Annotated in this window: 51 protein-coding genes (1 of these 51 cut by a window edge); 24 read left to right on the top strand and 27 right to left on the bottom strand. The window is 63.4% G+C overall.

Annotation, left to right across the window (positions count from 1 at the left end; genetic code table 11):
• The 3 genes from JQ624_RS11455 to JQ624_RS11465 all read right to left on the bottom strand — a co-directional run.
• A protein-coding gene (locus tag JQ624_RS11455; protein ID WP_249129709.1) for a hydantoinase/oxoprolinase family protein crosses the window boundary here: on the bottom strand, nt 1-1,957 show its 5' portion. Its footprint begins 89 nt before the window's first position; 1,957 of the gene's 2,046 nt are visible here — the first part of the coding sequence; it begins with the start codon at nt 1,955-1,957; its stop codon lies beyond the left edge, outside the window.
• A complete protein-coding gene (locus JQ624_RS11460; RefSeq protein WP_212418981.1) occupies nt 1,954-3,621 on the bottom strand; it encodes a hydantoinase B/oxoprolinase family protein in 1,668 nt (555 codons plus the stop codon). The genes JQ624_RS11455 and JQ624_RS11460 overlap by 4 nt, the downstream gene beginning before the upstream one ends.
• Before the next feature lie 126 nt (nt 3,622-3,747).
• Nucleotides 3,748-5,064 (bottom strand): aspartate aminotransferase family protein, encoded by a 1,317-nt coding sequence (locus JQ624_RS11465; protein ID WP_212418982.1) that lies wholly within the window; start codon nt 5,062-5,064, stop codon nt 3,748-3,750.
• 130 nt (nt 5,065-5,194) lie between these two features.
• On the opposite strand from JQ624_RS11465, the gene JQ624_RS11470 reads away from it, so the two are divergent.
• Nucleotides 5,195-5,974, top strand: coding sequence for an SDR family oxidoreductase (locus tag JQ624_RS11470; RefSeq protein WP_212418983.1), 780 nt, complete (start codon nt 5,195-5,197; stop codon nt 5,972-5,974).
• A 182-nt stretch (nt 5,975-6,156) separates the two neighbouring features.
• Here the strand turns inward: JQ624_RS11470 and JQ624_RS11475 are convergent, their stop codons facing one another.
• Entirely contained in the window at nt 6,157-6,456 is a 300-nt protein-coding gene (locus tag JQ624_RS11475; RefSeq protein ID WP_057851696.1) for an HU family DNA-binding protein, read from the bottom strand.
• 426 nt (nt 6,457-6,882) lie between these two features.
• On the opposite strand from JQ624_RS11475, the gene JQ624_RS11480 reads away from it, so the two are divergent.
• From JQ624_RS11480 to JQ624_RS11495, 4 genes are read left to right on the top strand one after another with little or no spacing between them, the layout of a single operon-like run.
• Entirely contained in the window at nt 6,883-8,499 is a 1,617-nt protein-coding gene (locus JQ624_RS11480; protein ID WP_212418984.1) for an ABC transporter substrate-binding protein, read from the top strand.
• Between the two features lie 24 nt (nt 8,500-8,523).
• On the top strand, nt 8,524-9,498 hold the full coding sequence (locus tag JQ624_RS11485; RefSeq protein ID WP_212418985.1) for an ABC transporter permease: 975 nt from the start codon (nt 8,524-8,526) through the stop codon (nt 9,496-9,498).
• A 4-nt stretch (nt 9,499-9,502) separates the two neighbouring features.
• Complete coding sequence (locus JQ624_RS11490) at nt 9,503-10,333, top strand: ABC transporter permease (protein WP_212418986.1); 831 nt, start codon at nt 9,503-9,505, stop codon at nt 10,331-10,333.
• A complete protein-coding gene (locus JQ624_RS11495; protein WP_212418987.1) occupies nt 10,330-11,961 on the top strand; it encodes an ABC transporter ATP-binding protein in 1,632 nt (543 codons plus the stop codon). Before JQ624_RS11490 ends, JQ624_RS11495 begins: the two co-directional genes overlap by 4 nt.
• Nucleotides 11,962-12,026: 65 nt before the next feature.
• Here JQ624_RS11495 and JQ624_RS11500 read toward each other — a convergent pair whose 3' ends face one another.
• Nucleotides 12,027-13,331, bottom strand: coding sequence for an FAD-binding oxidoreductase (locus JQ624_RS11500; RefSeq protein WP_212418988.1), 1,305 nt, complete (start codon nt 13,329-13,331; stop codon nt 12,027-12,029).
• Between the two features lie 74 nt (nt 13,332-13,405).
• Between JQ624_RS11500 and JQ624_RS11505 the strand changes: the two genes are divergently transcribed.
• Entirely contained in the window at nt 13,406-14,260 is an 855-nt protein-coding gene (locus tag JQ624_RS11505; RefSeq protein WP_212418989.1) for a VOC family protein, read from the top strand.
• Nucleotides 14,261-14,298: 38 nt separating this feature from the next.
• Nucleotides 14,299-14,910 (top strand): TetR/AcrR family transcriptional regulator, encoded by a 612-nt coding sequence (locus JQ624_RS11510; RefSeq protein WP_212418990.1) that lies wholly within the window; start codon nt 14,299-14,301, stop codon nt 14,908-14,910.
• On the opposite strand, the gene JQ624_RS11515 is transcribed toward JQ624_RS11510, so the two are convergent.
• The 5 genes from JQ624_RS11515 to JQ624_RS11535 all read right to left on the bottom strand — a co-directional run bounded on the left by JQ624_RS11515 (nt 14,897) and on the right by JQ624_RS11535 (nt 20,620).
• Entirely contained in the window at nt 14,897-15,856 is a 960-nt protein-coding gene (locus tag JQ624_RS11515) for a fatty acid desaturase (protein WP_212418991.1), read from the bottom strand. The genes JQ624_RS11510 and JQ624_RS11515 overlap by 14 nt on opposite strands.
• 25 nt (nt 15,857-15,881) lie before the next feature.
• The gene (locus tag JQ624_RS11520) at nt 15,882-16,901 is read right to left on the bottom strand and encodes an alpha/beta fold hydrolase (RefSeq protein ID WP_212418992.1); all 1,020 of its coding nucleotides are present in this window, start codon (nt 16,899-16,901) and stop codon (nt 15,882-15,884) included.
• Between the two features lie 181 nt (nt 16,902-17,082).
• Nucleotides 17,083-18,735, bottom strand: coding sequence for a regulator (locus tag JQ624_RS11525; protein ID WP_212418993.1), 1,653 nt, complete (start codon nt 18,733-18,735; stop codon nt 17,083-17,085).
• Nucleotides 18,732-19,442 carry a cysteine hydrolase family protein gene (locus tag JQ624_RS11530; RefSeq protein WP_212418994.1) on the bottom strand — a complete coding sequence of 237 codons (711 nt, stop codon included), beginning with the start codon at nt 19,440-19,442 and terminating at the stop codon, nt 18,732-18,734. The genes JQ624_RS11525 and JQ624_RS11530 overlap by 4 nt, the downstream gene beginning before the upstream one ends.
• A 179-nt stretch (nt 19,443-19,621) precedes the next feature.
• Nucleotides 19,622-20,620: a LysR family transcriptional regulator gene (locus JQ624_RS11535; protein WP_212418995.1), complete on the bottom strand. Its 999-nt coding sequence runs from the start codon at nt 20,618-20,620 to the stop codon at nt 19,622-19,624.
• A 183-nt stretch (nt 20,621-20,803) separates the two neighbouring features.
• Between JQ624_RS11535 and JQ624_RS11540 the strand changes: the two genes are divergently transcribed.
• Nucleotides 20,804-21,271, top strand: coding sequence for a DUF4440 domain-containing protein (locus JQ624_RS11540; RefSeq protein ID WP_249129735.1), 468 nt, complete (start codon nt 20,804-20,806; stop codon nt 21,269-21,271).
• Here JQ624_RS11540 and JQ624_RS11545 read toward each other — a convergent pair whose 3' ends face one another.
• Nucleotides 21,272-22,549: an allantoate amidohydrolase gene (locus JQ624_RS11545; RefSeq protein WP_212418996.1), complete on the bottom strand. Its 1,278-nt coding sequence runs from the start codon at nt 22,547-22,549 to the stop codon at nt 21,272-21,274. It abuts the gene before it with no gap.
• 54 nt (nt 22,550-22,603) lie between these two features.
• Nucleotides 22,604-23,446 carry a factor-independent urate hydroxylase gene (gene pucL, locus JQ624_RS11550; RefSeq protein WP_212418997.1) on the bottom strand — a complete coding sequence of 281 codons (843 nt, stop codon included), beginning with the start codon at nt 23,444-23,446 and terminating at the stop codon, nt 22,604-22,606.
• Between the two features lie 184 nt (nt 23,447-23,630).
• Here pucL and JQ624_RS11555 point away from each other — a divergent pair, with 184 nt between their 5' ends.
• Nucleotides 23,631-25,028, top strand: a complete 1,398-nt coding sequence (locus tag JQ624_RS11555; RefSeq protein ID WP_212418998.1) for a nucleobase:cation symporter-2 family protein — start codon at nt 23,631-23,633, stop codon at nt 25,026-25,028.
• Nucleotides 25,029-25,147: 119 nt separating this feature from the next.
• Here JQ624_RS11555 and uraD read toward each other — a convergent pair whose 3' ends face one another.
• From uraD to JQ624_RS11570, 3 genes are read right to left on the bottom strand one after another with little or no spacing between them, the layout of a single operon-like run.
• On the bottom strand, nt 25,148-26,029 hold the full coding sequence (gene uraD, locus JQ624_RS11560) for a 2-oxo-4-hydroxy-4-carboxy-5-ureidoimidazoline decarboxylase (RefSeq protein WP_212418999.1): 882 nt from the start codon (nt 26,027-26,029) through the stop codon (nt 25,148-25,150).
• 11 nt (nt 26,030-26,040) lie between these two features.
• Nucleotides 26,041-26,979: an allantoinase PuuE gene (puuE, locus tag JQ624_RS11565; RefSeq protein ID WP_212419000.1), complete on the bottom strand. Its 939-nt coding sequence runs from the start codon at nt 26,977-26,979 to the stop codon at nt 26,041-26,043.
• A gap of 3 nt (nt 26,980-26,982) precedes the next feature.
• Nucleotides 26,983-27,396 (bottom strand): DUF3830 family protein, encoded by a 414-nt coding sequence (locus tag JQ624_RS11570; protein ID WP_212419001.1) that lies wholly within the window; start codon nt 27,394-27,396, stop codon nt 26,983-26,985.
• Between the two features lie 226 nt (nt 27,397-27,622).
• Between JQ624_RS11570 and JQ624_RS11575 the strand changes: the two genes are divergently transcribed.
• From JQ624_RS11575 to JQ624_RS11625, 11 genes are all read left to right on the top strand, one after another.
• Nucleotides 27,623-28,696, top strand: a complete 1,074-nt coding sequence (locus tag JQ624_RS11575) for an LLM class flavin-dependent oxidoreductase (protein WP_212419002.1) — start codon at nt 27,623-27,625, stop codon at nt 28,694-28,696.
• An 84-nt stretch (nt 28,697-28,780) separates the two neighbouring features.
• The gene (locus JQ624_RS11580) at nt 28,781-29,758 is read left to right on the top strand and encodes an NADPH:quinone oxidoreductase family protein (protein WP_212419003.1); all 978 of its coding nucleotides are present in this window, start codon (nt 28,781-28,783) and stop codon (nt 29,756-29,758) included.
• A 29-nt stretch (nt 29,759-29,787) separates the two neighbouring features.
• On the top strand, nt 29,788-30,369 hold the full coding sequence (locus JQ624_RS11585; protein ID WP_212419004.1) for a DUF2889 domain-containing protein: 582 nt from the start codon (nt 29,788-29,790) through the stop codon (nt 30,367-30,369).
• A gap of 227 nt (nt 30,370-30,596) precedes the next feature.
• Entirely contained in the window at nt 30,597-32,849 is a 2,253-nt protein-coding gene (locus JQ624_RS11590; protein WP_212419005.1) for a hypothetical protein, read from the top strand.
• A 272-nt stretch (nt 32,850-33,121) separates the two neighbouring features.
• Nucleotides 33,122-33,436, top strand: a complete 315-nt coding sequence (locus JQ624_RS11595; RefSeq protein WP_212419006.1) for a helix-turn-helix domain-containing protein — start codon at nt 33,122-33,124, stop codon at nt 33,434-33,436.
• Complete coding sequence (hyfB, locus tag JQ624_RS11600; RefSeq protein ID WP_212419007.1) at nt 33,436-35,451, top strand: hydrogenase 4 subunit B; 2,016 nt, start codon at nt 33,436-33,438, stop codon at nt 35,449-35,451. Before JQ624_RS11595 ends, hyfB begins: the two co-directional genes overlap by 1 nt.
• Nucleotides 35,442-36,398: a respiratory chain complex I subunit 1 family protein gene (locus tag JQ624_RS11605; protein WP_212419008.1), complete on the top strand. Its 957-nt coding sequence runs from the start codon at nt 35,442-35,444 to the stop codon at nt 36,396-36,398. Before hyfB ends, JQ624_RS11605 begins: the two co-directional genes overlap by 10 nt.
• Before the next feature lie 5 nt (nt 36,399-36,403).
• Nucleotides 36,404-37,066: a hydrogenase-4 component E gene (locus JQ624_RS11610; protein WP_212419042.1), complete on the top strand. Its 663-nt coding sequence runs from the start codon at nt 36,404-36,406 to the stop codon at nt 37,064-37,066.
• Entirely contained in the window at nt 37,063-38,514 is a 1,452-nt protein-coding gene (locus JQ624_RS11615) for a hydrogenase 4 subunit F (protein WP_212419009.1), read from the top strand. Before JQ624_RS11610 ends, JQ624_RS11615 begins: the two co-directional genes overlap by 4 nt.
• 12 nt (nt 38,515-38,526) lie before the next feature.
• Nucleotides 38,527-40,038 (top strand): NADH-quinone oxidoreductase subunit C, encoded by a 1,512-nt coding sequence (locus JQ624_RS11620; RefSeq protein WP_212419010.1) that lies wholly within the window; start codon nt 38,527-38,529, stop codon nt 40,036-40,038.
• Nucleotides 40,039-40,109: 71 nt separating this feature from the next.
• Nucleotides 40,110-40,643, top strand: a complete 534-nt coding sequence (locus JQ624_RS11625) for an NADH-quinone oxidoreductase subunit B family protein (protein WP_212419011.1) — start codon at nt 40,110-40,112, stop codon at nt 40,641-40,643.
• A gap of 6 nt (nt 40,644-40,649) precedes the next feature.
• On the opposite strand, the gene JQ624_RS11630 is transcribed toward JQ624_RS11625, so the two are convergent.
• Nucleotides 40,650-41,000 (bottom strand): helix-turn-helix transcriptional regulator, encoded by a 351-nt coding sequence (locus tag JQ624_RS11630; protein WP_212419012.1) that lies wholly within the window; start codon nt 40,998-41,000, stop codon nt 40,650-40,652.
• 183 nt (nt 41,001-41,183) lie between these two features.
• Between JQ624_RS11630 and JQ624_RS11635 the strand changes: the two genes are divergently transcribed.
• Nucleotides 41,184-41,930, top strand: coding sequence for a class I SAM-dependent methyltransferase (locus JQ624_RS11635; protein ID WP_212419013.1), 747 nt, complete (start codon nt 41,184-41,186; stop codon nt 41,928-41,930).
• 45 nt (nt 41,931-41,975) lie between these two features.
• Here the strand turns inward: JQ624_RS11635 and uxuA are convergent, their stop codons facing one another.
• From uxuA to JQ624_RS11665, 6 genes are all read right to left on the bottom strand, one after another.
• On the bottom strand, nt 41,976-43,166 hold the full coding sequence (gene uxuA / locus JQ624_RS11640; RefSeq protein ID WP_212419043.1) for a mannonate dehydratase: 1,191 nt from the start codon (nt 43,164-43,166) through the stop codon (nt 41,976-41,978).
• Between the two features lie 31 nt (nt 43,167-43,197).
• Entirely contained in the window at nt 43,198-44,244 is a 1,047-nt protein-coding gene (locus JQ624_RS11645) for an L-idonate 5-dehydrogenase (protein WP_212419014.1), read from the bottom strand.
• The gene (locus JQ624_RS11650; protein WP_212419015.1) at nt 44,241-45,647 is read right to left on the bottom strand and encodes a TRAP transporter large permease; all 1,407 of its coding nucleotides are present in this window, start codon (nt 45,645-45,647) and stop codon (nt 44,241-44,243) included. Before JQ624_RS11650 ends, JQ624_RS11645 begins: the two co-directional genes overlap by 4 nt.
• A gap of 4 nt (nt 45,648-45,651) precedes the next feature.
• Nucleotides 45,652-46,230 carry a TRAP transporter small permease gene (locus JQ624_RS11655; protein WP_212419016.1) on the bottom strand — a complete coding sequence of 193 codons (579 nt, stop codon included), beginning with the start codon at nt 46,228-46,230 and terminating at the stop codon, nt 45,652-45,654.
• A gap of 82 nt (nt 46,231-46,312) precedes the next feature.
• Nucleotides 46,313-47,290 carry a sialic acid TRAP transporter substrate-binding protein SiaP gene (locus tag JQ624_RS11660; protein WP_312014413.1) on the bottom strand — a complete coding sequence of 326 codons (978 nt, stop codon included), beginning with the start codon at nt 47,288-47,290 and terminating at the stop codon, nt 46,313-46,315.
• Between the two features lie 81 nt (nt 47,291-47,371).
• Entirely contained in the window at nt 47,372-48,109 is a 738-nt protein-coding gene (locus JQ624_RS11665) for a FadR/GntR family transcriptional regulator (RefSeq protein ID WP_212419017.1), read from the bottom strand.
• 121 nt (nt 48,110-48,230) lie between these two features.
• Between JQ624_RS11665 and JQ624_RS11670 the strand changes: the two genes are divergently transcribed.
• Nucleotides 48,231-49,751: a mannitol dehydrogenase family protein gene (locus tag JQ624_RS11670; RefSeq protein ID WP_212419018.1), complete on the top strand. Its 1,521-nt coding sequence runs from the start codon at nt 48,231-48,233 to the stop codon at nt 49,749-49,751.
• A gap of 60 nt (nt 49,752-49,811) precedes the next feature.
• Here the strand turns inward: JQ624_RS11670 and JQ624_RS11675 are convergent, their stop codons facing one another.
• Nucleotides 49,812-50,642 carry an alpha/beta hydrolase gene (locus JQ624_RS11675; RefSeq protein ID WP_212419019.1) on the bottom strand — a complete coding sequence of 277 codons (831 nt, stop codon included), beginning with the start codon at nt 50,640-50,642 and terminating at the stop codon, nt 49,812-49,814.
• A 164-nt stretch (nt 50,643-50,806) separates the two neighbouring features.
• Between JQ624_RS11675 and kynU the strand changes: the two genes are divergently transcribed.
• Entirely contained in the window at nt 50,807-52,000 is a 1,194-nt protein-coding gene (gene kynU, locus JQ624_RS11680; RefSeq protein WP_212419020.1) for a kynureninase, read from the top strand.
• A complete protein-coding gene (gene kynA, locus JQ624_RS11685) occupies nt 51,997-52,836 on the top strand; it encodes a tryptophan 2,3-dioxygenase (RefSeq protein ID WP_212419021.1) in 840 nt (279 codons plus the stop codon). Before kynU ends, kynA begins: the two co-directional genes overlap by 4 nt.
• 22 nt (nt 52,837-52,858) lie before the next feature.
• Here kynA and JQ624_RS11690 read toward each other — a convergent pair whose 3' ends face one another.
• From JQ624_RS11690 to JQ624_RS11705, 4 genes are all read right to left on the bottom strand, one after another.
• Complete coding sequence (locus tag JQ624_RS11690) at nt 52,859-53,323, bottom strand: RidA family protein (protein ID WP_212419022.1); 465 nt, start codon at nt 53,321-53,323, stop codon at nt 52,859-52,861.
• A 19-nt stretch (nt 53,324-53,342) separates the two neighbouring features.
• Nucleotides 53,343-55,040, bottom strand: coding sequence for a benzoate-CoA ligase family protein (locus JQ624_RS11695; RefSeq protein ID WP_212419023.1), 1,698 nt, complete (start codon nt 55,038-55,040; stop codon nt 53,343-53,345).
• Between the two features lie 186 nt (nt 55,041-55,226).
• Complete coding sequence (locus JQ624_RS11700; RefSeq protein WP_409334315.1) at nt 55,227-56,747, bottom strand: flavin-containing monooxygenase; 1,521 nt, start codon at nt 56,745-56,747, stop codon at nt 55,227-55,229.
• Between the two features lie 4 nt (nt 56,748-56,751).
• Nucleotides 56,752-57,201: a cupin domain-containing protein gene (locus tag JQ624_RS11705; protein ID WP_212419025.1), complete on the bottom strand. Its 450-nt coding sequence runs from the start codon at nt 57,199-57,201 to the stop codon at nt 56,752-56,754.
• Nucleotides 57,202-57,374 lie beyond the last annotated feature (173 nt).

Below are 57,374 nucleotides of genomic sequence, written 5' to 3' on the forward strand. Positions count from 1 at the left end.
TGATGGCGGGACCGGCCAGGGTGTGGCCCGGCTGCAGCGCATCGAGCGCATAGACCGGGACTTCGCGCCAACCGTCGAAGAAGGCCTGCCGCTTACCGCGTGGCGAACAGGCGCTGGATGCCGCGGCCTCTCGCGCGCCCTCATCCAGCCGCGCCACTTCGCCGACGGCGGCGACGCGGGCGTTGACGAACACGACCTCCTGGCCGCGCGAGGCGTAGGTGTACAATTCCTCGTGCCTGACGTGAAAGCGATCCTCGATGCGGTCGACGAGATCGGCGGCGTTCCAGTCGAGGCCATCAAGCGAGACGTCGATCTCAAAGATCTGCTCGCCGTAGCGCATCTCCGCGGAACGCTCGATTGAAATCTTTCCGTTGAACCACGAACGAAGCCGGCCGGCGGCCTGCTGTTCCAGCCCGGCAAAGAGTTCGCGCACTTCATCGGCGGTGATGCGCAGGGCTGCGCCATAATGCGTGCGGCTGACTTCGTAGCGGAGGTCGCTGGTCAGCATGCCCCAGGCCGACAGTACGGAGGCCACCGTCGGCACGATGATGCGCTTGATTTCGAGTTCGCGCGCGACTTCCGCCGCATGCAAGCCCGCCGCGCCACCGAAACTCAAGAGCGCAAATTTCCGGGGATCGACGCCGCGGCGCAGCGTCATCAAGCGGATGCCGTCGGCCATGTTCAGATTGATCATGCGGTAGATGCCGGCGGCGGCCTCCACGTGCGACAGATCCATCGACTTGGCGATGCGGTCGACGGCGGCCTCCGAGGCAGCACGATCGAGCGGACGCTTTCCGCCCATGAAGGCGGCAGCGTCGAGATAACCGAGCACGACATTGGCGTCGGTGACGGTCGCAGCCAAGCCGCCATTGCCGTAGCAGGCCGGGCCCGGCACCGAGCCCGCGCTTTCCGGCCCGACCCGCAGCGTGCGGCTGGCATCGACGCTCGCGATCGAGCCGCCGCCGGCCGCAATGCTCGCGATATCGAGGCTGCGCAGCGCGATGCGCTGGCCGGCCAGCATGCCGTCGGCGGATAGCGAGGCCTGCCCGCCTGAGATCAGCGAGATGTCGGTAGAGGTGCCGCCCATGTCGAACGGCACGAGGTCGGGAATGCCGACCAGATCGGCACAGCGCCGGCCGCCAGACATGCCGCCCGCGGGCCCCGACAGCACCGTGCCTGCGGCCAGCCGCGAGGCCTCCTCGACAGGAGCCATGCCGCCATGCGACAGCACGACAAAGAGGCTGCCCTTGAAGCCGGCCTCGCCAAGCCGCGCCTCGAGGCTGGTGAGGTAGCGCCGCACGATCGGTTCGACATAGGCGTTTACGATCGTGGTGGAGACGCGCTCATATTCCTTGATCTGCGGCAGCACGTCGCTGGAGCGCGAGACGCTGATGCCGGGCAGTTCGCGCCGCAGCCGCTCGACGGCGGCGAGTTCATGCACGGGATTGAGATAGGAATGCAGAAAACACACGGCGACCGACGTCGCGCCTGATTGTTTGATGGCGGCAATCGCATCGTCGAGTGAGGCCGCATCCAGCGGAATCAAAACCTCGCCATTGGCCTTCAGCCGCTCTCTGACGCCGAAGCGCCGTTCGCGCGGCACCAGCGGCTCCGGCGGCGGCGAGCGCAGGTCGTAGCGATCAGGCTTCAGTCCCTCGCGCATTTCGATGACGTCGCGATGGCCTTCGGTGGTGAGCAGCGCGACTTTTGCGCCCTTGCGCTCCAGCAGCGCATTGGTGGCGACGGTGGTGCCGTGAACCAGCCGGTCGGTCGCGGCGAGCATCTCCGCGCGCGTCACGTTCAGCCGCCGCGCCAGTTCTTCCAGACCCGCCATCACGCCGAGCGATTGATCCGCCGGCGTCGATGGCGATTTTGCAAATACCGTCCGCCCGCTCTCGTCTGTGGCGACGAGATCGGTGTAGGTCCCGCCGACGTCAACGCCTATCCTGAACATCATGAGGACGCCTGCTCGGCTGCGACGTCCGTCAGGCCCTGCTCGCGGTCGCGTCGGCGGGCTTCTTCCGTTCGCTTCGCAGGCGGCCCCCAACCACCGCCGCCCGAGGAACGTATCTCGAGGCAGTCGCCGGGGCGCAATTCGATGCCGACTTCCTTGGTGCGCAGCACGCGCGGCGCGCGGCCCTCGGACAGCAGGCGATAGTGATGCGGCTTGCCGTCCTCGCCGCCGAGCATGCCGCAGGGACCGTGGCGCGCGCCGTCGCCCGCGGTGTTGCCTTTTGCGATCTTCTCGGTCTCCAGCACCAGATCGAGGGACACGCCGAGGCCGCCGCGAAACTGGCCGTCGCCGCCGGAGCCGGGGCGGAATTCATGCATCCGGAAATGCAGGGGAAAGCGCACTTCGGCCACTTCGAGACTGCCGAACTTCAGCCCGCCGACGGAGTGCCATTCGCCGATCGACGACCAGCCGTCGCCACCCGACGACGCGCCACCGCCGGGCCGCGCCTGGAACAGGTGCCAGATGAAATTCCTGCCGGTGCGCGGGTCTTCGCCCTGGATCGCGATCCGGAATCTGCGGCTCCAGCCGGCCATCGCGCGCTGTGGACACGACGCCGACAACGCCTTCACGATCGCTTCGACGATTTCATTCGAGGGATGGCTGGTGCACAGCGTCACCGGCCGGCCTGGGTCGGCCCACACCACCGTGCCCTGTTTGGCGACCACCTTCAGCGGCCGCAGCGCGCCGGTGTTTTTTGGGATTTCGGCGTCGATCAGATAGGCAAAGGCCATCGCGACCGCCGCCTGCATGTTGGCATGCGAGGAATTTACAAAGCTGGTGGATTGCGGATCGGAGTCGGAGAGATCGACCTCGACGTCGCTGCCCTTCTTGGTTACCTTCGCGGCAATGCGGATGTCGGTGCGGCCGTGGCCGTCATCGTCGAGGAACGCCTCGCCGTGGAACACGCCGTCCTTCCAGGTCGAGACCACGGCTCTCGTCTGCTGCTCCGTTGCGTCGAGGATCGCCTCGACCGCGGCTTCGACCACCGGCGCACCGAATTCGGCAAACAGCCGCGACAGCCGCCGCTCGCCGAGATGCGCCGCGCCGAGCATCGCAGCAAGGTCGCCGCGGAATTCGCGGGGGTTGCGGATGTTCAGCGCCAAGAGATCGAGCAGATCGTCGCGCAGCTTGCCGGCCTCATAGAGTTTGATCGGCGGAACGCGCAGGCCTTCCTGATAGATCTCGGTGGCGGCGGGGTTATAGGCGCCATGGGTGGCGCCGCCGATGTCGCTCTGATGCGCGCGCACGATGGTCCAGAGCAGACGCTTGTCACCGGCGAAGACCGGCACGAAGGCGGTCAGATCGGGCAGATGGCTGCCGCCGTGATAGGGATCGTTGAGCAGGATGACGTCGCCCCGCTGCACGTCCTTGAACCGCTCCTCGACCGCGAGCGTCGCCCAGGGCAGCGCGCCGACGTGAACCGGCAGATGATCTGCCTGCGCGATCAGCCTTGCGCCGGTGTCGCAGATCGCCAGCGAAAAATCGCGGCTGGAATTGAGGATCTGTGAATAAGAGGTGCGAAGCATGGCCTCGCCCATCTCCTTCACGATCGAACTGAGTCGGTGCTGGACGACGGACCGCGTGATGGGATCGATCTTGGCGGACATTCTTCTGTTCTTGCTTACCCGTTCTTGTGCAGTTCGTAGGATGGGTTGAGCTCTTGCGAAACCCTTCACTATCACGCGTCGCAGCTGATGGGTATCGCTTGCGCTCCACCTATCCTGCGAGGCCAATCAGAGCGTGCCTGCGACTTCCTCGAGCGCGCCCGACGCCGCATCGATGATCGCATGTATATCAGCATCCGTCATCGGGGTCGACAATGCCATCAATCCGTAGCCTGCGGCCAGCACGCCGCGATTGAGCAGCGCGCGCGAGAACACCGACTGACGCCGCGCTTCCTCTTCGGTCAGATAGGCCGAGCGATAGTCGCGGATCGGGCGATCGGCGAAGTGAATCTTCAAGAGCGAACCAAGGCCGACGGTACCGCCGGGCACGCCGTGGCGCTTGAACGCGTCGTCGATGCCGTCGCGAACCGCCTCGCCCATCGCATCGAGACGCGCAAAGGCCGCGTCGTCGAGCAGCTCCATCGCAGCGATCCCTGCGCGCATCGTCACGGGATTGGCGGAGAACGTGCCGCCATGCGGCAGCGCCGGCTTGCCCGGGCGCGGATCGAACACCGCCATGACTTCCCTGCGGCCGCCGATCGCGCCGACCGGAAAACCGCCGCCGATGATCTTGCCGAGCGTGGTCAGATCAGGGTCGATATTCCAGATGCCCTGCGCGCCGCGATAGCCGAGGCGGAACGTGATGACCTCGTCGAAGATGAGCAGCGCACCGACCTCGCGGGTGACCTTTCGCAGCGCCTCCAGATAGGCCCGGTCCGCCGGCGCGAGACCGGCACGGTTGGGCATGGGATCGACCAGCACGCAGGCGAGCTCTGGCCCGTGCTCGCGGATCAGGCTGACGGCGGCTTCCGCGTCGTTGAAGGGAATAGTGACGACGTCGGCCAGCACATTGTCAGGCGTGCCCCTGGCATAGGCCACCGAGACCGGCGCGTTGCGGCCCCAGGTTTCCGGTGCCGGATCGAGGCTCACTTCGGCATAGTCATAGGAGCCGTGATAGGCGCCCTCGCATTTGGCGATCTTGGGGCGGCCGGTATGCGCCCGCGCCGCCTTCAGCGCCATCATCACAGCCTCGGTGCCGGAATTGGCGAACCTCACTTGCTCGACCGACGGCAGGCGCGAGACCAGCAATTCGGCGAGATCGACCTCGGAGGCGGTCGGCAGGCCGAACGCTGATCCCAGCGCCAGTTGCGCGGTCGCCGCTTTGATCAGGGCGGGATGGGCGTGGCCGTGAATCTGCGACGTGAAATTGTTGATGCAGTCGATGTAGACGTTGCCGTCGATATCCCAGACCCGGCAGCCCTCGCCGCGTGCGGCGTAAATCGGATAGGGCTTCATGAACACGGTGGTGCGGGTGTTGCCGCCGGGCAGGCTCGCCAGCGCGCGGTCGTACATTTTTTGCGATGACGAATTCGGGTCCGGGTACATGCGGGCTTCCAGGAAAGATGGAATTCGGTCCCGATCGTAGGATAGGTTGAGCCCTTGTGAAACCCATCGCCCCGGGAACGGGCATCGATGGGTATCAAGCGGCGCTGAAGACCGCGACAGGGAGAACGACATGAACGTCACGATGAAGGATCGCGTCGCCGCCGTCACCGGCGGCAGCAAGGGCATTGGGCTCGCCGTCGCGCGGCGATTTGCAGCCTCCGGCGCCAGGGTGGCGATCCTGGCGCGGGGCGCGCAGGACCTGAAGGCGGCGCGGGAACTGCTCGCCAGGGACGGCCTCGAGGTCCGCGACTACGTCTGCGACGTCTCGAAGGCATCGGACATTGCGAAGGCGCATGAGAAGATCACGGCCGATCTCGGTGGCATCGACATCCTCGTCAACAACGCCGGCACGGCGCGGACGATGGCGTTCGAGAACATCTCCGACGAGGCCTGGCAGGAAGACCTCGACCTCAAACTGTTTGCCGCGATCCGCTTCTCCAGGCTGGTCTGGCCGGGCATGAAGGCGCGCAAATGGGGCCGCATCATCAACGTGCTCAATACCTACGCCAAGGCGCCGGCCGCATCCTCGGCGCCCACCTCGGTGTCGCGGGCGGCCGGGATGGCGCTGACCAAGGTGATGGCGAACGAAGGCGGCGAGCACAACATTCTGGTCAATGCCATGCTGGTCGGCCTGATCATGAGCGATCAATGGGTGAAGCGGCACGCGGCGCAGGCGCCGGACATGGATTTCGAGGTGTTTGCGAAAAACCTCGCCAAGGGCACCCCGCTGGGGCGCATCGGCACGGCGGAGGAATTCGCCAACATGGCGTGTTTCCTCGCCTCCGAGCAGGGATCGTTCATCACCGGCACCGCCATCAATGTCGATGGCGGCCGTTCGCCGGTGGTGTAGTGGCCTTGCAGCACCGTGGCTTCATCCTTCGAGACGCCGCTGTGAGGCTCCTCAGGATGAGGTCTAGCTAAGGGGTCTCATGGTGAGGAGCGCGGCAAAGCCGCGCGTCTCGAACCATGAGCGGGCACGGTGCCCCCCGCGAGACAAAAAGGCCCCCGTTGCCGAAGGCCTTTTCGCTTTTCTTAAACCGCGTCCTTGGCGGCCTTGACCGGGCGGGCCCGGACGATCTTGCGGGCCGGCTTGGCCTTGAACATCATTTCTTCGCCCGTGAAGGGGTTGGTGCCCTTCCGAGCCTTGGTCGCGGGCTTCTTGACCACGACGAACTTCGCGAAGCCGGGGACGAGGAACACCCCGTTCTTCTTGAGCTCCTTGTGGCCAACGTCAACGAGCGTGTCCATCACGTTCTTGACTTCCTTCTTCGAAACTTCGGTGGTGGTCGCGATCTTTTCGATCAGCTGCGACTTAGACATTTGGGTAGCCATGGTTGCTCCATTGATTCTGGCACAGGCGACGATATGGCGGAAACCGCCTAAAAAACAGGGTTTCCGACATTCTGCACAGCTATCTCGCTAGTCGAGTTGAACTGATTCGTCCAATTTTGGCTGGTTTTTAGGCCTCCGAAGCTGTGCGGAGCCTATTTTTAGGGGGAATCCGCCGCTCCAGCGGGCCTCTTTCCGGACAATCTCAGACTGCCACCCGGCCCGTGCCTCTATTCAGACGGGCCTTGAGTTCGCCCGCCAGCGAAAAAACGGGCAGGCCGATTACGCGCTGAGCACGTTGTTTTCAGAAAGGATTTTCCGCCTCACCTCGCGATTAGAAAATGACTCGCGTTCCCGTTCCAGCGTAACATCGCTCGCAAGGCGGACGTCTGAATGGTCCGCCATCAATATTGTGTCCGGAGACTTCGCATGGATTTGACGCGCCTTGAGATCAATCGCCGCACCGCGCTGCTGACGTCGGCGGCCATCGCGGCCAACGTGATCAATCCAATGCGGGCCTTTGCGCAGGAAACGCCGCGCAAGGGCGGCGTGTTCAACGTCCATTACGCCGCCGAGCAGCGCCAGCTCAATCCGAGCATTCAGGCTTCCACCGGCGTCTACATCATCGGCGGCAAGATCCAGGAAAACCTCGTCGATCTCGACGCCAACGGCCAGCCGGTCGGCGTGCTCGCCGAAAGCTGGGAGGCCTCGCCCGACGGCAAGACCGTGACCTTCAAGCTACGCAAGGGCATCACCTGGCACGACGGCAAGCCGTTCACCTCGGCCGACGTCGAATTCACTGCCATGAACATGTGGAAGAAGATCCTCAACTATGGCTCGACGCTGCAGCTGTTTCTGACCGCGGTCGAAACGCCCGACGCAGAGACCGCGATCTTCAAATACGAGCGGCCGATGCCGCTCAATCTCTTGCTGCGCGCCCTGCCCGACCTCGGCTACATCTCGGCCAAGCACCTCTATGAGAACGGCGACATCCGCCAGAACCCGACCAATTTATCGCCGGTCGGCACCGGCCCGTTCAAGTTCGTCAAGTATGAGCGGGGGCAGTACATCATCGCCGACCGCAACGAAAACTACTGGCGCCCCAACGCGCCCTATCTCGATCGCATCGTCTGGCGCGTGATCACCGATCGCTCGGCCGCCGCGGCGCAGATGGAAGCCGGCGAGCTGCACTACGCGCCGTTCTCCAGCCTGACGATCTCGGATCTGGCGCGGCTTTCCAAGGACAAGCGCTTCATCGTCTCCACCAAGGGCAATGAAGGCAACGCGCGGACCAACACGCTGGAGTTCAACTTCCGCCGCAAGGAGTTGTCCGACATCAAGGTTCGCCGCGCGATCGCGCATGCGATCAACGTGCCGTTCTTCATCGACAATTTTCTCGGAGATTTCGCCAAGCTCGGCACCGGGCCGATCCCCTCGACCTCGACCGATTTCTATCCGGGTCCGAACACGCCGCAATATCCCTACGACAAGGCCAAGGCAGCCGCGCTGCTTGACGAAGCCGGCTTCAAGCCGGGCCGCGGCGGCACGCGCTTCTCGCTCAAACTGTTGCCCGCGCCATGGGGCGAGGACATCTCGCTGTGGTCGACCTTCATCCAGCAGTCACTGGGTGAGATCGGCATTCCCGTCGACATCGTGCGCAACGACGGCGGCGGCTTCCTCAAGCAGGTCTATGACGAGCACGCCTTCGACCTCGCCACCGGCTGGCATCAGTACCGCAACGATCCCGCCGTCTCGACCACGGTCTGGTATCGCTCGGGCCAGCCCAAGGGCGCGCCCTGGACCAACCAGTGGGGCTGGGAGGACAAGAATGTCGACAAGACCATCGATGACGCCGCGACCGAAGTCGACCCCGTGAAGCGCAAGGCGCTGTATGCCCAGTTCGTCAAGGAAGTAAACACGGAGCTGCCGGTCTGGATGCCGATCGAGCAGATCTTCGTCACCACGATCACGGCGAAGGCACGCAATCACTCCAACACCCCGCGCTGGGGCTCGACGAGCTGGCACGATCTTTGGCTTTCGACTTAAACCGATATCCGCCAAGATAGGTTCATGCGCATCCTTGGCCTTGCGGGGCGGCGGCTCGCTGCCTCGATCCCGACCCTTATCCTGATCCTGATCGGCGTGTTCCTGCTGCTGCAGTTCGCGCCGGGCGACACCGTCGACGCGATGATGGCGCAGATGGGTGGCGGCGATGCCGCGACCGCCAGGGAGCTGCGCAAATTCTACGGGCTCGACCTCTCGATCCCGACGCAGCTCGGCAATTATCTCTGGCGGCTGGTGCGGCTCGATCTCGGCTTCTCCTCGATCTACGGCAAGCCGGTGGCGTCGGTCATTCTGGAGCGGCTGCCGCCGACGATCCTTTTGATGACCGCATCGCTGTCCTTTGCATTCTTCTTCGGCCTCGTGTTCGGCGTGATTGCCGCCCGCGGCGTCAACCGCTGGCCGGACACGCTGATCTCCACCCTTGGCCTGATCTTTTATGCGACGCCGTCGTTCTGGTTCGGACTGATGGCGATCGTGGTGTTCTCGGTATACCTGCAATGGCTGCCGCCCGGCGGCTTCGAGGACATCGGCACGGTGCGAACCGGCATCTGGCGCGTGTTCGATATCGCAAGCCATCTGGTGCTGCCGACGCTGACGCTCGGGCTGATCTTCCTCGCGATTTACCTGCGCATCATGCGCGCCTCGATGCTGGAGGTGCTCAACCTCGATTATGTCCGCACCGCGCGCGCCAAAGGCCTCGACGAGACCCGCGTGGTGACGCGGCATGTGCTGCGCAATGCGCTGCTGCCGATGGTGACGCTGATCGGGCTGCAGGCCGGCACCATGCTCGGTGGATCGGTGGTGGTCGAAAGCGTGTTCTCGCTGCCGGGGCTCGGACGGCTTGCGTATGAATCGGTGGTGCAGCGCGACCTCAATACACTGCTCGGCATCGTGTTCGTCTCGGCGCTGCTGGTGATATCAGTCAACTTCGTGGTCGACCTGATCTATGCGCGGCTCGATCCGCGCATCACGGCGGGTTGACGCGATGGATGCGGTCAAGCGCTATTTCAGAAGTCCCGCCGCCGTCGCCGGCCTGATCCTGCTCGTGATCGTGATCGCGATGGCGATCTCGGCCGGCTTTCTCTATCCGCGCGATCCGCTGGCGCTGGCGGGGCGTCCCCTGATCTGGCCGTTCTCCAATCCGCGCTTCCTGCTCGGCACCGACAATTCCGGCCGCGACATCGCCGCCCAGATTTTCTACGGCGCACGCATTTCGCTTCTGATCGGCGGCGTCGCCACCGCCATTGCGATCCTGATCGGCATCCTCGTCGGCGCCTTCGCCGGCTATTATGGCGGCTGGGTCGACAATGTCTTGATGCGGATCACCGAGGCGTTCCAGACCTTGCCGAACTTCGTGCTGCTGCTGGTGCTGGTTGCGGTGTTTGGTTCGACCTTGACCACCGTCACCATCGCGGTCGGCGTGGTGTCATGGCCGGCGCCGGCGCGGCTGACCCGCGCCGAGTTCCTGTCGCTGCGCAACCGCGAGTTCGTCCAGGCCGGACGGACGCTCGGCATGAAAAACATCCAGCTCATCTTTGGCGAGATCCTGCCCAATGCGCTGCCGCCGGTGATCGTCTATGCCAGCGTGGTGATGGCCGTCGCAATCCTGCTGGAAAGCGCGCTCGCCTTCCTGCGGCTGTCGGACCCTAATGTGGCGTCGTGGGGCAACCTGATCGGCCTCGGCCGCGACGTGCTGCGGGTGCAGTGGTACGTCTCGGCGATTCCCGGGATTGCTATCCTCGTCACTGTGCTGGCGGTATCGCTGGTCGGCCAGGGCCTCAACGACGCGCTCAATCCGAGGCTGAAGGGCCGATGAGCGAGACCGAAGCCATCCTCTCGCTCGATCGCCTGAGCGTCCGCCTGCCTCGCGGCGCAGACCGGACGCATGCGCTGTCGGACGTGTCACTGGAAATCGCTTCCAACGAGATCCTCTGCGTGGTCGGCGAATCTGGCTCCGGCAAGTCGATGATGGCCAATGCCGTCATGCGGCTCTTGCCCAACGAGGTGAAGATCGACGGCGGGCGGGTGATGTTCGAGGGCCGCGATCTCTGCGCGGCCACGCTCGCCGAAATGCGCGAGGTGCGCGGTGCCGGCATTGCGATGATTTTTCAGGAGCCGATGACGGCGCTCAATCCGCTCCGCACCATCGGCGACCAGATCGCCGAGATGTTTTCGATCCATACTGACTTGTCGAAAGCCGAGATCGGCGACAAGGTGCTCGCTCTGCTCGCGGACGTCCGCATTCCCGATCCCAAGGTGGCGGCAAGGGCCTATCCGCACGAACTGTCGGGCGGCCAGCGCCAGCGCGCCATGATCGCGATGGCGCTGGCGCTCGATCCGAAACTGCTGATCGCCGACGAGCCAACCACCGCGCTCGACGTCACCACGCAGGCGCAGATCCTCAAGTTGATCCGCGACCTGCAGCAGCGCCGCAAGACCGCCGTCATGTTCATCACCCATGATTTCGGGGTGGTGGCCGAGATCGCCGACCGTGTCGTGGTGATGCAGCACGGCGTCATCGTCGAACAGGGCACAGCCCGCGCCGTCCTGCACCACCCGCAGCACGCCTACACAAAGCAGCTCATCGCCGCCGTGCCGCCGCTGAAAGCGCCGCCGCCGCGCGCGCTTGCAAGCGACAACATCCTGACGATCACGGACGTCTCGAAGACCTATCGCACCGGCGGCTTTCTCGGGCGCGGCGCCCGTGTCACGCCGGCCGTTCGGAACGTGTCGTTCAACCTGCCGCGCGGCGCCACGCTCGGCATCGTCGGCGAGTCCGGCTCGGGCAAATCCACACTGGCGCGCTGCATCGTGCGGCTGATCGATCCGGACCGCGGGTCCATCGTGCTCGATGGCAACGACTGGGCGAAGATGACGCGCGAAAAAGTGCGCCGCGAGACGCGCCATATCCAGATGGTGTTTCAGGACCCGTTCGGCTCCCTCAACCCGCGCCGCAAGGCGGCCGAACTGGTGGCGCAGGGCCCGATCGTGCACGGCACGCCGCGGCCGCAGGCGATCGCGGACGCGAAGGAACTGTTTTCGCTGGTCGGGCTCGATCCTTCCTCCGCCGACCGCTATCCGCACGAATTCTCCGGCGGCCAAAGGCAGCGCATCGGCCTCGCCCGCGCACTGGCGCTTAAGCCGGATGTGCTGGTGGCGGACGAGCCGGTGTCGGCGCTCGACGTCTCGGTGCAGGCGCAGGTGCTGAAGCTGCTTGCGGAATTGCGCGCGAGGCTGGGCCTATCCATTGTGTTCATCACGCATGATCTGCGCGTTGCGGCGCAAATCTGCGACCTCGTCGCCGTGATGAAGGACGGTGAAGTGGTGGAGTACGGTCTCGCGGGCGAGGTGTTCGGTAATCCGCAGCATCCGTATACGCGCGCGCTGCTCGACTCGATCCCCGGCGGGGAGTTTGCCAGGGAGCATGCGACGGAAGCGGTGTAGCTGCACTCGCTCTCCTCGACCCCGTAAGAGCGGGGCGAGGGAGAAGAGGGTCTCGCCCGCTCGCATCACGCCATCTCCCTCGCATCTCGGCGGCGGTAGACCAGCAGCATCAGCGGGGCCAGCTTGCGCAGGACGCCGTGAGCGACAATCGGTACCGGCTCGGTCAACGGCAGCGCCAGCTCGTTTTCCGGCACGCCGCGAACGGCTTTCGCGAGTTCATTGCCGAGCGGGATCGCTAGCGCCACGGCGCGGCCGTTGCAGCCGGTCCAGCCATAGGCGTTGGGACCGAGCTTATGGATGCGCGGCAGGAAATCCGTGGTCATGCCGACATAGCCGTTCCAGACGTAGTCGAAGGAGATCTCGCCGATCTGCGGCCACAGCCGCTGCAGCCGCTCGGTGACGCGCGCCTTGATCCGATCGACCTTGTTGCCGGGGCCGATCACCGCGCCGCCGGTGACGAGACGATTTCGTGCGTCATAGCGCGCGAAATAAAGTTCGCCATGGGTGTCCGACATTGCCTGCCGGCCGGGGATGATGGTCTTGCGGACATTATCCGACAGCGGCTGCGTCGCCATCTGCCAGGACAGCACCGGCATCACCTCGCGCGCGATGTCAGGCACCAGCGATTTGGAAAATTCGCCGCTATAGGCGTTGGTCGCCACCACCAGCGCACGGCCGGAGATTTCGCCCTTGGCCGTCTTCACCACCCAGCGATCGTTGCGGCGCTCGAAACTTTCGGCCGGCGAGCGCGCATAGATGCGCGCGCCGAGACCGAGCACGGTGCGCGCGAGACCACGGGCCAGCGCCAGCGGGTTGATGTGGCCGCCGGTCCTGTTCCAGAAGCCGCCGAACCATGCATCGGAGCCGAGCATGTCCCGCGTCTGCTCGCGCGAAAGCAGCTCAACGGGCGCACCGAACTTCGACCATTGCCGCACGCGACGTTCGGCGATCTTGATGCGGCCCGGTGAATGCACGGGTTGAACCCATCCGGCCTGTTCCCCCTCGGCATCGATGCCGTAGCGCCTCGTCACGTCGAAGAGATAAGAAGCGCTGTCGCGCAGCATGCCGACAAAACGTTCTCCGGCCTCGCCGTGCTTCGCAACAATGTCCTCCGGATCGGGCCGCGACAGTGTCGGGATCACCTGGCCGTTGTTGCGCCCGGAAGCGCCCCACCCCGGCTCCGCGGCCTCGACGATCGCGACATCGACACCGGCCTCGCGCAGATGCAGCGCGGTGGAAAGGCCGGTGAAGCCTCCACCGATCACGATCACGTCCGCCTGCTGCGTGCCGGTCAGTTCGGCCAATTCAGGCCCCGATGGCGTCATCGCGGCCCATAGGGACTCGGGCCAGCGGATGTTACTCATATTCATCGGTATCCTTTCTTGCAGGCGCCTGATCGTTCTGCTTAGTTTAGCCCCCTAACAAGCCCTGAGGAAATAACAGAGTGGCACTCAAAAACGTCATCGGGATCGATCACGCCGTGGTCATGGTGAAGGATCTCGACAAGGCCGCCGAGAACTACAAGCGGCTCGGCTTCACCGTATCGCCGCGCGGCACCCATAGCGCGCATATGGGATCGGGCAACTACACCATCATGTTCGATCCCGACTATATGGAATTGCTCGGCGTGCTCAGGCCGACGGAACATAACGAGCCGGCGCGGGCGTTTCTCGAAAAGAACGGTGAAGGCATCGAGCGTATCGCTTTCACCGCGGTGGATTCGGCGCGGGGCGCGGAAGAAATTCTCGCGCGCGGTTATATCCCTGTTGGCCCCACCGATTTCGAGCGGCCGGTGATGATGCCTGACGGGACCGAATCCGAAGCCAGGTTCCGGACCTTTCAATGGCCGACGGTGGAAGCGCCGGGCGGCGTGCGCATCTTTGCCTGCCAGCACAAAACGCGCGAGACGGTCTGGATTCCCGAACTGATGAAGCATGCCAACGGTGCGAAGCGCCTGAAGCAGGTGCTGATCGTCGCGCCGGAGCCGGCCAAGGAGGCCGCGCATATGTCCAAGCTGATCGATCGTGACGTTCGCAACGAGTCCGATGGCGCGATCGCGGTGCCCTCAGGTGGAGACCGCGCTGATTTCGTGTTCCTGACCAAGGATCAGCTCGGCAAGCGCTATCCCGGCGTATCGCTGGCGGGCCTGCCCGAGCGCGGCGGCGCGGGGCTCGTGATCGTGGCCGATATCGCGGCGGCAGAGAAGGCGCTGAGCTCCACCGGCGTCCGCAGCGCAAGCGGCGTGGTCGTGCCGCCCGCCGCCGGCAACGGCACCCTGCTCGCCTTCGTCAAGGCGTAGCCGGCAGCGCCAGCCGCGCTGATCGGGGAAGCCGGAACATGGCGAAGGGCAGAAGCGAAGCGGACAGCGATACGGCGGCAACCCGCCGTGGTCGCCCCCGTTCTGCTGAGACCACCAACGCCATTCTGCAAAGCGCCTACACGCTGATGGCGACGACGGGTCTCGCCGCCACCAGTATCGATGCGGTTGCGCGGCACTCCAACGTCTCGAAGATGACCATCTACAAATGGTGGCCGTCGCGCGAGGCGCTGCTGATCGACGCGTTCCTGAACCACGCCTCGCTGATGCTGCCGCTGCCGACCATCGGCGCGCCGGGGGAACGCCTGAGAAGCCACGCCGCGGCTTATGCGAAGGCGCTGCTGGGCGAGTTCGGCAGGGTACAGCTCGCGGTGATCTCCGAATGCATCTCGAACACGGGGTCTGCGGAGATTTTCTACGAGCGCTATCTCAGGTATCGACGAACCGCCCTGGTCGAACTGATCGCCGCCGGCCAGCAGGACGGAAGCATTGGCGCCGCCGGAACGCCGGAGGACCTGTACGACGCGATCTATGGCAGCCTGTTCTACCGCTACATCTTCGGAATCAAGCCGATCTCGCCGGCGCAGGCCCGCAATCTCGTCGACACCCTGCTGATGATCAAGAGCCGCTGACGCCGCCGGCCGCGTCAGTTCGCGCGCGGCGGAACCACGCCCACGTCTCCCGCGTCACGGCCCGATAGCCCTGCCCCCGGAACACGATCTGATCATCGACGATCCGGTTCAGCTTCGGCAGCGCATGAAACGGGATCGAAGGATAAGCGTGGTGCTCGACGTGATAGGGCATGTTCCACGCAAACCATCTCATGAGCATGCCGGTGTAAGTGGTGCGGGTGTTCTGAAAGGCGCTTCGCGTCCGTTCACAGCCGGTGTGTTCGGCGTAGAGATAGGGTCGCAGGAATAGCTGGCCCACAATGAGAGGAAGGATCCAGACCCAGAGCAGAAGCGTCGACTGAAGCGCAAGCGAGGCCAGCAACAGCGCGATATAGAAAGCGATATAAAGGCGTGCCTCCTTCACGACAATGTGGCGCTTGCCTGCCGGGATCCAGGGTGCGGAAGCGTCGCCGGTAAAGGCATGGCGAAGCATCAGTCTTACCCGGAAGCCGACCTGCCGAAGACCGGTATAGGCGATTGCGAGTTGCGTATCCGAGGCGGGGATCGGGCCAACCAGCAGTTCTGGATCCCGGTCCGGATCCTGCGTGTAGCGATGGTGGTCCCAGTGGAACAGGCAATAATATTCGTAAGGCAGTCCGATCGCGAATGAAGACAGATGGCCGAGTGCAAGATTGAGCGCTCGGCTCCGAAACGCGGTCTTGTGGGCGGTCTCGTGTACCACCATGAACAGGAAGGCTACGAAGTAACCCTGCACGGCGATCAGCGGCAGCGCCCAGGCCATGCCGTAGGTCGAGGACACCAGCCAGATCAGCGTACCGAAAACGCCGATTGCGCCGTAGTGGCTGACCGCGCGAACGATGCCGGGAAAGTTCGATCGCGCCGATAGCTCGCGGAGCGCGGCCGACGTCAGTGGCTTGTCTCCCGTTGCGGTAACTGCAGTGCTCATGGTCGCAATCGCCTCCAGGATGATTTCAACGCTGCAGCAGCGCCGAGATCTCGGCGTTGATGAAGGCGCGGTCTGCAGGATTGTTGATGGGATTTCCGGCACGGTGTCCGTGGACCGAGGGAATCGGATGGAGCTCGGCCGACTTTGCGTTGACGAGGCGGCCGATCTCCGCCTCATTGTCGCGCATGTCGAAGTAACGATCGGTCTGCCCCGGCATCAGCAGCACCCGCGCCTTGATCGCGGCGAGCGCACGGCCGACGTCGCCGCCGAATTCGGGACATTGGCTGATATCGCCGCGCTGCCAGATCCCGATCTGCGCCAGCAGATTGTTGGCGTCACGCCGCGAGAAGGCTTCGTCCCAGGCGCGTGCGAGGTAATCTTCCAGCGAATGGAAGCCGGCCTCGCGCCACACCTCATCCCGATAGAAGGCGTGCGACATCGCCCATCCGGCATAGACGCGCCCCATGGCGCGCAGGCCGGCGGAAGGTTTGCCGACGAAACGGCCATCCCTGAACATCGGGTCCGCGGTCAGGGCGGCCTTCACGCCCTCGAGGAACACGTGATTGTAGGGAGAGCATCGGGCACTGCCGCAGACGATGGCGGCGCGTTCCACCATGTCGGAATGGCAAGCCGCCCAGTGATAGGCTTGCATGCCGCCCATCGACCAGCCGTAGACGAGTGCGATGCTCGAAATTCCGAACTGCTCCAGCAGAAGGCGGCGCTGGACCGCGACCGCATCGTGATAGCTGATATCAGGAAATGGCGTCACGGCCGAATTGGACGGTGAAGAGGACAGGCCGTTGCCGAACAGATTCGGAATGACGATGAAATAGCGATCGGGATCCAGCCCGCCGCCACGTTGGATCAGCCATTCGGTGTCGTGGTGTTGCGCGCCAAAGGACGTCGGGTAGACAATCACGTTGTCCTTCCGCGCGTTCAGCGTGCCGTAGGTCTTGTAGGCGAGATGCATGGAAGGGAAGACGACACCTGACTGCAGAGGGACGTCTCCCGCGTCGAAGACCTGATAGTCGCCCTGGGTCGTCATGGAGCCATTCCGTAATTATTGTACCAATTGTACATTATTTAGATTGGATTGCAACGGATTTCACTACAGCGCAACGGCACCCTGCCCGCGCTCGTGAAGCCGTAAATGCAAATTGCGCCGCAGTTGCTTCTGCGGCGCAATTTCAAACGAAGTCAGGCGTTCGCGGGCTTGCCGCCAGCGATCATTCCGCCGGTGCTGCCGCCGGCACTTGCGCGCTGTAGTCCACGGCCGGACTGGCCTTCGTCAGCGCGAACAGCCCGGCCGCCATCACCGCATAAGCCAGCGCCACACCCGGCGTGACGCCGAGGCCGCCGCCGATGCCGACGGCTTCGCCGTGCATGAAGCCGAAATAGGTCAGGACGGCGCCGGCCAGCGCAAAGGCCGAGGCTTTAAGAAAATCGCGCTCGATCACGAACACACCGATCGCGCCGAGCACGAGGCCGGCGAGGATCGACCCGCCGCCCATCACTTCGAGCCCGTGATAGAGCACGCCCTGCTGCGGCAGCGCTGATATGGCGGCGGTCTTCACCGCATCGACCTTGTCGGCGGCGAGACCGCCGACCGCCTGAGCCGCCGTGATCGTCGAGCCGAGCATGGTGTCGATCTGCAGTTTAGCCCATGCGGCGAGATGCGGCGTCAGCGCCAGCACGATCGCCGGCGCATGCTTGACCGGCGTGGTCTGGAACGCCTGCGCGCCGATCAGCATGCCGATATAGAGCAGGATCGGCGAGATCGCGACCACAGGCACCAGCGCCAGCAAGACCGAGATGATGCCGAACCACGACAACAGCACCACCATCAGGCCGGTCGCCGCCGAATAGCCAATCCGGCCGCCCATCGCCTTCCAGCCGGGATGGCCGATATAGACGGCGTTGATGAAGGGATTGCCCATCAGGCAGCCGATCAGGCTGACGACGCCGTCGGCGGTTAGCACCCGCGTGGTCGGATATTCGTCGCCGGCGGCTTCCGCGCTCTCGACATTGTCCATGGCCTCGACGAGATCGTAGATGCCGAACGGGATTGCCGTAACGAGAATGATGCCGAGGAATTCGAAGCCGGAGAACACATGGCCGACGGCCGGCAACGGCACCGAAAAGCCGAAATTCGCAAAGGCATCGCCGACGCCCTTCAGGCTCAACCCGCCGAGCCCGAGACCGAACAGGTTCGAACCCCAGGCGATGATCATGCCGACGGCGATGGCGACGAGTCCTGCCGGCATGCCCCTCCAATATTTCACGCCGCCGAACCAGCTCACCAGGATGATGGCAAAGCAGACGAGGCCGATCTGCGGCGTCATATACATTTCGAGCGCCGGGCGCATCGAGATGAAGGTGACGGAGACGCCGGCCAGCGTGCCAAGCAGTGCCGCGCGCGGCGTGATCTTACGAATATACGGCGCGATGAAGCCACCGATCATCAGGATAAAACTCTGGAAGAACACCCAGACCAGACCGGCCGACCAGCCCTTGATCGGATCGCCGGTCTTGAGCGTGATCGGCAGCATGATCACGAAGGTGACGATGAACATGTGCGGCACGCTGACGCCCGAGGGCAGCGCGCAGACGTCGCTGCGGCCGGTCTTCTGCGCGAGCTTGTACGCAAGATACGCGTAATAGAAGGTGGACAGGCACATCATCAGGCCGAGCGCCGGCAGGATGCGGCCGAACACCAGTGAATCAGGCATCTTCAGCACGAAGCGCAACAGCCCGGTCAGCACCAGCATGTTGACGAGGATGTTGGTGCCGAAACCGAAAAAGGCGTTCCAGTCGCCCGGCGTCCACAAAACCGGCTTGAAACCTGATGTGGCTGATGTCCCCGTCATGCTCGTGCTCATCGTGATGTCCCCACTACTGCCGTTTTTGGAATCTCCGGTGAAAGTGCCTCCAGCACCGCGGCCGAGTCCGAGACCCAACCGAAGATGCCGCCCTGGGCCTTGATCATCTTAAGGCCCATCTCGTGAAACTCGGGAAAATAGGACGCGCAGCCATCGGCCAGCACCACGCAGCGATAGCCGCGGTCGTTGGCTTCGCGCACGGTGGTGTTGACGCAGACCTCGGTGGTGACGCCGCAGACCAGCAAGTTCTCGATGCCGTAGCGCTGCAACACGTCGCCGAGCTCGGTGGCGTAGAACGCGCCCTTGCCCGGCTTGTCGATCACGATCTCGCTGTCGAGCGGATACAATTCGGGAATGATGTCGTGGCCGGCCTCGCCGCGAATGAGAATGCGTCCCATCGGGCCGGGATCGCCGATGCGCAAGGACGGCGCGCCGCGCTCGACCTTGGCCGGCGGCGCGTCCGACAGATCGGGCAGATGACCCTCCCGGGTGTGAACGACCAGCATGCCGATCTCACGCGCCGCATCCAGCACCGCCGCAATCGGCTTCACCGCGCGCGCGAGCTGGCTGACATCATTGCCGAGCGTCTCGCCGAAGCCGCCCGGCTCCATGAAATCGCGCTGCATGTCGATGATGAGAAGCGCGGTCGCCGCCCAGTCGAGCTCGATCGGCTCCGGCTCCGCTCTGAGCTTTGCTGAGTTCGCCATGACGTACGCGCCCCGAACGAGAGAACTCTTCGGGAGAAGTCAAGCAAGGCGCGTGCCATTGTGTACAATGGCGGCAGGTGATCGGTCTGGAGAAAATCAATCGTATTGTCAGTCCGTTACTCGCGGATACTGATCCCGGCCCGCCTTCATCGAACGCATCGCGAGCGAGCAGTTGCCCATTAGCTGTGCATGCTGCGATTGCGCTTACCCGATCGAAAAACAGACGATCCGTCATTTCCTGTTCGTAGCTGTCCCAGCAACTGGACCAGCCAGGCAAGGCCGGCATCCATCATCGCCACCTTCGGAAGGACGACATTGATCGAGAAGCGTGGCAGTGGCAGCGGTGCCTTGACGGCGACGACATTGAATCGGGCGCCATGGATCTCCACGAACCGTTTTGGCAGCGCGGAGACCATTTCGGTTTCGGCCAGCACCGAGAGCGCAAAAATGAAATTGGGCGCGGTGAGCGCCACGCGCCGCGTCAGGCCTCTTTTCGCAAGTTCAACATCCACGAAGCCCGAGACATCACCGGTATGCGAAACGACGAGATGCTCCATCTCGCAGTAGCGCTTGAGGGTCAGGCCATGCTCGAACGAATGCCCCTTTCTAACGGCGATGACGAACTCCTCCTCATAGAGCTTCTGTTTATGGAAACGGACCGGAATATCGTCGAAGGGAATGATCGCGATATCCGTCGTTCGGTCTTCGAGCTCCTTCAACGCATCCTTCCATGCCAAATGAGGAGCGCTGAAGCCTTGCACCGGAAGAAGCTGCCGGATGCCGACATCGACACCCGGCGCCACCTCCCGCAGCGCCTCCAACAGCGAAGGCAGGATCACCGCCGAAACGCCATCCGGCGCGCCAATGACGAAACGGCGCGTCGAATGCCGTGGATCAAATGGCACAGCTGACGAAACCACGCCGCGGATATGCGCGAGAATCTCGGCAACCGAGGGCGCGAGTTGCAGAGCACGCTCCGTCGGAACAACGCCTTTCGGGGTCTTGAGAAACAAGGGGTCGCCCAGCAGCGTGCGCAGGCGGCCAAGTCCATGGCTGATGGCGGAGGGCGAAAGATGCAGCCGCTCCGCCGACCGGCCGACGTGACGCTCCTGAAAGACGATCTCGAACAGCACGAGCAGATTGAGATCGATCCGGGAAAGATCAGTTTGCTTCAGCATTATGATGAAATCATATCACTGGATTCATCACGATTGAAATGGGATCTGGGCTGCATCGCCGGTCTGTCGCCGGCCCCACGCGAATGGAAAGATACGGAAATGTTCAAATCAAACCGCTGGACGCGTTTGGCGTTAAAGGCCGCTCTCGCAATGCCGCTGTCGGCCAGCGCCGCACAGGAACCGATGCCGACAGGTTCGGAGCAGGAAGTTGCTGATCTGGTCAGGAAGACCGAAGCGCGGGCTTCGGCTTTCATGCGCGGCGACATGGACAAATGGGCCGGCCTGACGCGCATCGCGGACGATTTTACCCTGATGCAGCCGTTTGGGGGTGAAGCCAGCCGGGGCTTCGACATGAGTCCTGAGCGGCTGGCGCGGCTCGCCAGCTACTTCAGAAACGGCGACGCGAAAGTCGAACTGGTCCAATCCTACGCGTCAGGCGATCTGGCCGTCCTTGCCGTGATCGAACGTGAGCACGGCGAAGTCGGCGGCTTGCCGGATCAGGACTGGTCGCTGCGGGTGACGCTGGTCTATCGCAGGCAAGGCGCGGAGTGGTGGCTGGTTCACCGCCATGCCGACCCGCTCGTGCGCGACGTCGGGCTGGAGACGGCAGCCGCGCTTGCCCGGGGCGCAAATCTTGTCGGCCGGCGATGATCAGGCCTTTGCCCCCGGCGGCCGGAAATTCTCGATCAGCCGCAGCAGCACGCGCGCGCCGGCATCGGCGTCGGCGAGTTCGACATGCTCGGCCGGGTTATGGCTGATGCCACCGCGGCAGCGGACGAACAGCATGGCGACATCGGCAATGTCGATCATCGCCATGCCGTCATGGCCGGCCCCGCTCGGCAGTTCGAACACGGGATAATTTTCGGCCGCAACCGCTTCTGCCACCTGCGTTTTCAGCCATGGCGCGCAGGGCACGGTGCGGTTCTCGTGGGTGACGTCGATCTGCAGCGACAATTCGCGCCGTTTCGCAATCGCCTCGATCCGCCGCACGATCTCGGCCACCGCAAGCTTGCGGTGGCCGTCGGTCGGGGCGCGAATGTCCAGCGTGAAGGAGACCCGCCCCGGAATGACGTTGGTCGCGCCCGGAAGTGCGGTGATGGCGCCGACCGTTCCAACCAGGCCGGCGCTATCCGCCTTGCAGAACTCCTCGACCGCGACGATGCATTCGGCAGCGCCCGCCAGCGCGTCGCGCCGCAGCGCCATCGGCACAGTGCCGGCGTGTCCCGCCATGCCGGAGAGGTTCGCCGCCAGCCGCGTGGCGCCTGATATCGCCGTGACCACACCGACGGGCAGGTTCTGCTGCTCCAGCACCGGCCCCTGCTCGATATGCAGTTCGACATAGGCATGCAGTTCGCGGCGCGTCCGCGCCGCCGCACCAATATGGTCGGGATCGAGCCCGAACTGCACCATCGCCTCACGCATGGTGAGGCCGTTCGCATCGCGCGCCTTGAGCACGCTTTCGTCGAAGGTGCCGGCGACCGCCCGGCTGCCGAGCAAGGTGGAGGCAAACCGGACGCCCTCCTCGTCGGCGAAACCGACGACTTCGATCGCAAAAGGCAACCGCACGCCCCGCCGGTTCAGATCGGCGACGCAGGAGATGGCGGTGATGATCCCGAGCGGCCCGTCCCATTTGCCGGCGTCGCGCACGGTGTCGTAATGCGAACCCAGCATCAGGCAGGGCAACCCGGGACGTTCGCCCTCATAGCGGCCGCAGACATTGCCGACGGCGTCGAGATGCGCGGCCATGCCGGCATCCTTCATCCAGGACATCAGGAGATCGGCGGCCGTGCGGTGCTCGGGTGAAAGGAAGATCCGCGCCAGATGCTCGCCCGTCTCGGAAATCGCCCCAAGCTGACTGATCCGGCTTACGATTTCGTCGCCAAGCCGTGATCGCGCCGTCGCGCCAATGGCCGCCTCCGTCTTGCTCATGCCGTTCCAGTAAGCGCGCTTCGATCGGCGCATCTCGATGTGTGGGCGTGCCTTTTAACCCCTTCCCACCGTGCACTCAATCTGGCCGTGGGGCTCGTCGGTCGGCAGGAAAACGTCATTATTGTTATCCAGCCCGAATGCCGAAAGGTTTATCGGAATGAAGTGCATGTTCGGGCAGGCCATGCTGATTTCAGAGATTTCCGGCGCGGCTGCCAGCGCCGCCTCGCCCATCCGGTACAGGCTGTCCTGCACGCTCATGCTGTGGGTCGTGCTGAACACTTCGAGCACGGTGTCGAGAATCCGTGCATTGGCGGCGGGATAATTCGACGGCTTCGCCGACCATTTCCAAGATGCCACCATGCTGGTGGCGCACATCCGGTCGGCGGTCTCCGGCAGCGTGGTGTAGCGATCCCTGGGATAATTCTCCCAGCCGGACTGCGTCGACTTCATGAAGCCAAAGCCGTCGATACCGGACGTCAATACCGGCGGTCCCGTGCGGCTGGCGGCGACTTCGACGAACGGCTTGCCGTTGCTGTCGAGCACGAAGCTGTGGGGATGCGGCTTGCCGCCGAAACTGAGGCGACTCCATTTGGTCTCGTGCGCTGATATCGCAACCGAGGCGATCTGCGGATAGGTGTCGAGATATCGCTTCGCCAGCACGTGGCAGAATTCTTCGGTGCTCAGCCCTGTGTTCTCCCGGGCGACGACATTGACGATGTTCTTGATCGTATCCGTCGCCACCGAGGTGGAATTGTCGGCATGGGTATAGGCACGGGCAAAGTCGCCCTCGATCATCGCCTTCACGCTGAGCTGGCTGACTTCGTGGCGGTCGCCGTCCCGGTGAATCCGCACGACCCGGACGCGGCCCTTCCCGTATCTGTTTTTGATCAGCGGCACGTCAGACCTCCAGTTCAACCGTTTATTTTTCGGGACTCCGGTCGCCCGCTCTGATCCAATATTGAGCAACGTTCGTGCCAGTGGGCAAGATCTTGGGGGACAAGGTCTTTGGGGGACAGGCTTCTGGCACGCGCCTTGTATTAGCTTGAGTGGGCCTGAAGGCCCGCTACCTGGGGGGAAGTCCATGACCACAACCACCGAAATTCATCCGGTCGACCAGATCCTGCCGACGCCGCGGCTGCTGGCGCTCGGCCTGCAGCATGTATTGGTGATGTATGCCGGCGCGGTTGCCGTGCCTTTGATCATCGGCCGGGCGCTGAAATTGCCGCCGGAAGACGTTGCCTTCCTGATCAGCGCCGACTTGTTCGCCTGCGGCATCGCCACGCTGGTGCAATGTATCGGTTTCCCCGGCGTCGGTATCCGGTTGCCAGTGATGATGGGCGTGACGTTCGCCTCCGTCGGGCCCATGCTGTCGATGGCGGCAGCACCCGACATCGGCCTGCTCGGCATCTACGGCTCGGTGATAGCCGCAGGGCTATTTGCCATTGTCGCCGCGCCTTTTGTGAGCCGGTTGCTGCCGCTTTTTCCACCCGTCGTCACCGGAACCATCATCCTGGTGATCGGCATTTCCCTGATGCGGGTCGGCATTAACTGGGCCGGTGGCGGCCTGCCCACCCTGACCAAAATGATCGATGGCGTGCCGCACTCTTTCCCCAATCCAGGCTATGGCCAATTACAGGGGCTCGGCATTGCGCTGTTCGTGCTGCTGGTGATCCTCGGCTTGATCAAATGGGGCTCCGGCTTCGTCGCCAATATCGCGGTGCTGCTCGGCATCGTCGCGGGCGCCATTCTTGCGGCGGTCCTTGGCGTCATGCATTTCGAGAAGGTCGCCGCGGCGCCATGGGCCGCGATCGTGCTGCCGCTGCATTTCGGGATGCCGAAATTTCAGCTCGTCCCCATCATCACCATGTGCATCGTGATGATCGTGGTGATGATCGAGTCGCTTGGCATGTTCCTGGCGCTGGGCGAGATCACCGGCAAGGACGTCAGCCGCGACGCGCTGACCCGTGGCTTGCGGGCCGACGGCGTCGGCACGTTTCTGGGCGGGCTGTTCAACACCTTTCCCTACACGTCGTTCTCGCAGAATGTCGGCCTCGTCGGCGTCACGGGCGTGCGCTCGCGCTGGGTCACCATCGCGGGCGGCGGCATCCTGCTATTGCTCGGGCTGCTGCCGAAGATGGCGGCGCTGGTCGAAGCCGTGCCGCTGGTGGTGCTCGGCGGCGCCGGCCTCGTGATGTTCGGCATGGTGGCGGCAACAGGCGCGCGCATCCTCACCGCCGTCGACTTCAAGAACAACCGCCACAATTTGTTCGTGGTCGCCCTATCGGTTGGCTTCGGCATGATCCCGCTGGTTTCACCCAACTTCTTCAAGAACTTGCCGCACGACCTGCACCCGTTGCTGGAGTCCGGCATTCTGCTCAGCGCGCTGGTTGCGGTGACGCTGAACGCCTTCTTCAACGGTGTCAGCGGCAAGACGGCCGAAGCCGACGCTGCGTCGGCCGCGGCCTCGGCGACGCATTAGTGGCACTCCTCATCCTGAGGAGCCGCGCATGACGTGGCGTCTCGAAGGATGGGCCACATCGGGGCCTCATGGTTCGAGACGCCCGCTACGCGGGCTCCTCACCATGAGGGATAACGCCATCAGCTTCCTCGATAGGTCGCATAACTCCATGGCGTGACCAACAACGGCACGTGGAGATGGCCTTCCGGCTCGCTCACCGAAAAGTGCAACGGAATGCGATCAAGAAACGGCGGATCGGACAGCGGCACACCGCGATCGGCAAAATAGGCGCCGACGTGAAATGTCAGTTCGTAACGACCGATCGGGACCGGCCGGCCGCCGATCAGCGGCTGATCGGTTCGGCCGTCGCTGTTGGTGACGGCGCGTGCCACCACACGGGACTGGCCAAGATCGGATAGTTCGGTGAGTTCAACCGAGATCCCCGCCGCCGGCCTGCCGCTGTGGGTATCCAGCACATGGGTCGACAGGCGACCGTGCACCGGAAGCTTGTCCTCGGACGCGACGAGTTGATCGAGACGCAGCGCCGCGATCCGGCAGATTTCCCCGATCGAGGTCTGCGCCTCAGCCTTGGCATCGTTCGGCAGCCGGCGTTCGAAATCGCGCAGGATGGAATCGCGGGTGTGGCGGCGAACGCAGACGATGTAGGGAAAGCCGAATTTGGCGCGGTAGGCGTTGTTGACGCGCTCGAACGCCTTGAATTCGGCATCCGAAAGCCGATCGAGGCCGGCGCTGTTCTGTTCGGCGCCGGATTCCACGGTAAGACCCGCCGCGCGCTGGGTCCTGCTGGCGAGGTCGGGATGCGCCTTGATCAGCGCCAGCCGCAATTCGTCGGGCGCGCGATCGACCGCCGCCACCATCGCTGCGAATAGCTGTCCGACCCCCGCGAACGGCCGCAACGCGGCCGCCTGCCCCGCGACCCACGGCGAATGCTCAAAGACGTTTGCCAGCGCTGCGACGAAATCGTCCTTGCTGCAAACGTTTAAATCGGAAAGCTTCAACATGGCTTTCGACCTCACCCGATGTCGAAGGCATTGTCGGCGAGATGCGCCAGATTGGCGTGCCAGTGCTGCGCGATCTGCAGCCGCGTCGGTACCCAGACTCGCTCGTGCTGTCCGATATAGTCGAGAAAGCGGATCAGCGCCGCTGCGCGGCCGGGGCGGCCGACGACCCGGCAATGCAGGCCGACCGACATCATCTTCGGCGCGGTTTCGCCTTCCCTGTAAAGGACGTCAAAGCTGTCCTTGAGATAGGCAAAGAATTCATCACCGCCGCCAAAGCCCTGCGCGTTCACAAAACGCATGTCGTTGGCGTCGAGGGTGTAGGGAATGACCAGATGCGGTTTCGACCCGCGCGCCCTGATCCAGTATGGCAGGTCGTCAGCATAGGAGTCGCAGAGATAAAGCAATCCGCCGGCTTCCATCAAGAGCCGCAGCGTATTGATCGAGGAACGTCCCGTGTACCAGCCGAGCGGGGGCGCGCCGGTGGCCTCGGTGTGGATGCGGATCGCCGCCGCGATCTCGACGCGCTCCTCGGACTCCGACATGTCCTTGTGCTCGATCCATTTCAGGCTGTGGCTGGCAATGTCCCAGCCGGCCTCCTTCATGGCGGCGACCACATCCGGGTTTCGCTTCAGCGCCATCGCGACACCGAACACGGTCACCGGCAAATTGCGTTCGGTGAACATCCGCCACAGCCGCCAGAAGCCGGCGCGCGAGCCATATTCGAACATCGATTCAATATTGGCGTGGCGCTGGCCGGGCCAGGGCTGCGCGCCCAGCACGTCTGACAAAAAAGCTTCCGACGCGCGATCGCCGTCGAGAACATTGTTCTCGCCGCCTTCCTCGAAATTCACCACGAACTGCACCGCGACCCGCGCGTTGCCGGGCCACCCGGGATCGGGCGGGTTGCGCCCGTAGCCGCGGAAGTCGCGCGGGTAAGCCGGCGCGGCCATGGCTTATATTTCCTCGAAGCGAATTTTCTGCGCGCCCTTCCACAGCACGGTCTTGCCGAACGCGGTCAGGTTCTCCAGCCCCGAGGTCAGGGTGATGAAGTGATTGCCCGCGAGCTGGCCCATCTTGCTCGCAAAGTGCACACCGCCATAGGCCAGCAGGATTTCGGTTTCGCTGATGCCGCCGGGATAGAGAATGATCTGGCCGGGCGCGGGATAGCTGGTGTGGTTCTCGTAGGAGACGCCGAAATCGAGATCGCCGAGCGGCATCCAGACACCCTCGCCACTCCAGCGCACGTGGATCGCCTGGCTCTCGAACGGCATCGCCTTGCGAAAGGCAGCGACCGTCTTCGGCGCCAGTTGCTCCTCGAAGCGGGCCTGGAAGGTGAATTCACCGGCACGGACAATCAGTTGGCTCATCGATCTCTTCTTCTGGATGTATTTTTACGAAGTGGTTCGCGGTATCCATTGCAGCCGGGATTAATGGAAGCAAGAGCCATTCCGGCAACCGCCCCGCATTTGGCAAGCCGAATCCACTCGCTTCACGCGTCCTTGGCATGCGGCGCCAGCACCCCCTAAACGCTTGCTTTCCCTTGGTGTTGTGCGTTTCATTCCAGTCAAACATCAAGCGACCTCAGGAACACCCATGCCCGCAAGAATCATCGGAATGATCGGCACCCAGCAGGAAGGCGTCGCGGTTCACCTCATCAAGGGGCAGATATCGCGCCAATGGGTGATCGATTTCACCCGCCTGCACGAGCAGTGGAACTACGATTCCGTCCTGGTCGGATATTACGCGTCCGCCGCCGAAGGTTTTGCCATCGCGCTCTATGCGGCCGACCACACCGAGCGGATCAAGTTCCTGATCGCGCACCGGCCGGGCTCGGTGGCGCCGGCCTTGGCGGCGCGGCAGGTCGCGACCTTCGACCAGCTCACGCAGGGCCGGATGGCGCTGCATGTCATCGCCGGCACCAGCGACGCGGACCAGGCCAGCGAAGGCGACTTCCTGCCCAAGAACGACCGCTACCGCCGTGCCGGCGAGTATCTGGAGGTGATGCGGAAGCTCTGGACCAGCGACAGTCCGATCAACCACCACGGCGAGTTCTACCGCGTCGAGGGCGGCTATTCCGACATCAAGCCGTATCAGCAGCCCTGCCCGCCGCTGTTCTTCGGCGGTTCATCGGAAGGCGCGCTGGAGATGGGCGCGAGGCACTGCGACGTGTTCGCGATCTTCGGCGAGCCGCTCAAGGAGACGCGGGAGCGGATCCAGGATTTCCGCCGGCGTGCGGCGGCCTTCGGGCGCAGCGTCGGCTTCAACATGTCGCTGCGGCCGATCATGGCGACGACCGAGGGCGCAGCGTGGGACAAGGCCAACGCCCTGCTGGCGGATGTCGAGCGCAAGACCGGCGCCGCGCCGCAGCCGACCAACCATTCCGCCGAACGCCTGCTCGGCTACGCCGCCCGCGGCGACGTCCATGACCAGCGGCTGTGGATGGGGATCGCACGCGCCACCGGCGCACCCGGCAATACCTCATGCCTGGTCGGAACGCCGGAGCAGATTGCGGCGGCGGTGCTGGAGTATTACCGGCTCGGCATTCATTCCTTCCTGCTGCGCGGCTTTGAGAATCCGCACGACACGATGGCGATCGGCCGCGATCTCATTCCACTCATCAAGGCGGGTGCGCTGGAGATCGACCAGCAGGCCGAAGCGGCCGAGTAGAACTTCACCCGAATAATTTGCAGACACTCAAGATGCCGGCGTAATGCATTGGAGCCCAAGAAGAAAACGCATGAAAGAAATTGCATGAAGGCCGTGGTTGTCGAGAACTACGATTCGATCGACGGCATCTCAATCAAGGAGATTGATACGCCCGGCGTTTCCAAAGGCTGCGTCCGCGTCAAGGTCGGCGCCGCGGCGGTCGGCTTCGTCGATGGGTTGAAGGTGCAAGGACTTTATCAGACCAGGGACCCCCTGCCGTTCGTGCCGGGAACGGAGTTTGCCGGCATCGTCGACGCCGTTGCCGACGACGTCACCGCGTTCAAGCCTCATATGCCGGTGATCGGCATGACCCGTTCCGGCGCGCTCGCCGAATACATCTCGGTACCGTCAGCGGCGCTCAAGAGCCTGCCGCCGCAGGTTCCCTTCGAGGCCGGCGCGTCGTTTCAGGCCAACTATCTGACCGGGCTTTACGCGCTGGATGCCCGCGCGTCGCTGCGCGAAGGCGAGATATTGCTGGTGCTGGGCGCGGCCGGCGGCGTCGGCATCGCCGCCGTTCAGATCGGCAAGCTGATGGGCGCGCGGGTGATCGCCGCCGCCTCGACGGCGGAGAAGCGCGCCTTCGCAGTGCGGTTCGGCGCCGATCAGACCATCGACTACACCCGGGCGGATCGGCGGGATACGCTCAAGGAATTGACAGGCGGGCATGGCCCGGACGTGATTTTCGACCCCGTCGGCGGCGAAGTGGCGCTGCAGGCGTTTCGCTCGATTGCCTGGCGCGGACGGCATCTCGTTGTCGGGTTCGCCTCGGGCACCATTCCGGCGCTGGCCTTCAACCTGCCGCTGCTCAAGGGCGGCGCACTGCTCGGCGTCGATCTCGCCCAGATCCAGAAGCGGGAGCCGGAGACCCATGCGCGCCTGATGGCGCAATTGTTCGACTGGCTGGCATCGGGCCAATTGCAGCCCGTGGTCGGCAAGGTCGTGCCGTTCGCGAATTTCCGCGAGGCGTTCAAGACCATGCAGTCGCGATCGGCGCTCGGCAAGATGATCGTCAAATTCGGCTGAAGTGACGCATCGATGCAGGATACGAACTGATGCCTCCGGAAAATAGCAATAAATCGCGCCGCCTGATGCATACGCGTTTCGTCGAATGCGAAGGCTTTCTGCGCGACGACGGGCTCTGGGAAGTCGAGGCGTGGCTGCGCGACACAAAACCCTTCACCCAGCGTGCCGACCGCTTCCGCGGTGAACTGAACCCGGGCGATCCCGTGCACGATATCGGCCTGCGGCTGGCGATCGACGAGGACATGACCATCCGCGAGGCGGAAGCGATGATGCGCGCCACGCCGTATCCGACCTGCGTCGAGGTCGAGCCGATCCTTAAGCGCCTGATCGGCGAGCGCATCGGCCCGGGCTGGCGCGAAACGATGCGGCGCAAGATCGGCCGGCTCGAGACCTGCACGCATCTGATGGAATTGCTCGGCCCCGCCGTGACCACGCTGTACCAGACCATGTCCTACGGCAAAGAGCCGGAAGGCCGCGACACGCTGGAGAACCAGCAGAACTCCGGCGAGCGTCCGTTCTTCATCGGCGGCTGCCATTCCTGGCGCACCGACGGCCCGATCGTCGCTGCGATGTTCCCGCAGTTTGCGACCAAGCCGGCAGCGAAGGATTAGGCGCGATAAGGATCAGGCGGCCCAGGGCATCCACGCCTGCCGCGCGATTGTTTCCGCTCGGCCGCATCTCACAGCTTGACAATTTTATCACCTGTAATTGTATTGCCCTGGATATCATTCTTTGCGCGATTGCCTGATTTAATCCTTTTAACCAAGCCATTGGTGGCCCGATTTCCCGCTTCGATCCCCACGAGCACGGAGCCGATGTGGCCATAGGTGAGGATTTCATGTCCAAGTTGAAGGCGGTGCTGCTCTGGTGTCTGAAGGCCGTCTTGTTCAGTGCGGCGCTGGCCTTGGTCGTAGCGATCTTCGGCCACCGAGCTGCGATCGATGCGGTCTACAAGAACGTCGAGGACATCCTGGATGGTGAGATGCCCCCCACGGTCGTTTCCTTCCAGTCCGGTCCCGAAATTGTCAGCACGATCGGCGGCAGCGGCGAAGGGATGAATTGCAGCCTGCCACCCGGCCTGGATATCTTCTTCGACAGCAGCGAGGACGCAGCGGGCAAGCGCCATCTGGTGCGGCAGCGTTTCAGGCAAGCCTGCGTGTTTCACGATCTGTGCTACCGGCACGGCCTGGCGACCTATGGCTATAATCAGAACGATTGCGACCGGGTTCTGCAGAACCAGGCTTTCCGCTTGTGTCTGTATGTCCGCAACGACGGCCCGCAGAAAGACGTCAGCGACGCGGAGCGCAATGCACGCAACGCCGAAAGGTGCCAGACCGATTCGAAGATGATTCTGGCGGGGGTGAGCCTCGGCGGCCATAAGCCCTACCGGGCATGGGACCGTTCCACCTTCTTCGAATTCGAGTCAGATCCGTCGCGTTCAAACGGATTTACGGTAGCGCGGGTGGTCGACCACCCCTTCAAGTTCGTTGATGGGTTGAAGGCAAAATATGCCGGCGAATCCGATCAGGTCATTCTGACGTTCATCAACAACCGGTCCAACCTCGCCGTCACCTGCGCGACTTGCCAAGACCTGATCCTGCAAAAATGGACCAGACTTCCCGAAGAGGCGAGCGATGAAATGAAATCGGTGGGCATCACCAGCCTTCCGCAAGCCCTTCTTACCAATCAAGACCTCAAACTGTCGGCAACCGGCCCGGTATGGCTACCGCCGCGCCGCCGCCACGGGGCACCGCATTTGCTGATCGATGGTACAGGCAAGAACCATCTGATCTGGGTAAGCCGCAACAATCCGGAAAACACCATCTCCTGCATAGTACTGGCAGATGCGGCAAAGCTGCTGACCTATACATTACCGCAACGAGACTTTTGTAACGAAGGCGCGCGTTCTCCGCTGAAAATGGTGGAAGTCGACATGTTTTCGACCTCGCCGCTTCCGGTGGAGATTCCCGGGGCGCCTGCGGAGGACAGCATTGTCGCGACCGGATTGAGCGCACAGAAATTGAGCGCGCAAAAGAAAGCGGATCACAGCCTGAGCTTCTGCGCGAAGTCGGCCATCAGACCCGTCAATCGAAGCGTCAAAAACGATGATCAGGCGAATTGCATCGCCTTTCCAGACGAGGAGACCTCGAGCGGAAAAGGGCTCGGCGCATTCCAGAACTTTGCGGTGGTCCGGCCAGGACAGCAGATTTTCTTTGCCCGCGACATGCGGCCTTCGGAGGCCCCGCTGAAGTATCTCTGGCAGTGGATGGGCGGCAATGCCTACTCGACCAGCGGCGTCATGCTGATTGTGGACGCCGCCGCACCGACGGCACCAAAACTCAGAATAGTCCCCTTCGACATCCCGGACCTTTTCGATCCGATGATGCCGATCTCGCGAACAAAAGATGATCTGCGGTTTCTCAGCCTTCGGACTTCCGACGAGAAGGTCGGCGTTCACATCATCGACTTTGCCAAGAATGATCCGGGCGTCGAAGACGTCAACTTGACCATGAACGGAACCAACATCCGTCTGGACAAGTCATGGGCATTCCGGCCCGTGCAGGTGCTGGAAACCAGGGACGCCAACCCAAAGACCAAACTCGTGTTCTCGCGCGGAAAGATCGCAGTCGAGCCGGGCAAATCCGTCGACCCGAACGCAAATGTTGAAACGGTTCGTCTGGAGACCCTGGTGTTGGAGCGAGATGCTGCGGCCCCGCCGGACAAGCCATTCCTGGTGACAGGCGGCGCCTCGTGCACGGTGAAATACACGTTCAAAGCAAACCAAGACTATCCCTGTCATCGCACTTTCGACCCGAATCGTCCCATGCGTTCTTCCCCCGCAGCGAAGATGCAGGCATCGCAAGTGCTGATCGGACATTTCGCAGGGGGTGACGGACATGGCATCGCCTTCCCCGACGCCTGCCTGAAAGAGCCGATCGTATTGCGGCCAACCGGCGGAGCCGGTGGTTTCGTTCCAGCCAAGCAAACCGTTGGCGTGAAGACCAACGTCGAACGCGACGTCGTTTGCAAACCCATCAGCACTAACGCGTACGTGGCCAACGCCATGGGTGGCGAAGCATCACGGGATTAATGACGGCGGGCTGATCTGACGAACGACGCACCGCCGGCACGGCATCGATCAATCCGGCTTGTGCCCGCTTTCACCTCAGTGCCGCCGAGGACCGACGCGCGGCCGCGAGGCGCGGGACTCTGGCGCCACCCGTGCCCGGCACGGGTCATCCACAGATGGTATTCCCTCAGAATAGATATCTGAGATATCACTTATTGACACATTAACATCAATACTTAGGATGCAGAAATGACGTCCAATATGGTCCCTGTTCTCACCGGCGAGGCAGACTGATGATCACTGCGGCTCAACTGCGGGCTGCCAGGGTGCTCCTCGGCATCGATCAGCGTCGGCTCGCGGAACTATCGGGGCTTTCGGTGCCGACCATCCAGCGGATGGAAGCGAGTGAGACCATGATTCGGGGCAATGTCGATTCGCTGGTGAAGCTGATCACCGCGCTTGAGGATGCCGGCATCGAATTGATCGACGATGGGGCGAACAGCGACGGCGGCGGGCGCGGCGTGCGGCTCAAGGCAGCTTCTGAACGAAACCATCCGGAAGATCGGGCGGAAAACGAGGCATCGAGCGGAGCGAGGGCGCGCAAATAATGTCGGCCGTCGCCCTGCAAATGGTCTGTGTCGCCGGACTGCTCGGGTTGGCCGCGCTGGCGATCGTTCTGAGCCGGTCGAAGATCTCCACACCTGTCATCTACGGCGCGACACTGGCCGTATCGGCGATTGCATTGATCGGCGCGTTGCGCTTCCTGATCGGCGGCGCCGCTGATGCCACCACCCTCACCCTGCCGGTCGGTTTGCCGTGGCTTGGCGCGCATTTCCGCCTCGATGCACTGGCGTCGTTCTTCCTCGTCGTCATCAATCTGGGTGGGGCGTCGGCAAGCCTCTATGGCCTCGGCTACGGCCATCATGACCCCGCGCCGCACCGCGTGCTTCCGTTTTTCCCCGCCTTCCTGGCCGGCATGAACCTCGTGGTGCTGGCGAACGATGCCTTCTCCTATCTGCTGTGCTGGGAGTTCATGTCGCTGGCGTCGTGGGCGCTGGTCATGGCGCACCACCGCGAGCCCGGCAACGCCAAGGCCGGTTATGTCTATCTGGTGATGGCAAGCTTCGGCACCCTCGCGTTGCTGCTCGCGTTCGGCCTGCTGGCGGGGCCGGCGGGAGACTACGGATTTGCAGCCATCCGCGCCGCGCAGCACACGCCCTATGCGGCGACGCTGGTGCTGATCCTGATGCTGCTCGGCGCCGGCTCCAAGGCCGGCCTCGTGCCGTTACATGTCTGGCTGCCGCTCGCCCATCCGGCCGCGCCGAGCCACGTGTCCGCGCTGATGAGCGGCGTCATGACCAAGGTCGCGATCTACGGTTTCATTCGCGTCATGTTCGATCTGCTGGGACAGCCGAACTGGCCGGCGAGCGTGATCGTGCTGTTCCTCGGCAGCATCACCGCCGTCATGGGCATCCTTTACGCCATGATGGAGAAGGATCTGAAGCGCCTCCTGGCCTACTCTACCATCGAAAATATCGGCATCGTCTTCGTCAGCCTCGGCCTTGCCATGGCGTTCCAGGCCAACGGACTGAAGGCGGCGGCCGCGCTCGCCTTCACGGCCGCGCTGTTTCACGCGCTCAACCACTCCTTCTTCAAGAGCCTTCTGTTCTTCGGCGCCGGCGCGGTGCTGACCGCTACCGGCGAGCGCGACATGGACAAGCTCGGCGGCCTCATTCACCGCATGCCGATCACGAGCTTCGTCGTTCTGGTCGGCTGCGTCGCGATCTCGGCGCTGCCGCCGTTCAACGGCTTCGTTTCGGAGTGGCTGATCTTCCAGGCCGTGCTGCTGAGCCCGGAACTGCCGCAATGGGCGCTGAAGATCATGGTGCCTGCGGTCGGGGCAATGCTGGCTCTCGCCGCCGCGCTGGCTGCGGCCTGTTTCGTCAAGACCTACGGCGTGGCCTTTCTCGGCCGGCCGCGCGGCCCGGCGGCGGAAGCAGCGCATGAAGTCGATCGCTTCTCGCTCGCGGCCATGTTCATCCTCGCCGCGCTCTGCCTGCTGGCCGGTATCCTGCCGGGGCTCGCGATCGACGCGCTAGCGCCGGTCGCGACCCAGATCCTCGGCAGCCGCATGCCGGCCCAGGCGGGTCAAGCCTGGCTTTCGATCGTGCCGATTGCCGAGAGCCGCAGCTCATACAATGGACTGCTGGTGATGGTGTTCATCACGCTAGCCGCATCCTTGGCGGTTTATTTTATCCATCGCTTCGCCTCGCACGCGCTGCGACGGGGACCGGCCTGGGGATGCGGTTTCTCCGACGCAACGCCCGCCGCACAGTATTCGGGCGTCAGCTTTGCGCAACCGATCCGCCGCGTGTTCGGCACGCTCGTGTTCCACGCCCGCGATCACGTCGATATGCCGCCACCGGGCGACGTCCGCCCGGCACGGCTACGGATTGAACTGCACGACCTGGTCTGGAACGGAATCTATGCGCCAATTGCGGATGCCGTCGGCTTTTCATCCGGCCGACTCAATCGCCTGCAGTTCCTGACCATCCGGCGATATCTCAGCCTGGTCTTCGCCACCCTCGTCACCCTGCTGCTGGTGCTCGCGATATGGTCGTGATCTCGGACATCATCGTGCAAGGCGTGCAGATGCTGCTCGTGCTGCTGCTCGCGCCGCTCCTGACCGGCTACGTGCGCAAGATCAAGGCCCGCCTGGTGCGCCGCCAGGGGGCCTCGGTCTTTCAGCCCTATCGCGACCTGCTGCGGCTCCTGCGCAAGGAAGTGGTGCTCGCCGACAACGCGTCGTGGCTGTTCCGCGTGACGCCCTACATTACCTTCGCGGCGATCTGGGTTGCCGCGGCGCTGGTGCCGACCTTCGCAACCGGGTTGGTATTCAACTGGACGGCCGATCTGATCGCCATCGTCGCGCTGCTCGGAAGCGCACGCTTCTTCCTCGCGCTCGCGGGGATGGACGTCGGCACCAGTTTCGGCGGCATCGGCTCCAGCCGGGAGGTGATGATCGCAGCGCTTGCCGAGCCCGCGATGCTGCTGATCGTATTCTGCCTGGCGCTGGTCGCCGGTTCGACGCAACTCTCGACCGTGTCGCACTTCCTGGCGTCGTCCTACGTGGGCTTGCGGGTGTCGCTCGGCATGGCGCTGGTTGCGCTGTTCATGGTGGCGATCGCGGAGAACGCGCGTATCCCGGTCGACAATCCGGCCACGCACCTCGAACTCACCATGGTTCATGAGGCGATGATCCTGGAATATTCCGGACGCCACCTCGCAATGATCGAACTCGGCGCCTTCCTCAAGCTGCTGCTCTACATCTCGCTGATCGCCTGCGTATTCTTCCCCTGGCAGATCGCGCTGTACGGCAGCGGTACGTTGTCGTACGCGATCGGCGCCGGCGCCTACATCGCCAAACTCGCGCTTGCCGGATTCCTGCTCGCGCTGTTCGAGACCGCCACGGCGAAGATGCGGGTATTTCGCGTTCCGCAGTTCCTCGGCGCGGCGCTCATGCTGGGCCTGCTCGGCACCCTGCTGCTGTTCGTCTCGAGGAGTTTCTGATGCAGATGCACAGCCTCGCCTTCGACATTTCCCACACGCTGGCCGGCGGACTGGTGCTGATCAGCCTGATGATGCTGTATCAGGACCGGCTCTATTCACTGCTCAACGTATTCGCGCTCCACGCCCTGGTGCTGTCGCTCTCGGTTGCCTGGCAGGCCTTCATCCAGGATGCGCCCCATCTCTACGTCACCGCGGTCATCGCCCTGGTGTTCAAGGCGATCGTGATTCCGGTAGCGTTGCACCGCATCGTCAAGCAGCTCGGAATTCACCGCGACATCGAATCCGCGGTCGGCATCGGTCCGACCATGCTGGCCGGAATGGGGCTCGTCGCCCTCTCGCTGGTTCTCATGCTGCGGGTGACGAGCGACGCCGACCCGCTCGCGCGCGAAGATCTCGCCTTTGCGCTGTCGGTGGTGCTGCTCGGACTTCTGGTCATGGTGACGCGCCGCAACGCGGTCAGCCAGGTTGTCGGGTTCATGTCGCTTGAAAACGGACTGGTGCTGGCGGCGACCGGCGCCAAGGGCATGCCGCTGGTGGTCGAGATCAGCGTCGCCTTCTCGATCCTGATCGCGTTCATCGTGATCGGCATCTTCCTGTTCCGAATCCGCGAGCGCTTCGATTCGGTTGACGTCTCCGCACTCGACGACTTCCGGGGCGAACGCCGATGACCCTTTCCTTCTTCAATCCCGTCACCGCGGTCCTGGTGATCCCGATCTGCTCGGCGGCGCTGCTGGCCGCCCTGCCCGGCTACCGTGTGACGGCGCGGCTGAACGTCGTGGCGAGTTTGGCGACCTTCCTGTCCGCACTCTCCCTGTTCGTGATCGAGCGGCCTGCCCCCGGGCCGTACGTGCTGATCGACGATCTGAACATCGTCTTCATTGTGCTCAATACCTTCGTCGGATTCACCACCAGCATTTTCAGCGCGAGCTATATCGCGCATGAGCTCGATAGCGAGCGGCTGACGCCGGTTTACCTGCGCTTCTACCATGCCATGTACCAGACCATGATGTTCGGCATGAATCTCGCCTTCGTGTCGAACAATATCGGTTTGATGTGGGTGGCCGTCGAGCTCGCGACGCTGACGACGGTGCTGATGGTCGGCATCTATCGCACCCACGCCGCGCTGGAAGCGGCCTGGAAATATTTCATCCTGGGCAGCGTCGGAATTGCGCTCGCCTTGTTCGGCACTATCCTGGTCTACATGGCGGCGCGTCCGGTCATGGGCGAAGGCCAGGACGGCATGATCTGGACGTTGCTGGTCGAGCGCGCGGCGAATTTCGACGCGGCCCTTCTCAATGTTGCCTTCGTATTCCTGTTTCTCGGCTACGGCACGAAGGTCGGCCTCGCGCCGCTGCACGCCTGGCTGCCTGACGCGCACGCCGAAGGCCCGACGCCGATATCGGCCGTGTTGTCGGGCCTCTTGCTGAACGTCGCGCTCTATGCGCTGCTGCGCTTCAAGATATTGCTCGCCGCCAACCCGGCCTCAATTGCCCCCGGACCCCTGATGGTGACGATGGGCCTGGTCTCGCTGATCTTCGCCGCCTTCATGCTGTACCGGCGGCGCGATATCAAACGCCTGTTTGCCTATTCCTCGATCGAACACATGGGCATCATCGTGTTTGCGTTCGGCATGGGCGGTCCGCTCGCCAATTTCGCCGGGCTTCTGCACATGGTGATGCACAGCCTGACCAAGTCGGCAATCTTCTACGCCGTCGGGCACATTTCGCAGATCAAAGGGACGCAGCGGATTTCGAGGATCCGCGGCCTGACGGTGACCCATCCGGCGCTCGGCTGGGGGCTGGTGGTCGGCGTCGTCGCGATCGCCGGACTGCCGCCGCTCGGGATCTTCATGAGCGAATTTCTCGTCGTGAGTTCGACCTTTGCAAGGCAGCCGTTGCTTGCGATCGTGCTGGTGTTCGGGCTGTTGCTGGCCTTCGGCGCCCTGACGTTGCGCCTGACCAGCGTCGCCTTCGGCGAGCCGCGCGGCAGTACGGCCCCGACCGACGCCTCGTACATTCCGATGTTTGCGCATCTCGCACTGGTTCTGGGCGCAGGGATTTATCTTCCCGCTCCGCTGGTGGTTTGGTTCCAGCACGTGGCTCAGCTCCTTGGATAGGGACGAACTGATATGCCTTCGCTGATCGATCTGACGCTGGAGGGCCGCAAGGTCGGGCAATACGGCCCGTGGCCGCGCGTTGCGGTCGATGCTTCGGTATGGATATTTGCGGCGAGCGAGCTGGCGCATGGACGCTGGAGCCTGCTCGGACTCTGGGGCGAACCCGCAACGGTGCACATGGCGATCATGGATGGACAGACCGCGGAAATCGCGGTCGTCAGCCTGGAATGCCCCGACCGCACGTTTCCCTCCGTCGGCAAGCATCATCCACCGGCATTGCGGCTGGAACGCACCATCCACGACCTGTTCGGGCTATCCGCCCAAGGCTCGCCCGATGCCCGCCCCTGGCTCGACCACAACCGCTGGGGCGCGCGCTTTCCATTGGGAGGTCGCATCGACGCATTGCCGAAGGCGGCGCCCTACCGTTTCCTCGCCGCGGAAGGCGACGGCCTGCACCAGATTGCGGTCGGCCCGGTGCATGCGGGCATCATCGAGCCCGGACATTTCCGCTTTACCGCCAGCGGCGAAACCGTGGTCCGGCTGGAACAGCGGCTGGGATACGTCCATAAGGGCATCGACGGGCTGATGACCGGCGCCACCCTCGCGCGCGGCGTTCAACTCGCCGGCCGCACGTCGGGCGACAGCACCGTAGCTTACGCTTACGCGTTTTCGCGCGCGGCCGAAGTCGCCCTGGATCTCGCCGTGCCTGACCGAGCCGTGTTCCTGCGCGCGCTGCTCGCAGAACTCGAACGGCTCGCCAACCATCTCGGCGACATCGGGGCCGTCTGCAACGATGCCTCCTTCGCATTGATGCACGCGCATTGCGGCGTGTTGCGCGAGAGCGTACTGCGCGCATCAGCCGCCGCCTTCGGCCATCGCCTGATGCGCGACATCATCGTGCCCGGCGGTGTCAGCCGCGACATCGGCAATGGCGGGGCGGAGACCATCCAGGCCACGCTGGACAATATCCGCCTGCGCTTTCCCGCGCTTGTCGAACTCTATGACAACACAGCTTCGCTGCAGGATCGCACCGTCGATACCGGAACGCTCAAGCCGCCGCTCGCCCGACAATATGCCGCCGGCGGCTATATCGGCCGCGCCTCGGGCCGGTCGTTCGATGCGCGCCGGACGCTGGCCTATCCGCCGTATGACGTCTTGCGTTTCGACGTGCCTGTCCTCAGCGAGGGCGACGTCAACGCGCGCGTCTGGATCAGGATACGTGAAGTCGAACAAAGCATTTCGCTGATCGACCAGATCCTGAGCCGGCTTCCCGAAGGTCCGACACGCAAGGACGTCCCGCTTGGCGGGGAGGTGCGCGAGGGCATGGCGATCGTGGAGGGATTCCGCGGCGACGTTCTGGTCTGGCTGCGCCTGCGCAATGGCCTGATCGAACGATGCCACATGCGCGACCCGTCCTGGTTTCAATGGCCGCTGCTCGAAGCCGTGATCGAGAACAACATCGTTGCGGACTTTCCGCTCTGCAACAAATCGTTCAACTGCTCCTATTCGGGCCACGATCTCTAAGCATGATCCCGGAAAAGTGGGTACCGGTTTTCCGAGAGGATCGTGTTCAAACAAAAGGATAGAGTCACGCGATGCGCAAGCTGCTCTTCGAAAGCGTGTTTCGCCAGCCACTCACGGAGCGGGCGCCATCGCCTGATGATGCCGCCGTGGCGGAGCTTGCAACCGCGCTCGGGCAGTCCGCGCGGCGGCGGCTCGGGCGGAGCCTTTCGATACGCGAGGTCGATGCCGGATCCTGCAACGGATGCGAGCTGGAAATTCACGCCCTCAACAACGCCTATTACGACATCGAGCGGTTCGGCCTGCGGTTCGTCGCCTCGCCGCGCCATGCCGACGTCCTGATGGTGACGGGACCGGTGACGAAAAACATGCGCGAGGCGCTCGAACGCACCTATCACGCGACGCCGAACCCGAAATGGGTCGTCGCGGTCGGAGATTGCGCGCGGAACGGAGGATGTTTCGCCGGCAGCTACGCGGTCGTCGGCGGCGTCTCCGAGGTCGTCCCGGTCGACCTGCACATTCCCGGCTGCCCGCCTACCCCCACAGCCATGTTGCAGGGATTGCTGGCGCTGCTCGAACGCGCGGACGCGGGCGCCGTTACCTCGTGAGGAACGCTATCGAACCCGTTCCAGCACCCTCTTCGGTTGGCGGACGGTCTTGCTCTTTGACTTGAGGGTTGTCTTGGGGGTTGTCCTGGGGGCTGTCTTGGGATTTGTAACATGTTCGCGAAGGCGCACCCCTCGCCCGCCTGTCGCGCTTGCGGCGCCCGGATTGATCAGCTCGATCCCGGCGCTCTCGAGCGCGGAAACCAGTTTCATCAGGGAATCGACGTTGGCGCGGATCACACCATCGCTGGCTTCCATGCGCTGGATGGTCGGCACCGAAAGATCGGCCAGCTCGGCCATTTGCCGCTGATCGATGCTCAGAAGCGCACGCGCGGCCCTGAGTTGATGGGCGGTAATCATGGGGGCAGTTCTCCCGGTTCGGCAGTGGATATATCTAGCCCATCCAAATTACGGTCTCAAGCATCAGCTTAGACGTTCAGTATATCAAACAGGAGGCCGCGCGGGCCTCTGCCCGATTGGCATCCGATTCACGACATGATAAACGATGTATCAGACATCCTATTTAATGCATGGTGACGACAGGTGCGGTTGCTGGGACGCTATCGGGGCAGGAACGGCGCAATCGAAATCGTCGAATGCTCCGCGGATGGAACGCGGATCTATTTCGAGGAAGGCGTCAGGCAGAGTCAGGCCACGCCCGACGGCGAGAGCGTCTTCAGCTACGTCAAGCTCATGGACGAGCTATTGCATCGCTCGACGAACATTCTCGTCCTGGGATGCGGCGGCGGAAACCTCGCCACCAGGCTGGCCCGTCTCGGAAAGAAACTGACGATCGTCGACAATAATCCGATCAGCTTCGTGATCGCTCAGAGATATTTTGGGCTGCCGGACGGATTGCCGCTGATGGTGTCCGACTTCCGGAAATTCATTCTCGATGACGATCTGCTTTACGATGCGATCGCCATCGATGTCGGAGGTCCGGATTTTCGCTTTGATGATGAATTCGACGTCGAGACCTGCGATGCCATCCGTGCGCGGCTGGCGCCCGGCGGCCGCATCGTCATGAACGTGCTGGTCGCGAACGATATCGACCCGGTAGCCGATCGCATCGCCGCGCGGCTTGCCGGCAACCGGCTGGGAACGTGGATCATCGACGAACAGGGCATCCAGGATCGAAATGCGATCATTGCATGCGTGCCGGAAAAGCAGTTGAACGCGCGTCCGGCGCTCGCCGAGGTGATGCAAAACAGCCTTGAGCGATGGTCGATCCGGCGAGGCAGATTGCGCGGCCGCGACCTCGGCGCGGCGTATTCCACCGCCGACAGCTAACCAGCCGCGCGGCGCACATCCTGTTTCTGTTGCGCGGACGCTGAGTCAGCCGGCGTGTTCGATGGCGCGGATCGCGCCGCGCAGTTCAGCGAGCCCGCGCAGCCGACCGATCGCGGTATAGCCGGGATTGGTCCGCTTGGTTTCCGCAAGGTCATCGAGCATGCGATGGCCGTGATCCGGCCGGAACACGATTTGATCCTTCGATGAACGCTTGCGGCTTTCGGCAAGCAGCGCCTTGAGCACCGCGATCATGTCGACGTCGCCATCGAGGTGATCGGACTCGAAGAACGACAGGCCGTCGCCTTCCCGCCTGGTCGCGCGCAGATGGGCAAAACCGATCCGCGGGGCGAAGCGTTTGGCCATCGCGGGCAGATCGTTTTCCGCGCGCACGCCGAGCGAGCCGGTGCAGAAGCAGATCCCGTTGGCCTTTGAAGGCACGGCATCGAACAGCGCCTGATAATCCTCTGCCGAGGATGCAATGCGCGGCAGGCCGAACAGCGGCCGCGGCGGATCGTCCGGATGCAGCGTCAACGTCACGCCGAGGGATTCGGCGACCGGCGTCACGCGCGCGAGGAACTCGCTGAGATGCCGACGCAACACCGCGGAATCGATGCCGCGATATTGCTGCAAGCGGTCGCGGAACTGCGGGATCGTCAGCGGATCAGTCGTGGAGCCCGGCAGCGCGCTGGCAATGTTGGTGACGAGGACATCGATATCGGCCTGCGTCATCCGCGAATAGACTTCCCTGGCGCGACGCCGCGCGGCCTCGGAATATTCGGCCGCCGCTTCCGGCCGCTCCAGGATATGCAGATCGAACGCCGCGAAGCGTTCCTGGTCGAAGCGCATCGCCTTGGCGCCGTTCGGCAGTTCCCATTCGAGATCGGTGCGGCACCAGTCGACGACCGGCATGAAATTGTAGCAGATGATCTTGATGCCGGCTGAAGCCACCGCCTCGAGGCTCGCGATCCAGGCCTCGATCGAGCGCGCTGCGCCGCCGCCGAGCCGCTTGACGTCATCGGGGATCGGAATCGATTCCACCACCGACCAGGTCAGCGGCGAACGGCCGGGCTGCGAATTCTCGATCAGGTTCTTGCGTTCTTCGACCGCCGCGCGCGTCCAGGCCTCGCCGATCGGCACCTGATGCAGCGCCGTCACCACATCGGTCGCGCCGGCCTGACGGATATCGTCGAGCGATACGGGGTCATTGGGCCCGTACCACCGCCATCCCTGCAACATCATGGGCGATCTCCCGAAAGAAGTTTGCCGATCAAGCCGTCAGCACGACCTTGACGCTTTGCGAACGATCAAGCGCCAGCCGCACCGCGTCGGGCGCGACCGCAAGCGGGCGCTGGGCCGTCACCAGCGACAGCACGTCGACGCTGCCGTCGGCGATCAGTTCGACCGCGGTGAAGAATTCGGATCCAAAGCGGAACGAGCCGCGGAGGTCGATCTCCTTGGCCATCACCGCATTCGCCGGCACCAGGATCTGCCCGCCGGGCAGATTGCCGATCTGGACTACGACGCCGCCGCGCCTGACGACGCCGACGGCGCTGGCAAGGCCAGCGGCCGTTCCGGAGACTTCAAACGCGACATCGAACGGAGATGCTGCAGCTTGCGCCTTCAGCGCCTCATCGCCGCCGGAAATATCGACGACATGATTGGCGCCAAGTCTTGTGGCAAACGCCAGCGGCGCTGCCGCGATATCGACGACGGTGGTCTCCGCGATCCCTGCGCGCTGCGCCGCCAGCATGGTCAGCAAGCCGATAGGACCGGCGCCGAACAGCACGGCGCGCTTGCCAGTGACGTCACCGGCGCGGGCGACCGCATGCAGGCACACCGCGAGCGGCTCGGCGAGCGCCGCCGCCTGATACGTCACGTGATCGGGAATCTTCACGCATTGCGCCGGGATGGCGTCGAAGTAGGACGCAAAGCCGCCCTGCATATGCGGGGTCTTCGAGGCCGAGCCCATGAAGAAGATGTTCTCGCAGAGATTGGGCCGGTTCTCGCGGCAAGGCTTGCAATGGCCGCACCAGCGCGACGGGTTGAGAGCAACGCGGTCGCCGACCTTCACGCCGGGCGCGGAGCCCGCGATCTCGACGACTTCACCCGCGATCTCGTGGCCGAGCACCAGCGGCGAGGTCACCACGAAATCGCCAGTGCGGGCATGGCGATAATAATGCATGTCGGAGCCGCAAATGCCGCCGGCGCCGAAACGGATGCGCACCATGCCCGACGCCAAGGGATCGAGCGGCCGCTCGACCATGCGTAGATCTTCCGGGCCGAACAAGGTTGCGGCCAAAGCCATCGATGTCATTTTGAGAGTCCCATATATTTAGGCAGCCAGAGCGTCAGCTCCGGGATGTAGGTGATGGCGACGAGCGCCAGCAGCAGCGGCACCAGCCACGGTAGGATCGCCATCGTCGTGCGCTCGACGGACAATTTCGCCACGCGCGCAAGCACGAACAGCACCATGCCGAGCGGCGGGTGAAGCAGCCCGATCATCAAGTTCAGCGTCATGATCAGGCCGAAATGAATGGGATCGATGCCCAGTTTCAGAACGATCGGCAGCAGGATCGGCACCAGGATAGTGATCGCCGCGATGGTGTCGATGAAACAGCCGACGAACAGGATCAGGATGTTGGCGAGTAGGAGAAACACCCATTTGTTGTGGGTGATCCCCAGTATGACGTCGGTCAGCGTTTGCGCCGCCTGCGACACCGTCAGCAGCCAGGCGAAGATCGAGGCCGCGGTGACGATGAACAGCACCGAGGCTGTCGTCTCGATGGTGTCGAACGTCGCTTTCGCTACCGTCTGCAGCGTCATCGAGCGGTAACGCACCAGCCCCAGAAACAGCGACCAGATCACGGCTGCGACCGCGGCTTCGGTCGGCGTGAACCAGCCGAGCGTCATGCCGCCGATCAGAATGACCGGCGCCATCAAAGCCATCACGGCGGAGAAATCAAAATACCAGTCGAGCGCCAGCAGCGCCACGAGGCCGATGCCGACCGCCAAGTTCACCGACATCCCGGCGACGACCAAGAGCCAGACCACCAGTGGAAATGCGAGAACGATGAAGATCTCGAGGGCGGCCGAGCCGATTTGCGGCCAGGAGAACGGCGCGTCGCTGCCCCAGCCGTTCTTGTGGGCGAAATAGGCCACCGTCGCCATCATGGCCAAGGTCATGACCACACCGGGAATCACGCCGCCGAGAAACAGTGCGCCGATCGAGACGTTCGCCATCATGCCGTAGATCACGAACGGCAGCGACGGCGGAATGATCGGCCCAAGCGTGGCGGACGCTGCCGTCACGCCGACGGCAAACTCGGTCGAGTAGCCGTGGTCCTTCATCGCCTTGATTTCGATGGTGCCGAGGCCTGCGGCATCGGCGATCGCGGTGCCGGACATGCCCGAAAAGATCACCGAGCCGACGATGTTGACGTGGCCGAGACCGCCGCGCATCCACCCCACCAGCGCGACCGCGAATTTGTAGATGCGGCCCGTCACGCCCGCGATGTTCATGAGATTGCCGGCCAGAATGAAGAACGGCACGGCCAGCAGCGGAAAGCTCTCGACGCCGGCGATCATGCGCTGCGCCAGCGTCACGTCGGGCGTGATGCCGGTGACGAGAATGTAGATCAGCGACGACACCGCCATGGCCAGCGCGACCGGCAGGCCAACCAGCATCAGCAGCAGAAATCCCCCAAGCAGCAGCAGCATCGCCCTAGCCTTCCGTTCCGTCGAATGCGCCGGGGCGCTCCAGGATCGAATAACCCCGCCGCCAGTTTTCGACCGCGATCTGGATCGAGCGTGCGAACATCATCGCGAAGCCGAGCAGCACGGCGTAATAGACGAAGCCTTTTTGAAATTTGATCGTCGTCATCCGCTCGTCGCCGATGATCTGGATGAACTGCCACACCAGCTTGATCGCATAGCCGAAGAACGCGATGCGGATCAGGTCGATGACGGTCGACAGCGCGCGCGCTGGAGCATGCGGCAAGTAGCGGAAGATCAGGTCGACCTGGATGTGCCGCGACAGCCGCACGCACATCGCCGAGCCGATGAACACCACGCCGATCAGGCAGTAGGTCGCGATCTCCTCGGTCCAGGCATAGCTGTCGTTGAGGACATAGCGGGTGAAGAACTGCAGGAACACCGACAGCGCCATGACCCAGAAGATCACCAGCGCCAGCCAGTCCTCGGGCGCATATTGGCTCAGATCCGCGCCCTTGGGGACCTCGTCCTCGAAGGTATGGGCGATCTCGTCCGCCGTGATCTGCTTGTGAACCTCAACCGTCGACATGCGCCCTCCCCGAGCTGGGCTTTGAGAAGTCTCCGCCGCACCTGCCGCGAACGCGGCAGGTGCGGTCGGAAGTCTTAGCCGCCTACTTCACCGCCTGGATGCGGTCCCAGTCAGACTTGCGGTAGTCGAAACTTTCAAAACTCGTGGTCTTGATCACGGTGTCACGGAACTCGTCCTTGTTGACCTCGGTGACGGTCAGACCCTTCTGCTTGAAGAAATCGACCAGCTTGGCTTCGTTGGCCTTGATCTCGGCGGTGGCCTTCGCCGCCGCTTCCTGCGCGACGTCGGTGAAGATCTTGCGATCTTCTTCCGAGAGCTTCTTCCAGAGCGCACCGGCGACGACCGTATTGAGGTGATCGACGATGTGGCCGGTCAGCACGATGTGCTTCTGCACCTCGTAGAATTTCTTCGCTTCGATCGTGGTGAGCGGATTTTCCTGGGCCTCCACGGTGCCGTTCTGCAAGGCGAGATAGACCTCGGCAAAGGCGATCGGCGCGGTGTTGGCGCCGCAGGCGCGCGGCATCGCGAGATAAGCCGGAACGTCAGGCACCCGCATCTTGAGGCCCTTCATGTCGGCGCAGGCCTTGATCGGCTTGTTCGACGAAGTGTGGCGCACGCCGTAATAGGTCACCGCCACGATGTGGTGGCCGCTCTTGTCCTCGTAACCCTTCGCAAGCTCCTTGAAGACGTCGCTCTTGGTGTAGGCCAGCAAATGCTCGGCGTCGCGAAAGGTGTAGGGGTAGTAGGTCACGCCGATCGGCGGGTAGCTTTTGGCGGCGAAGCTCGAGCCGGAAATGATCATGTCGACCGAGCCGAGTGCGAGCCCCTGGTTGATGTCGGTTTCCTTGCCGAGCTGCGAGGCCGGATAGACATCGATCTGATAACGCCCATTGGTGCGCTTGTTGATTTCACCGGCGGCCCAGACGGAAGCGGTGTGGAACGGCTCCGACGTTTCGTAGACGTGGGCCCATTTGAGCTTGGTCTGCGCCATGCCCGATGTGGTCGCGGCCAACAGCGCAGCGGCAGACGCCGCGAATGCAATCGTCAATTTTTTCAACACGTGAATTTCCTCCGTTGCTACAATTTTTCTTTGTTACTCAACCGGCCCGGCATTTCGCCGGACCGTTCGAATTCTCTTCGTTCAGCCGCTCCTTGCGCGGACACGGGATGTGGACGGCGCTTCCGTTCCGAAGTTTTGTGCAAAGCGCGCCTGCGAACGCGCCAGGTGGTCGCGCATCGTCACGCGCGCCGCGTCCGGATCATGTGCGGCAATGGCATCGCGGATCGCGCGATGCTCGGCCAGCGCCGCATTCCAGGATTTTGGATTTTCGAAATAATGCGCAAGCTTGGCGAAGTAGGGATTGAGCCGCTGGTCGAACAACTCGCCGACCACACGGACCAGCACGGCGTTGTCGAGACAGCTGGCTACAGCTACATGAAACGCGCGGTCATGGATCATCGAGGCTTCGCCGGGATGCTGCACGGTGGCCATCGCTTCCAGTGAAGCGTCGATGCGCGCGATGTCCTCGGATGTCGCTACCCGCGCCGCCTGTTCGGCGATGGCGCCTTCGAGGAATTCGCGCGCGCGCAGCAGTTCGAACGGGCCTTCGATCTCGGCCGCCGCCGGCAAGAGCGGCGCGAGCGCCGCCGGTTCGCTGACATAAATTCCGGAACCGACGCGGATCCGAACCCGGCCCTCGACTTCGAGCGCGATCAGCGCTTCGCGCACGGTCGGCCGCGACACCTTCAACTGTTCGGCCAGATCGCGTTCGGTCGGAAGACGGCTGCCCACGCGATATTCGCCGCTGTCGATCAAGGCGCGGAGCTGATCGGCAACCTGGCGATAAAGGCGTCGCGCTTCCACGGCTTCGAGCGGCACGCTCGGCTCTCCCTGACGATCCCCTGAGTGAATCGATTTTTCTTGCTTTGATCGGGTCAAGGCCAATAAATCGGGACATTGGCCTTACCAATTGACCAAAGATTGATAGATCGAGCCTGCTATGTCAAGCGAAACGGCGAAAAGCCCGCCTTCCGGCCCGAAAGACGGCGATTTTCGCCTCTCGAATGCCAACCTTCCCCGGCTTCCCGGCCAGATCCGGCGTCCGGCCTATGACCGATCGGACGTCACGCCAGGCATCGTTCATCTCGGAATTGGCGCGTTCCACCGGGCGCACCAGGCGGTGGTGATCGACGACCTCCTTGCGGGTGGCGCCACCGATTGGGGAATCGTTGGGGCCAGCTTGCGCAGTCCGGAAACGCGCGATGCCCTCGCCCCGCAGGATTGCCTCTACACGCTCACCGTTCGTTCCGGCGCGGGGACCGAGCACCGGATCATCGGTTCGGTACTCGCATGCGAAGTCGCCAACGAGAAGCCCGCCCCTTTGATCGCGCGCCTGACCCACCCGGCCACGCGCATCGTCTCGCTGACGGTCACCGAGAAGGGCTATTGTCATACGCCGCAAACCGGCGACCTGGACGAGCACCATCCCGACATCGTTCATGACCTGCAGAATCCGGGCACGCCGCGCTCGGCCATCGGATTTCTCGTCGCCGCGCTGGCGCGCCGGCGGATTGCGGGTGCTGCCCCCTTCACTGTTCTGTCGTGCGACAATCTCACCGCCAATGGCCATACCGTCGGGCGGATCGTGACGCAGTTCGCCGCCTTGCGATCGCGCAATCTCGCCAAATGGATCGAAGCCGAGGTGGCCTTCCCTTCGACCATGGTGGACCGCATCGTGCCGGAGACCACCGACCTCGACCGATCAGAGATTTCCTCCGCGCTCGGCATGACCGACGCGTGGCCGGTGGTGACGGAGCCGTTCACGCAATGGATCGTTGAAGATCGCTTTCCGGCAGGACGGCCGGACTTCGCGGCCGCAGGCGTGCAAATGGTCTCGGATGTGACGCCGTTCGAGCACATGAAACTGCGGCTGCTCAACGCCAGTCACTCGGCGCTGGCCTATCTCGGCTATCTCGCCGGCCATGAGACCATCGCTTCCACCATGACCGATCTTCGCTTTGCGGCGTTTGCCCGGCAGGTCATGCAGGACGCGGCGCCGACGCTGACGATGCCTGAAGGCACCGATATTGCGGCCTACAGTGCGTCGCTGCTGCAGCGCTTTTCCAATGCCGCGCTGCATCACCGTACGTGGCAGATCGCGATGGACGGCTCGCAGAAACTGCCGCAGCGGCTGCTCGCCACCATGCAGGACCAGTTGCGGCTGGGCCTTTCGATTGACACGCATGCGCTCGCGGTAGCCGGCTGGATGCGCTACGTCACCGCAAAGGACGAACAGGGACGCGCCATCGACGTCCGCGATCCACTTGCGAAGGAACTGGCTGAGATCGCCGAGCGCGCCGGCCCAGTCGCGGAGCGACTTGCTCCCGCGCTGCTGGAGGTGCACTCCATTTTCGGTGCGCTTGGCAGCGATCCTCGCATGCGCAGCGCCGTCACCGAAGCGCTCTCAAAACTCTATGCACTCGGTGCACGTCAGACGGTGCAAACGTTTCAGCCAGCATGATTGGTAAGTCACCTGGCGGCGCCACACCGCGACCGCCGTTCATTTCGGAAATTCAGCAGGCTACGGAGACAACAACGTCCTGGTCAGTGGGTGATAGGGATCGGCGAGCCCGTCGATGACATCGAAATGATGCCGGCCGGGTTCTTCGATCATGCGGGTTTTCGCGCCGAGCCCGGTCCAGATGTTGGCGAGAAGCGCGTTCTGGCGGACGAATTCCGGGCGCTCGGCGCTGCCCACCCAGCACGTCACGCGTGCATTCTGCATCGGCTCCAGCAATGCGGGGCTTTCCGCGAGCGCCTCGGCCTCGTCGATCCGAAGGTCCGTATTCATGGCGGCCTTCATCAGCGGACGAAGGTCATGAACGCCGGAAATGGATACGGTGTGGCTGATGCGCGCACGGACATCGTCCGGGAGCGGCGACGTCGCCGAAATCATGCGTGTCACGAGATGCCCGCCGGCGGAATGGCCGGTCAGAAAAAGCGGGCCTTCGACCATCGCGGCGGCGCGCTCGACGGCCGCGGCAATTTCGCGCGTGATCTCGGAGATGCGTACGTCCGGGCACAGCGTGTAGGAGGGCATCGCCACCGCATAGCCGCCTTCAACCGATCCGCGCGCGAGATGCGACCAAAAGCTCTTGTCGAGCGCCTTCCAGAATCCGCCGTGGACGAAGACGACCAGACCCTTTGGCCGGCCTTCCGGTCCGAAGAGATCGAAGCGGTTTCGTGTGCGCTCGCCATAGCTGATATCGAGCGTCGCGCGGCCGCTGCCTTGAAGTGCGTCGCGATAGGCCTGTGCGGGTTGCACCCACGCGGCCGGCCAGCGTTCGCCGCCCGGAATGTTCGGAGCATTCGCATAGGCGTCGTTCCAGTCGGAAATCTGACGAAAAATCACGCGGTTCGGTTTCCATTCGATTCTGTGGGGCCTGGCGGATGTCCGATCGATACCCGCAGGCAACCAGTCTATACTGAGAAGCGCATGTTCCGCCCATAAATTTCAAGCTTGAAATAATTGATATCAGCGCGAATAATTCCACCGGGCGCGCACCAGGGAAAGACATGACCGATTTCACGCGAACAAAATCCCGGTTCGTCATCCCGGATGGCTTGATCTATCTGGACGGCAATTCGCTCGGTCCCCTGCCCGTTGCAGCCGCCGATCGCGTCGGCCGCATGATATCGGAGGAATGGGGCAAGCACCTCATCAAGGGCTGGAACGTCGCCGGGTGGATGACGCAGCCGCGGCGTGTCGGCGACCGCATCGGCCGGTTGATCGGCGCTGCCGACGGGACGGTGGTCGTGGGCGATACGCTGTCCATCAAAGTCTACCAGGCGCTGGCCTCCGCGCTCGGGCTCAATCCGTCGCGGCGCGTGATCTTGTCGGACACCGGCAACTTTCCTTCCGATCTCTACATCGCCAGCGGTCTGCTTGAATCGCTCGACCGTGGCTACGAGTTGAAGGTCGTGGCCCCCGAAGACGTCGAAGCCGCCATCGACGAGACGATCGCGGTGCTGATGCTGACCGAGGTCGACTATCGCACCGGCCGGCTGCACGACATGAGCGCACTGACGCGCAGGGCGCATGCCGCCGGCGCGTTGACGGTCTGGGATCTGGCGCATTCCGCGGGTGCTATTCCGGTCGAGTTGGAAGGTGCCGAAGCCGATTTCGCAGTCGGCTGCACCTACAAATATCTCAATGCCGGTCCTGGCGCCCCAGCCTTCATCTATGTCGCGCCGAAGCACGCCGATACGGCGCGGCCGGCGCTTTCCGGTTGGATGGGTCATCACGCGCCCTTTGCCTTTGACCTTGACTATCGGGCCGGGCCGGGCATTGAGCGAATGCGGGTCGGTACACCCCCGATCATTGCGATGGCCGCACTCGACGCCGCCCTCGACGTCTGGGACGGCGTCAGCATGACCGACGTGCGCCATGCATCGATCGCGCTCGCAGACCTTTTCATCCGCGAAGTCGAAGGACGTTGTCCCGAGCTGACGCTGGCTTCGCCGCGGGACGGAAAGCAGCGCGGCAGCCAGGTTTCGTTTCGTCACCCGGATGGCTACGCGATCATGCAGGCGCTGATCGCGCGCGACGTGATAGGCGACTTCCGCGCGCCGGACATGATGCGCTTCGGCTTTACGCCGCTCTACATCGGAGAAGCCGAGGTTCGCGCGGCAGTCGAAATCATCGCCGACGTCTTGACCAATCGCCGCTGGGATAGCGCGGAATACCGCAAAAAGGCGCTCGTAACATGACTGGCAAGCCCGACGACTCCTCGCGTGAGGGAGCCCAGATGTCGTTCGAAGGGCGCATGTCCTACAGCGATTATCTGCATCTGGAACGCGTTCTGGACGCGCAAGAGCCGCTCTCGGACGCGCATGACGAGCTGCTGTTCATCATCCAGCACCAGACTTCCGAACTCTGGATGAAGCTGGCCATCCACGAAATCCGTTCCGCCATCAAGGCGATCCGCCACGACCAGTTGCAGCCCGCCTTCAAGATGCTGTCGCGCGTCTCCCGGATCTTCGAGCAGCTCAATACTGCCTGGGACGTGTTGCGGACGATGACACCCAGCGAATACACCGAGTTTCGCGATCAGCTCGGACAGTCCTCGGGTTTCCAGTCATACCAGTACCGCGCGATCGAGTTCCTCGCCGGCAATCGCAATTTGGCGCTGCTTGGCCCGCACGCCCACCGCGCCGACATCATGGCAAAGCTCGAGGAAATTCTCGCCGAGCCGGGCCTCTATGACGAGGCGCTGCTGCTCTTGGCGCGCAATGGTTTTGACATTGGCGAGGACGCATGCCGAACCGACTGGCGCATCAAGCGCACGCCAAACGACGAGGTTTTGGCGGCCTGGAAGACCGTCTATGCGTCGCCGGCGAAACACTGGATGCTCTACGAGCTGGCGGAAAAGCTGGTCGATTTCGAAGACTATTTCCGCCGCTGGCGCTTCAACCACGTCACGACGGTCGAGCGCATCATCGGCCTGAAGCGCGGCACCGGCGGCACGTCGGGCGTCTCCTACTTGCGCAAGATGCTCGAGGTCGAACTTTTCCCGGAACTCTGGAAGCTGCGAACAGAGCTCTGAGACGACACCTGATAAGCGGGTTTCAGCGCGGCACTACCGCGGTCGCCTCGATCTCGACGAGCGCCGCCTTCTCGACCAGGCGCACCACCTGCACCAGTGCCATTGCCGGATAATGCGCGCCAAAAATCTCGCGATAGACGCGGCCGAGCTCTTTCAGGCTTGCAAGATATTCCTCGATGTCGACGACATACCAGGTCAACCGCACCAGATGCGCAGGGCTGGCGCCGCCCTCGGCAAGAATCTCGGAAATGTTGGAGAGCGTCTGGCGTACCTGTGCGACGAAGTCCGGCGCCAGATGCCCTTGCGTATCCCAGCCGATCACGCCGCCAGTCACCACAAGCCGGCCATCGGCGGCCATGCCGTTGGCGTAGCCTTTCGGCATCGGCCAGCCGCTCGGCTGCAGCACTTGCGGGCCCGACGACGAGGTATCGGTCTTGGGATGAGGCACCACGCTCAGTGTGGGGCCTTTGGGGGCGGTCACCGGCATTCTCCATCAGGTTCAAACGTCATTCCGCTGCGATGCCTGGCGACGCCGGGCCGCCCGCGGCCATCTGCCTCAGCGCAAAGCGCCTCAGCTTGCCGGTCTCGGTCTTCGGCAGTTGCGCGACATATTCGATCGCACGCGGATATTTGTACGGCGCAATGGTCTGTTTGACGTGATCCTGCAACGCCTGCGTCAACGCGGCGTCGCCCTTGGCACCACCCGCCAGAACCACATAGGCCTTGACGATCATGCCGCGCGCCTCGTCGGGCGCGCCGACCACGCCGCATTCGGCGACGGCAGGATGCGACAGCAAGGCAGTCTCGACCTCGGGGCCCGCAATGTTGTAGCCGGAGGAGACGATCATGTCGTCCGAGCGGGCGACAAAGGACAGCCGGCCGGTCGCGTCGCGGACGAAGGAATCGCCCGTCAGATTCCAGCCGTCGCGCACATAGTTCGATTGCCTCTTGTCGGCGAGATAGCGGCAGCCGGTCGGCCCGCGCACCGCGAGCTTGCCGACGGTACCATCAGGCAATTCGTTCATGTTGTCGTCGACGATCTTCGCCTCATAGCCGGAAACCGGTAGCCCCGTCGTCCCGGCAACCGCGTCACCGACGCGGTTAGTGATGAAGATGTGCAGCAGTTCCGTCGAGCCGATGCCGTCGAGAATGGTCTTGCCGGTCTTGCGGGTCCAGTTTTCGAACACCGGCGCCGGCAAGGTTTCGCCGGCGGAGACCGCAATCCGCAGCGACGACAGATCGGCGCCCTTGTCCATCGCGGCCATCATCGCGCGATATGCCGTCGGCGAGGTGAAGCAGATCGTCGCCTTGTAGGTCTCGATGATCTTGACCATTTCGGGAGGCGCCGCGTTTTCCAATAGCGTTGCGGTGGCGCCGAACCGCAACGGGAAGATTGCGAGCCCGCCGAGCCCGAACGTAAAGGCCAGCGGGGGCGAGCCGACGAAAACATCGTCCTCGGTGACGTTGAGGACTTCCCTGGCGTAACCGTCCGCGACGATCATGAGGTCGCGATGGAAGTGCATCGTCGCCTTGGGTTCGCCCGTCGTACCCGACGTAAATCCAAGCAGGGCGACGTCGTCGCGTCCCGTTTTCACGGCGTCGAACTTCACCGGCTTGTTCAGCGCCACCCGATCGAGCTCGGCATCATGGTTGGACGTGCCGTCGAAATTCACCACCTGCTTGAGGAAACGGCTGGTCTTCGCGCAGGCGACCAGTTCATCGGCAATGCGGCTGTCGGTCAGCGCCAGCGCAATCTCGGCCTTGTCAACGATCTTGCCCAGTTCGCCGGCGCGCAGCATCGGCATGGTGTTGACGACGACGGCGCCGGCCTTGGTGGCCGCAAGCCAGGCCGCGACCAGCGCCGGGTTGTTGCCGGAACGGATCAGGACGCGGTGGCCGGGCTTGACGCCGTAATTCTCCACCAGCGCATGCGCGAGGCGGTTGGACCAATCGGCCAGTTCCTTGTAGGTCCGCTGGCGGCCGTTACCGATCAGCGCGATCCGGTCGCCCCAGCCTTTTTCGACGATACGATCGGTCAGTTCGACCGCGGCATTCAGATATTCCGGATATTGAAACTCGGGCCGGTCGAGCAGCAGGTCCGGCCATTGTTCAGACGGCGGCAGGTTTCGCCGCGCGAAATCGTCGACATGGCCCGACGGGCCAAGAGACCCACCAAGAGGTTGGCTGGGAGTTCTACCTGACATTTTCATCTCCCCTCGCTTCCATCAATGAAAGGCTCGAGATCAATATCGAGGACGCCCGGCAACGCCGTCTCGCAAATCATTTTAGGCTTAAAACAATTTTTCGCAAGTGCGGAATCAAGGGTGGAATCACGCCTCTCCCCGCCGCCGGGACCTGGCGGCGGCAGCGTCATGGGAACCCGGCCTCCGTCAGGCTGCGCGGTAAGCCGGCGCCGAGGCCAGGAAGCGGCCATAAGCCGCGGCATCGGGCGGGGTAAATTTCTCCACCAACGGGTTGGCCCGCCGTCCGGATACGCCGATATCGGCCATCAACTCGTCAAAATGCTTGAAGTGATAGGGTGCCACGCACAGCCCGCCATAGACGCCGGCCGCCGGCCGTTCGACGCGCTTGAAATGCAGCATCATCTCAATGTTGTCCCGCATCTCCCTGGGCGTCGGCTGACGGGCGAGCTGGCCATCGGCGTAGCGCACCAGCCAGTTCGCCGCGAGGTCTGCGCATAGCACCGTGCAGAAGCTGGAATTGAAACCGACGAATCCCATCTCCGGCAGGTCCGGATTGGCGATCAGCCGATAGAGCCGGTATTGCCCGTCGGGATCGATCAGTCTGTCGCGGTAGGCCTGCGGCAGGAACGGTACGCCCAGTTTGTAACCGATCGCGAGCACGGCCACATCGGCCTCGACGCGCTGCCCGCCGGTCATCACGATGGATTTGCCGTCGTAGCGCTCGAAGCTGCCTCTAATGGCCTTGATGCGGCCGTCGGCGACCATCGGAAAGAAGCCCGGGGTAGCGATCGGCACCGAGCAGTTGACGCCATCCTCGATCCGCTCGTTCGGCACCATGTCGCATTTGCCGAGCTTGAGCTGAACTTTCAGGAGACTCTCCAGCCCGCGCCAGTTGGCCCAGACGAGCGGCTTTGCGACCGCATGCGCGAACCGCGACATCGCGCCGATGCCCCAGCTCCGGAACATCTCCTCCTGCGCGCGGATGTAGAGAATGCGTTTGAAATTGACCAGGCCGCCGATGAAATAGGGAATCCGCCACACCGGCTCGCGGTACACCAGCGTCACTTCGGCAGCGCCGGAATTGACCGCGTTGACCGCAATGTCCGTCGCCGACTTCGAACCGCCGAGCACGACAAGCTTGCGGCCTTTGGCGATCATCGGATCGTTGTATTGCGAGGAGTGCAGGATGCGCCCGCCCTGCGCCTTGAAAGTGTCTTCACCGGGCAGGCTGAGCGTCTGGGGCTCGTTGAACTGCCCGGTACACACTGCGACGAAATCGAAATCCTCGTGACTGATGCCGCCATCCGGCCCCCGCAGCTCGAGCCGCCAGCCGGGCGCGGAATCGGGGCGGCGATCCATCTGCACCACGGCCGTGTTGATGCGGATCGCGCCGAGGAGATCGTTGTCCTTGGCGTACTCGGTGAGATAGGCGTGAACCTGCGGACCCTTCGGCCATTCCGGATAAGAATCCGGCATCGCCTTGTCGGTGTAACAATAGAGATCCTTCGGGCTTTGCGTTTGCACCTCCGGATAGGACCGCGCCGGCTCCCAGACGCCACCGAGATCACCGCTGCGCTCGATGACCGTGATCTGATGTCCGCGCGCGGCAAAGGCTTTTGCCGCCGCAAGTCCGGATACGCCTGCGCCAATGACGCAGACTTTCTTTCGGCTGACCATGACGACGCCTCCAGTGAGGGATGAGTTCAGGGAGTTATTCGTTGGCCTCGGGCGGCAGGAAGTTCACTTCATGCTGCGCGGAGATCCGCACCACCTCTTCGGGATCGGTCAGATTGTGGAGCTGGTTGAACAGCGCCTCGAGCTTCTGCATCGGCGACACCCAGAACAGCGCGCGCGCCGGCTTGTCGGACTTGTTGAAATAGCCATGCGGAATGCCGCGCGGCATCCGAACGAGGTCACCGGCCTTGGCCTGCACCCAGACGCCGTCGAGCTTGAGGTCGAGGGTGCCCTCCTGCACCAGGATGAATTCATCCTGCGTCGGGTGGACGTGGACCGGCACGAACTGGCCCGGCTCGCTGTTGGTCTCGAAGGCAAAGGTTGAATCGGACACGGCTTTGGGGAAGTAGACCTGACCGAGGATGTTCCAGGTCTTGCCGCCGTAGCCGGTGCCATTTTTGGTGATGCCTTTTTCGAGTGCTGCCATGTCGCCATCTCCTGTGTCGCGTTTGTTGTGGTTGCGAAGGTCAGAATGGTTCGCACAGGCTCTGCCGCAGCAGGTCGGCCGTCTAGCCGGAAAACGAATCCCGCCTGCTTCAGGTTAGGATTTTCGGATTTGCTGCGGCGCGAAACGATCAGGTGTCGTCATTCCGGGGCGAT

Origin of the sequence: Bradyrhizobium sp. AUGA SZCCT0283 (assembly GCF_018130385.1) — a bacterium.
GTDB lineage: Bacteria > Pseudomonadota > Alphaproteobacteria > Rhizobiales > Xanthobacteraceae > Bradyrhizobium.

What these genes read in the sequence shown, in the direction of transcription:
- JQ624_RS11460 (WP_212418981.1), bottom strand. Translation starts at nt 3,621, where the DNA reads ATGTCCGCCAAGATCGATCCCATCACGCGGTCCGTCGTCCAGCACCGA.
- JQ624_RS11465 (WP_212418982.1), bottom strand. Translation starts at nt 5,064, where the DNA reads ATGTACCCGGACCCGAATTCGTCATCGCAAAAAATGTACGACCGCGCG.
- JQ624_RS11470 (WP_212418983.1), top strand. Translation starts at nt 5,195, where the DNA reads ATGAACGTCACGATGAAGGATCGCGTCGCCGCCGTCACCGGCGGCAGC.
- JQ624_RS11475 (WP_057851696.1), bottom strand. Translation starts at nt 6,456, where the DNA reads ATGGCTACCCAAATGTCTAAGTCGCAGCTGATCGAAAAGATCGCGACC.
- JQ624_RS11480 (WP_212418984.1), top strand. Translation starts at nt 6,883, where the DNA reads ATGGATTTGACGCGCCTTGAGATCAATCGCCGCACCGCGCTGCTGACG.
- JQ624_RS11485 (WP_212418985.1), top strand. Translation starts at nt 8,524, where the DNA reads ATGCGCATCCTTGGCCTTGCGGGGCGGCGGCTCGCTGCCTCGATCCCG.
- JQ624_RS11490 (WP_212418986.1), top strand. Translation starts at nt 9,503, where the DNA reads ATGGATGCGGTCAAGCGCTATTTCAGAAGTCCCGCCGCCGTCGCCGGC.
- JQ624_RS11495 (WP_212418987.1), top strand. Translation starts at nt 10,330, where the DNA reads ATGAGCGAGACCGAAGCCATCCTCTCGCTCGATCGCCTGAGCGTCCGC.
- JQ624_RS11500 (WP_212418988.1), bottom strand. Translation starts at nt 13,331, where the DNA reads ATGAATATGAGTAACATCCGCTGGCCCGAGTCCCTATGGGCCGCGATG.
- JQ624_RS11510 (WP_212418990.1), top strand. Translation starts at nt 14,299, where the DNA reads ATGGCGAAGGGCAGAAGCGAAGCGGACAGCGATACGGCGGCAACCCGC.
- JQ624_RS11515 (WP_212418991.1), bottom strand. Translation starts at nt 15,856, where the DNA reads ATGAGCACTGCAGTTACCGCAACGGGAGACAAGCCACTGACGTCGGCC.
- JQ624_RS11520 (WP_212418992.1), bottom strand. Translation starts at nt 16,901, where the DNA reads ATGACGACCCAGGGCGACTATCAGGTCTTCGACGCGGGAGACGTCCCT.
- JQ624_RS11525 (WP_212418993.1), bottom strand. Translation starts at nt 18,735, where the DNA reads ATGAGCACGAGCATGACGGGGACATCAGCCACATCAGGTTTCAAGCCG.
- JQ624_RS11530 (WP_212418994.1), bottom strand. Translation starts at nt 19,442, where the DNA reads ATGGCGAACTCAGCAAAGCTCAGAGCGGAGCCGGAGCCGATCGAGCTC.
- JQ624_RS11535 (WP_212418995.1), bottom strand. Translation starts at nt 20,620, where the DNA reads ATGCTGAAGCAAACTGATCTTTCCCGGATCGATCTCAATCTGCTCGTG.
- JQ624_RS11540 (WP_249129735.1), top strand. Translation starts at nt 20,804, where the DNA reads ATGCCGACAGGTTCGGAGCAGGAAGTTGCTGATCTGGTCAGGAAGACC.
- JQ624_RS11545 (WP_212418996.1), bottom strand. Translation starts at nt 22,549, where the DNA reads ATGAGCAAGACGGAGGCGGCCATTGGCGCGACGGCGCGATCACGGCTT.
- JQ624_RS11555 (WP_212418998.1), top strand. Translation starts at nt 23,631, where the DNA reads ATGACCACAACCACCGAAATTCATCCGGTCGACCAGATCCTGCCGACG.
- uraD (WP_212418999.1), bottom strand. Translation starts at nt 26,029, where the DNA reads ATGTTGAAGCTTTCCGATTTAAACGTTTGCAGCAAGGACGATTTCGTC.
- puuE (WP_212419000.1), bottom strand. Translation starts at nt 26,979, where the DNA reads ATGGCCGCGCCGGCTTACCCGCGCGACTTCCGCGGCTACGGGCGCAAC.
- JQ624_RS11570 (WP_212419001.1), bottom strand. Translation starts at nt 27,396, where the DNA reads ATGAGCCAACTGATTGTCCGTGCCGGTGAATTCACCTTCCAGGCCCGC.
- JQ624_RS11575 (WP_212419002.1), top strand. Translation starts at nt 27,623, where the DNA reads ATGCCCGCAAGAATCATCGGAATGATCGGCACCCAGCAGGAAGGCGTC.
- JQ624_RS11580 (WP_212419003.1), top strand. Translation starts at nt 28,781, where the DNA reads ATGAAGGCCGTGGTTGTCGAGAACTACGATTCGATCGACGGCATCTCA.
- JQ624_RS11585 (WP_212419004.1), top strand. Translation starts at nt 29,788, where the DNA reads ATGCCTCCGGAAAATAGCAATAAATCGCGCCGCCTGATGCATACGCGT.
- JQ624_RS11590 (WP_212419005.1), top strand. Translation starts at nt 30,597, where the DNA reads ATGTCCAAGTTGAAGGCGGTGCTGCTCTGGTGTCTGAAGGCCGTCTTG.
- JQ624_RS11595 (WP_212419006.1), top strand. Translation starts at nt 33,122, where the DNA reads ATGATCACTGCGGCTCAACTGCGGGCTGCCAGGGTGCTCCTCGGCATC.
- hyfB (WP_212419007.1), top strand. Translation starts at nt 33,436, where the DNA reads ATGTCGGCCGTCGCCCTGCAAATGGTCTGTGTCGCCGGACTGCTCGGG.
- JQ624_RS11605 (WP_212419008.1), top strand. Translation starts at nt 35,442, where the DNA reads ATGGTCGTGATCTCGGACATCATCGTGCAAGGCGTGCAGATGCTGCTC.
- JQ624_RS11610 (WP_212419042.1), top strand. Translation starts at nt 36,404, where the DNA reads ATGCACAGCCTCGCCTTCGACATTTCCCACACGCTGGCCGGCGGACTG.
- JQ624_RS11615 (WP_212419009.1), top strand. Translation starts at nt 37,063, where the DNA reads ATGACCCTTTCCTTCTTCAATCCCGTCACCGCGGTCCTGGTGATCCCG.
- JQ624_RS11620 (WP_212419010.1), top strand. Translation starts at nt 38,527, where the DNA reads ATGCCTTCGCTGATCGATCTGACGCTGGAGGGCCGCAAGGTCGGGCAA.
- JQ624_RS11625 (WP_212419011.1), top strand. Translation starts at nt 40,110, where the DNA reads ATGCGCAAGCTGCTCTTCGAAAGCGTGTTTCGCCAGCCACTCACGGAG.
- JQ624_RS11630 (WP_212419012.1), bottom strand. Translation starts at nt 41,000, where the DNA reads ATGATTACCGCCCATCAACTCAGGGCCGCGCGTGCGCTTCTGAGCATC.
- uxuA (WP_212419043.1), bottom strand. Translation starts at nt 43,166, where the DNA reads ATGTTGCAGGGATGGCGGTGGTACGGGCCCAATGACCCCGTATCGCTC.
- JQ624_RS11645 (WP_212419014.1), bottom strand. Translation starts at nt 44,244, where the DNA reads ATGACATCGATGGCTTTGGCCGCAACCTTGTTCGGCCCGGAAGATCTA.
- JQ624_RS11650 (WP_212419015.1), bottom strand. Translation starts at nt 45,647, where the DNA reads ATGCTGCTGCTGCTTGGGGGATTTCTGCTGCTGATGCTGGTTGGCCTG.
- JQ624_RS11655 (WP_212419016.1), bottom strand. Translation starts at nt 46,230, where the DNA reads ATGTCGACGGTTGAGGTTCACAAGCAGATCACGGCGGACGAGATCGCC.
- JQ624_RS11670 (WP_212419018.1), top strand. Translation starts at nt 48,231, where the DNA reads ATGTCAAGCGAAACGGCGAAAAGCCCGCCTTCCGGCCCGAAAGACGGC.
- kynU (WP_212419020.1), top strand. Translation starts at nt 50,807, where the DNA reads ATGACCGATTTCACGCGAACAAAATCCCGGTTCGTCATCCCGGATGGC.
- kynA (WP_212419021.1), top strand. Translation starts at nt 51,997, where the DNA reads ATGACTGGCAAGCCCGACGACTCCTCGCGTGAGGGAGCCCAGATGTCG.
- JQ624_RS11690 (WP_212419022.1), bottom strand. Translation starts at nt 53,323, where the DNA reads ATGCCGGTGACCGCCCCCAAAGGCCCCACACTGAGCGTGGTGCCTCAT.
- JQ624_RS11695 (WP_212419023.1), bottom strand. Translation starts at nt 55,040, where the DNA reads ATGTCAGGTAGAACTCCCAGCCAACCTCTTGGTGGGTCTCTTGGCCCG.
- JQ624_RS11705 (WP_212419025.1), bottom strand. Translation starts at nt 57,201, where the DNA reads ATGGCAGCACTCGAAAAAGGCATCACCAAAAATGGCACCGGCTACGGC.